Genomic DNA, 55,291 nt, shown 5'->3' with positions numbered 1-55,291 from the left:
ACGGCTGAAACAGCAGCGTCCGCACCACGAGGGCGATGAGCAGCGCCTGGATGCCGACCTTCAGGGTCTCGCGGATGCTGGCCCAGGTGCCGGTTTCGGCGGGCTTCCTGAGCGGCTTGCCGTCGTAATCCACGCGCACGTTCCGTCTTCGGTTGAAATTGCGTCGTCTGCCGCCTGCGGAGGCGGCGCGGTCAGCGGTTGTCCCGAGGAATACGCCGCAATCGTGTCCGCCGTGAGCGGCGGGTCTAGACCAAGCGCGATCCCCCCGCAACGCACGAAGGGGGCCGGCTAATCCGCGCGCTCGTCAGGCGGCATTCGCGGCCGGCAGCGCCTCGATGATCACGAAGGCTTGTGCCAGGGGTGGATCGTCGGTCAGGCTGACGTGAAGGTGGGCCGCATGGCCCGGCGGCAGCAACTCCGTGAGTCGCTCTGCGGCCCCTCCGGTGAGGTGCAGGGTCGGCTGGCCAGAGGGGAGGTTCACCACCTCCATGTCGCGCCAGAACACACCGCCGCTGAGGCCTGTGCCGAGCGCCTTGGCGCAGGCCTCCTTAGCAGCAAAGCGCCGGGCATATCCCTCGGCGCGGGCGGCGCGCGCGTCGCAGCGTGCCCGTTCCCCGTCTGTGAAGACGCGATGGGTGAACCGCGCGCCGTGGCGCTCCAAGGTCCGGGCGATCCGGCGAATGTCGCAGAGGTCCGATCCAATTCCGATGATCATGAGGACCGGGCCCGATCCATGGCGGCCCGCATGTCCCGCACGGCCTGGGCGAGCCCTGCGAAGATCGCGTCGGCAATCAGGGAATGGCCGATGTTGAGCTCCCGGATCTGTGGGAGAGCCGCGACGGGACCGACGCTGCCGAGGGTGAGGCCGTGGCCGGCATGGATCTCAAGCCCCAGGCCGGCGCCGTGCTCGGCGGCGCGCCGGATCCGGGCCAGCTCGTGCGCGGTCCGCGCCGCATCGTCGTCCAGGGCGGCCTCACAGTAGCTGCCGGTATGCAGCTCGACCACCGGTGCGCCGAGGGCCCGGGCGGCCTCCATCACCGCCGGTTCCGGTTCCACGAACAGCGACACCCGGATACCGGCTTCCGACAGCGCCCTGATGCGTGGGGCGAGGTGGTCGCGACCGCGGATGATGTCGAGGCCCCCCTCGGTGGTGCGTTCCTCGCGCTTCTCCGGAACGAGGCAGGCGGCGTGCGGTCGGGTGCTCAGCGCGATCGCCACCATCTCGTCGGTCGCCGCCATCTCGAAGTTGAGCGGAACGGACAGGCCACGCTTGAGCGCCACGATGTCGCTGTCGCGGATATGGCGCCGGTCCTCGCGCAGGTGCGCGGTGATGCCGTCCGCCCCGGCCTCGACCGCGAGCAACGCAGCCCGCATCGGGTCAGGATAGTCGCCGCCGCGGGCGTTGCGGACGGTGGCGACGTGATCGATGTTGACGCCGAGGCGCAGCTTTTCGGAGGTCATCCGCTGGTTCGTCCCAAGATCGGCGTGATGCGCCGGGCTTCTGGCCGCGATATGCTGGCGTGCTGACGTTCCGGCAAGCCGGCGTAACGGATGTTGCGCCGCGCGCCGGCTCTATTCGCGAACCACTCCGGCTTGCCATCCCAGCAAAAACCGACTATGCGCCGCCCCTCGCGTTCGCTCCGGCCGGGGGCTGAACGGACGGTGCCGCTTGCGGCATAGGGCTCGTCAAGATCCCGTCGTCCGGTGTCTCCGCCTTCGATCAACCGCTCGGGCCTGAAAATCGGCTCGAAGGGCTTGGCGCCGGGCGATTCGCGATCTGAACCGGCCCGAACCACCCGCCTCCGGGCGGCCGGGCTCCTTTTGACGACGAAAGGCCCGACAATGCCTCTCTACGAGCATGTGCTCTTGGCCCGCCAGGACGTGACGTCCCAGCAGGTCGAGACGATGATCGACACCTACAAGGGTGTGATCGAGCAGAACGGTGGCCGTCTCGAGAAGATCGAGATGTGGGGCGTGAAATCCCTCGCCTATCGGATCAAGAAGAACCGCAAGGCGCATTTCGCGCTGCTGAACATCGACGCCCCGCCGGCCGCGATTGCCGAGATGGAGCGCCAGATGCAGATCTCCGAGGACGTCCTGCGCTTCATGACCGTCCGGGTCGAGGAGCTCGACCAGGAGCCGTCCGCCATGATGCAAAAGCGCGACCGCGACGACCGCAAGGATCGCGAGCGCGGCCGTCGTCGTGACGATGAGGGCTTCGGCGGTGGTGGCGGCTTCGGCGGCGACCGGGGTGACCGCGGCGATCGGGGTGATCGCGGCGAGCGCAGCTTCGGCGGGGAGGGCTAACCCATGGCATTCGGTGCTGGTGCTGGTGCTGGTGCGGGCGGTGGACGCCGCCCCTTCTTCCGTCGTCGCAAGACCTGCCCGTTCTCCGGCGCGAACGCGCCGAAGATCGACTACAAGGACGTGAAGCTCCTGTCCCGCTATGTGTCCGAGCGCGGCAAGATCGTGCCGTCGCGGATCACCGCGGTCTCGGCCAAGAAGCAGCGTGAGCTCGCTCAGGCGATCAAGCGCGCACGCTTCCTCGGCCTGCTGCCCTACGTGATCAAGTAAATCACGGATCACCCACCGGCCCGGCATCTGCCCGGGCCGGTCCTCGCAGAGGGCGGCCCTGGTCGCCCGATCGTTGGGGCGCGGAGTCGCCTCTAACCCTGCCGCAGCGGCAGTGGGACAGCGGAATCCATGGTACAGCAAATCGGCATCGGTATCGGCGCTGGGCTCGTCTCGGCACTCCTGTTCGGGGTGCTTCTGAAGGCGACGCCGCTCGCGATCCTGCTCTATCTCGTGGCGCCGCTGCCGATCCTGATCGTCGGCCTCGGCTGGAGCCACAAGGTCGCCTTGACGGCGGCGGCGGCGGGCAGCCTTGCCCTCGCCCTGGTGATCGCGCCCTTCATGGGTCTGGCCTTCGGCGCCTACATCGCCCTTCCCGCTTGGTGGCTCGCCTACCTGACGCTCCTCGGGCGCGAAACGGCCCGCGGCCTCGAATGGTATCCCACCGGCCGCCTGCTCGGATGGATCGCCGCCACGGCGGCTCTGGCTTTCATCGCCATCGCGGTCCTGTCCTCGCCGAACCACGCCGCCTTCGATCGGCAGTTGCGCAGCCTCGCCCAGACGCTGGTGCAGGCCCGCATGCCCGCCACCCGCACGGCCGAGCAGGGCCGCCGGGCCGAGGCGCCACCGGCCGAGACCGACCGGTCCGGCCAGGATGCGGGCGCCGACACCGATACGCAGACCCCGGCCGAAACCGATGACGCCGACGTCACGCGGACCGAGATGGCCGACGCCCTGGCGCGCGTGGTGCCGGCCTTCGCGGCCAACGGGCTGGCGCTGCTGCTCGCCTTCTATCTCTGGGCCTCGGCCCGGATCGTGAAGATTTCCGGCCGTCTGCCGCGGCCCTGGCCGGATCTTCCGTCGACCACCATGCCGCGGATCACGCTCGCCGCCCTCGGCGCTGCACTGCTGATGTGCCTCGGCCCCGGCTATGTCGGCGTGCTCGGCGTCGCCCTGGTGGGGGGGTTCAGCGCGGCCTTCGCGCTGCAGGGCCTCGCCGCCTTCCACGACCGCTCCCGCGGCCGGCCCGGGCGCACCCTGATGCTGTTCGGGCTGTACCTGATCCTGTTCGTGACGCAGGGCATCGCCCTCGTCGCCCTCACCCTGTTCGGCCTCGCCGACACAGCCCTCGACCGCCGGCGTTCCCAGGATCGCCCGAGGAACAACCCGGCGCCGTGAAACCCCGGCCCGCGTGGCCGACCATCTGAAGGAGAAAGACCATGGAAGTGATCCTGCTCGAGCGCGTGGCCAAGCTGGGCCAGATGGGCGAGACCGTGAATGTCCGCCCGGGCTTCGCCCGCAACTTCCTGCTCGCCCGCGGCAAGGCCCTGCGTGCGACGGAAAACAACAAGAAGCACTTCGAGGCCCAGCGCGCCCAGCTCGAGGCCCGCAACCTCGACCGCAAGAAGGACGCCGAGGCTGTGGCCGAGAAGCTGAACGGCCAGAGCTTCGTCCTGATCCGCCAGTCGGGTGAGACCGGCGTGCTCTACGGCTCGGTCTCGACCCGCGACCTCGCCGATGTCGTCGCGAAGGACGGCTTCACGGTGGATCGCGGCCAGTTCACCCTGAACCAGCCGATCAAGACGCTCGGCCTGCACAAGGTCCCGGTGGTGCTGCACCCCGAGGTCGAGGTTGAGGTCACCGTCAACGTCGCCCGCAGCCCCGAGGAGGCCGAGCGTCAGGCCCGCGGCGAGTCCGTGACCGAGCGCGAGGCATTCAACCTCGACGATCTCGGCCTCGAAGTCGGCGCGGCGCTGGCCGATGCCGGCGAGGGCGCCGACGACCGCGGCTGATCCGCTTCGCAATGCCGCTCGATCCGGGCCCGCCCGGATCGAGCATCTTCAGGGGGACGGGCTGGCGCCGCACGGCGCTGCCGTCCCCCTTCTGTTGACGACGGCACGCGCAGGCAGGACACGGGTCAAAAGCCTACTTCTGGGGAAGCGCCCGGTGCCCGACACACTGCCTGACGATCGCCATCCGCCCGCGCGGTTCAACGCGGCCCGGTACTGCCTCGCCGAGAACGCGCGGCTGCACCCCGACAAGACCGCCCTTGTGATGGTGGGCGACGGCACGGTCGAACGGCTCTCATTCGATGCGGTCGAGCGCGCGGTGCGCGGCATCGCGGCGGGCCTGCTCGGGCTCGGGCTCGCACCGGGCGACCGGGTGATGATCCGGATGGGCAACGAGGCCGATTACGTCCTCGTGCATTTCGGCGCGCTCGCGGCCGGGCTGGTGTCGCTGCCCTCCTCGCCGCAGCTCACGGAGGGCGAGGCGGCGTTCCTGATGGAGAATTCGGGCGCCGCCGCTGTGGTCGTCGGAAGCGGCGGCATCGTCGCGCCGGAGGTCCTGGGCGACAGGCTGCTCCTCGATACCGCGGCGATCGCCGCCTTGAAGGCCGGGCCGCCGCTTCCCGACTACGCCGACACCGCCGCGGACGATCCGGCGATGCTGATCTACACCTCTGGCACGACGAGCCGGCCGAAGGGCGTGCTGCACGCGCACCGCGCCGCCTATGGCCGCCGGCCGATGCTCGCCCACTGGCTCGGCCTCACCGAATCCGACGTGATGCTGCACGCCGGTACCATGAACTGGACCTACACGCTGGGCGTGGGCCTCAGCGATCCGTGGTCGGTGGGCGCCACGGCGGTGCTGTACAACGGCCCGCGCGATCCCGCGGTCTGGCCGCGGCTGATCGCGGACTACGGCGCCACGGTCTTCGCCGCCGTGCCGACCCTCTACCGCCAGATCCTGAAATACGGCGCTCTGGAGGCCCACGACCTGTCGCGCCTGCGCCATGGCTGCACGGCGGGCGAACCGCTCCCGGTGGAACTGCTCGCGGCGTGGCGCGAAGCCACCGGCACGCCCCTCTATGAGGCGCTCGGGATGAGCGAGATCTCGACCTATATCTCCAGTGGCCCCACGATCCCGGTGCGCCCCGGCTCGGCCGGCAAGCCGCAACCCGGGCGGCGCGTGGCGATCCTGCCGACGGAGGGCGAGCCGGTCCCGCTGCCGGCGGGCGAGACCGGACTGCTGGCCGTCCACCGCTCCGAGCCGGCCCTGATGCTGGGCTACTGGAACCGGCCCGAAGAAGAAGCCGAGGTGATGCGCGGCGACTGGTTCGTCGGCGGCGACCTCGCCCGGCTCGATGCCGACGGCTACCTCTGGTTCGAGGGCCGCAACAACGACCTGATGAAGGCGATGGGCTACCGGGTCTCGCCCAACGAGGTGGAGGTGGTGCTGGCCGCCCACCCATCGGTGGCAGAAGTCGGCGTTGCGGAGTTGCCCGTGCGCGCGGATGTCTCAGTCATCTGCGGATTCGTGGTGCTGCAGCCGGATGCAGAGCCCGACGCGGAGGCGCTGCTCGCGTGGTGCGCAGAACGGCTCGCCGCCTACAAGCGCCCGCGGGAGATCCGCTTCCTGCAGTCCCTGCCACGGACGGCCAACGGTAAGGTGCAGCGGAAGCGGCTGGCCGAAGCGGTCGAGTAAGGTGCGCCCTACAGCAGCGTCCCGCGCAGGATCAGCAGCGCCACCGAGAAGTAGATAACGAGCCCGGTGACATCGACCAGCGTCGCCACGAACGGCGCCGAGGCGGTGGCCGGGTCGAAACCGAGCCGTTGGAGCAGGAACGGCAGCATCGAACCCGACAGCGAGCCGAAGGTCACGATCCCGACGAGCGCCAACCCCACCGTGGCGGCGACCAGCGGCCAGTGCTCGCCGTAATCGTAGAGGCCGAGCTTCTGCCACGCCACGATCCGGATCACCGCGATCACCCCGAGGATCGCGCCGAGCAGCATGCCCGTGGGTAGCTCGCGCAACGCCACCCGCCACCAGTCGCGCAGGCGGATCTGATGGAGGGCCAGCGCCCGGATCAGCAGCGAGGTCGCCTGCGAGCCCGAATTGCCGCCCGAGCTCATGATCAGCGGGATGAACAGCGTCAGGACGATCGCCTTCTCCAACTCCCCCTCGAAGCCCTGCATGGCCGAGGCGGTCAGCATCTCCGACAGGAACAGCGCGCAGAGCCAGCCGGCGCGCTTCCGGATCATCGTGAAGAAACCGATATCCATGTAGGGCTCGGGCAGCGCCTCCATGCCGCCGAAGCGCTGCACGTCCTGCGTCTGCTTCTCGATCATCGCGTCGATCATGTCGTCGACGGTGACGATGCCGATCACGTGGCCGACCGCGTCGACCACCGGCAGGGCCAGCAGGTCGTACTTCGAGATCAGCCGGGCCGCTTCCTCGCGGCTCGCGGTCGGCGAGACGGCGAGCGGGCGCCGGCCCGGCGCGACGCTCAGCACGTTGTCGTTCGGATCCCCCGAGATCAGCCGGCGCAGGGGCACCGCCTTGGTCAGCGCGCGGGTGCGCGGATCGAGCACGAAGATCGCGTAGATGGTCTCGCGGGTCTTCTCGACGTGGCGGATATGCTCCAGGGTCTGGCCCACCGTCCAGGTCCCCGGTACGGTGACGAACTCGGTGGTCATCAACGAGCCGACCGTCTCCTCGCCGTAGGCTGAGAGGCGGTCGACGGCGCCGCGGGTCTCGGCGTCGAGACGGGCGCGCAGGTCCGAACGGCCCGGCTCCTCAATCTCGCGGAAGACGTCGGTGACCCGGTCGGCCGACATGCCCGACAGGTAGGCGGCGACGCGGTCGCGGGGCAGCATCTCGATGATGTCGGCGACGCAGTCGAGTTCCGGCTGGTCGAGTACCTCGACGGCCCGCTCGATCGGCAGGCCGAGCAGGATCGCGGCGGCGACTTCGGGGGCTTCGTCGTTGAGCTTTTCGACGATGTCGGGAGCCCGCTCGTCCGAGAGTCGCGCGGCCAGCACGGACGGATCGATGCGCGTGTCGAAAGGGGCGATCTCGTTCATGGCCTCGCCTCGTGGTTACGAGGCGACGCGGCGCCGGTCATCCTGGGTCAGAGCCGTGACCGGGCGGTGCGCCGGTCGCCCCGCGGCCAGGCCTCTCAGCGGCTCAGGCGGGATGACGGAACGGGGCCGGCCACGGCAGGCACGATCGGTCGGGCACGTCGCTTCGCTGGTCGCTGCTGAAGGGGGAGCGCGGCGCCGCCGGAGCGATGTCGCGCGGCTGCGTCGTGCGCCCGCGCACAAATTCCGTCAACCCGTAACCGTTCCAGGGATGCGGGCTTTCAGTCTTCCGCACGCAGGACGCCAGCTGGTGTCGCGCGGCGGCATCAGGGGCGGCCGCCAATCCCTATGAGAAATATAAGTGTTGTGCTCACTTGTATTGCGTCCAAGATATTGCCTATATGGGTTTCACCAACAACGAGGAGAAACGCCATGGCTTGGTCTGCCCCGATCGTGTCCGAGATCTGCGTCGGCATGGAAGTCACCAGCTACGAGTCGGCCGAGATCGACACCTTCAACTGAGCCGATCCCGCGGGGAGTGGAATACGCTCCCGCTGCGCTGGACGCTTCAGTCACCCACACGAAATCCCTTAGGAGGAACACATGGCCTGGACTGCTCCGATCGTTTCCGAGATCTGCGTTGGCATGGAAGTTACCAGCTACGAGTCCGCTGAGATCGACACCTTCAACTAAGATATCGACCGAACAGTTTGGGCGCCGCTTCTCACGAAGCGGCGTTTTTCTTTTGCGCGAGTTCCGAGTTCTCGCCTCCGGCTGTTGAAATCTTGGGATCGTCTCACACGATCCACGGCGGAGCCTCGGGACCCGGCGTCTCAGACGACGAACAACCCGGCGATCGCCGCGCTCGTGAGGTTCGACAGCGTGCCGGCCAGGATCGCCCGCAGCCCGTAGCGGGCGACCTCCGAGCGACGCTCCGGCACGAGGCTCGCAAAGCTCGCGAGCTGGATCGCGATAGACGCGAAGTTCGCGAAACCGCACAGGGCGAAGCACACGATCGCCTGCGAGCGGGCGTCCAGCGTCCCGGCCTTCAGGGTCGGCGATAGGTTGGCGTAGGCCAGGAATTCGTTGAAGGCGAGTTTTTGACCGATCGCGCCGCCGACCAGCGTCGCATTCTCCCACGGTACGCCGAGGAGCCACGCCAGGGGACTCAGCGCCCAGCCGAGCACGCCCTCGAACGAGGCGCCGGGATAGCCCGCCCAGCCGCCGAGGGCGCCGAACAGGCCATCGGCCAGGGCGATCAGCCCCACGAACGCGATCAGCATGGCGCCGACCGAGACGGCCACCATCAGGCCCTTCTGCGTCCCGTCGGCGGCCGCCTCGATGATGTTGGCCGCCCTTGTCTCGGCGAACTCCACCCGGGTGGTGGTGATCCGGGTCGGCTCGGTCGAGGGCACGAGCATCTTGGCGTAGACGAGCCCGCCGGGGATCGCCATCACGGACGCCGCGAGCAGATAGGTCATCGGGACGCCGAGCGCCGCGTAGCCGGCCAGGATCGAGCCGGCGGTGGACGCGGCACCGCTCGACATCACGGCGAACAGCTCGGCCCCGGTCAGGACGCCCAGGAACGGGCGCAAGGCCACTGCGATCTCGCTCTGGCCGATCGCGATGGTGATCACTGCCGCGAAGGACTCGATCGGCGACGTGCCGAGGATCCGCCGGAGTCCTGCGCCCAGCCCACGGGCCAGGGCCTGCATCACGCCAAGATGGTAGAGCACCCCGATCAGGGCGGAGACGTAGAGGATCTGCGGCAGCACCCGCAGCGCCAAAATGAAGCCCGAACCGCCGAACAGCTCGAACATCTTCGGTTCGACGAGGCCTCCGAACAGGAAGGCGGTGCCGCGGTCGCCGTAGGAGAGGATGCGTACGACGATATCGGCTGTCGCATTCAGGGCCGCCTGCCCCGCCGGCAGGAACAGGATCAGGGCGCCGAGGCCGACCTGCAGCGCCAGACCGGTGAGCACCACCCGCGGGCGGATCGCCCTCCGGTTCGTGGAGAACAGCACCGCGACGGCCAGCAGCAGCAGCAGGCTGAGGCCGGCATGGATCAGGCGGTCGAGCATCGCATCCTTCAATCATGAGCGATCACCGCCCATGGAAGGTTCGGGCCAGACCGTATCAATCCGGTTGAAGGGCGACGAGATACGGGACGAAGAGATCGCGCACCTGCGCGAAGCCCCAGTCGAGATCGGCCTCCGTCAGGTCGGTGCCGCCCTGAAGGCGATGGCTCATCCAGTGGCTGGAGACGATCCAGGCATTGTCGATCAGTCGCCCAAGGGCCTCCGGTGCGATCCGCAGCCGTCCGGCCGTCGCCGCCGCCTCGAAGACGCCCCGAGCGAGGCTTTGGGTCCGCGCCCGCAGGGCGTGAACGCGCGGGCGCAACGCCGGGGCGATCTCCACCATGGCGATGCCGTCCCGATAGACGCAGCGGTAACGCCAGATCAGGTCGAACCACCCGCGCTGATAGGCCAGGAGTGCCTCAGGCGCCCCCGGATCCGCCGGCATCCGGCCGGCGACCGCCATCGCCTCCACCTCGAACCTGGCGAACACCGCCTCCACCAAGCCGCTCTTGCGTGGGAAATGATACTGCAGGTTCCCCTCGCGGATCCCCGCTGCCGCAGCGATCTCCGCCGTGGTGACCCGGCCCAGGCCGCGGGTGTTGAACAGCGCCAGACTCACCGCGAGGATCCGCTCGCGCGTGCACGGCGTATCCGCGGGGGCGTCCGCTTCGTCCGGTACCCGGCGACTTTCCCCGCGCGCCATCGTCTTCTCATCCCGTCTAGGGTGTTCACCCTAGACAATCCCCAGGGCCGGGGCTATCCCTGATCCAAGCCCGGACCAACCGGCGAGACGGGAGGCACAGCTTGGCTCAGAGGTTTCAGCTCGCGGGAAGAGTCGCGCTCATCACCGGCGCCGCGAGCGGTATCGGGGCTGCGCTGGCCTCCGGGCTTGCCGCGAAGGGCTGCAGCCTGCTGCTGGTGGACCGCGATCCCGAAGGGCTCGAAACGATCGCCCGGCGGATCCGCGAGAACGGTACTGCGGTCGAGACCCGAGTCGTCGACCTCGTAGACGCGGAGGCGATCCGCGCGCTGCCGGACTGGGCTGCGGACCGCTTCGGACACCTCGATATCCTCATCAACAACGCCGGCGTAGCCTTGGGCGGCCGGTTCGACGAAACGCACCTCGAAGATTTCGAGTGGCTGATGGACATCAACCTGCGCGCGGTCGTGCGGATGTGCCACGCCTTCCTGCCGATGCTGAAGGCGCGCCCGGCGGCGCAGATCGTCAACCTGTCGAGCCTGTTCGGGCTGATCGCGCCGCCCGGTCAGGTCGCCTACTGTACCAGCAAGTTCGGGGTCCGCGGCTTCTCGGAGGCGTTGCGGCACGAATATGCCGGCACCGGCCTCGGCGTGACCGTGGTCCATCCGGGCGGAGTCGCGACTGCCATCTCCCGCAACGCCCGCGGCCGGCGCCAACCCACCGATCCCGACGCGGCCAAGCGCGCGGCGGTTGAGGACGAGAAGGCCCGGGAAGCCTTCGGCAAGTTCCTGACGCTCGCCCCCGCAGACGCCGCTGCGGCGATCATCCGCGGCATCGAGGCCCGGGCGCCCCGCATCGTGATCGGCAAGGATGCCCGCAACGCGGCGCTGATCCAGCGGCTGATGCCGGTGGGCTACTGGAAGATGATGGTCCGATTGTCCGGCGGGAAACTCTGAGATGGCGAGCCTGCGCGCCTATATCGGCGCCTACATGATCCGCAGCCGCGTCCGGGGCCAACTGGCCCGGGCGCTGAATGTGGCCGACTTCCGACGAATCTTCGAGGCGCCGACCTTCCCCGACCCGAAAGGCGTGGCCTACGAGCCCGCCACCCTCGGCGGCGTGCGAGGCGAGTGGGTCCGACCGAAGGCGGGACCCGGGCGGCGGATGCTCTACATCCATGGCGGCGGCTTCATTGCCTGCTCTCCGCGCACGCACCGGCCCGTCACCGGCGCCCTGGCCAGTCGTGGCTTCACGATCTTCGTCCCGGATTACCGACTCGCCCCCGAGCACCCATTCCCGGCCGCGCTGGAGGATGTCGTGGCGGTCTGGCAGGCATTGAGTGCCGAAGGCGCGGCGTGCGTGGCGGGCGAATCCGCTGGCGGCAACCTCGCCCTTGTGCTGATGGGCGAGGCGCGGGCGCGCAACCTGCCGATGCCCTGGGCCGCAGCGCTATTCTCCCCAGCCACCGACTTCGTGTCCGAGGAGGGCTCGCGCGTCACGAATGCATGGCGCGACGCGATGTTCGACCCGAAGGCGCTCACGAAGATCCGGGCGATGTATCTCGGAAACGCTGACCCGGCCGATCCGCGGATCTCGCCGCTGCTCGGCGACCCGACCGGATTTCCGCCGTTGCTGTTCCATGTGGGCGGCCGGGAGGTGCTGCGCGACGATTCCGTGCGCATGGCGGAGCGGGCCCGGGCGGCCGGGGTCGAGGCCGAAGTGAAGGTTTTTCCCGTCGTGGCCCACGCATGGCAGTTCGCGGTGAGCATGCTGCCGGAGGCGCGCGCCTCCCTCGACGAGGCCGCTGCCTTCCTCCAGGCCCACGCACCCAAGACCGACGCCGCCGCTGGGAGCCCCGCACGATGACCGATGTGCCGAACGAGACCGGTCCGGAGCCGCTGGCGGTCCTCATCGTCGGCGCTGGCTTCTCCGGGCTCGCCATGGCGATCCGCTGCAAGCAGGCCGGGATCGCGCCGCTGCGGGTGATCGAGAAGGCCGACAGCCTCGGCGGCACGTGGCACGACAACACCTATCCGGGTGCGGCCTGTGACGTCCCGTCCCACCTCTACTCCCTCTCGTTCGCCCCAAAGGCGGACTGGAGCCGGATGTATGCGCCGCAACCGGAGATCCTGGCCTACCTGCGCGAGACCGCCGAGCGCCACGGGCTGATGCCGCTGATCCGGCTCGGCACGTCCTTCCGGGGTGCGACCTGGGACGAGGCAGGTGGCGTCTGGCGTGTGGAGACCGACCGCGGGCCGATCACCGCGCGGTCAATCGTCTCCGGAATGGGCGGCCTGCATCACCCGGCCTATCCCGACCTGCCCGGCCTCGACGACTTCGCGGGTCCGGCCTTCCACACGGCCGCCTGGGACCATGCGGTGGACCTCGCCGGCAAGCGCGTCGGCGTGATCGGCACGGGCGCGAGCGCGATCCAGGTGGTGCCGGAACTCGCGAAGGTGGCAGGCCACCTGACCCTGTTCCAGCGCACGCCGCCCTGGATCATGCCCAAGAACGACCACGCCATCGCGGAGCGTGCCAAGGCGCGCTACCGGCGCCTGCCGCTGGTCCGGCGGCTCGAACGCGCCCGGCTGTTCTGGCTGCACGAGGTACGCGCCCTCCTCGGCTTCACCAAGGTCTCGAAGCTCACCGGCCAAGCCGAGGCCCTGGCGCGCCGACACCTCGCCAAGGCGGTGCCCGACACGGCGTTGCGGGCGAAGCTGACGCCGAACTACCGGCTCGGCTGCAAGCGCGTTCTGATCTCGGACGACTATTACCCGGCGCTGCAGCGTCCGAACGTCACCCTGGAAACCGGCGGTGTCGCGCGGGTGACGCCGACCGGGCTGGTCACCCAGGACGGCCGGGCGCACGATCTCGACGCGATCGTCTACGCCACCGGCTTCGACGTGACCGCGACCTTCACGCGGATGAACCTCGTCGGCCGCGGCGGCCTGACGCTGAAGGAGGCCTGGTCCGGCGGCATGGGCGCCTACCAGGGCATCACGGTCGTGGGCTTCCCGAACTACTTCATGCTGCTCGGGCCGAATACGGGGCTCGGGCACAACTCGGTCGTCGCGATGATCGAGGTTCAGGTGCAGCACGTGCTCGACTGCCTGAAGGCCCTGCGGCAGGGCACCCGCGCCATCGAGGTCCGGCCCGAGGCACAAGCGCGCTTCCTCGACCGGATCCGCACCCGCCTTGCCGACAGCATCTGGCAGGCCGGGGGCTGCCGGAGCTGGTATCTCGACGCAGAGGGGCGCAACGCAACCCTCTGGCCGGATTCGGTGATGGCCTACCGTCGCAGCGCGCGACGTGCGCGGTTGGCGGATTACCGGCTCGGCTGAGCGCCCAAAGCGCTCAGAACGCGAACCCGGCCGCCTCCTGAAAACCGTCGAGACCGGGCAGCGACGCATCGAACAGCGGACGCGCCCCGAAGGCATCACCGGCCCGGACGAACAGAGTCACCTTGGCGTTGCGGTGGGGGCCCAATACGCAGACGAGACGGCCGTCGTCCTTGAGCTGGTCCAGCAACGCCTGCGGCCGGACCTCGATGCGGCCATTGATCAGGATCGCGTCGAACGGCGCCTGCTTCGGCGCGCCCGATTCGATCGGCCCCTCGATCACCTGGGCGGTGGTGCCCAGCCGGGTGCGTGCCTCGGCGGCGAGTTCCGGAACCGATTCGAGCGCCGTCACCTGCGCACCGAGATGCGCCATCACCGCCGTCGCGTAACCGTAGCCGGTTGCGACATCGAGGGCGGCGACGCCCGGCCGGATCTTCAGAGCCTGAATCATCCGCGCCACCACCATCGGTGCCGGCATGCAGCGGGCCGAGCCGTGGGCCTCGCCGATATGCAGGGTCTGGTCGATATACGCGAAGGGCTCGCGCCCCTTCGGCACGAAGGTCTCGCGCGGCACGGTGTCGAATGCGTCGAGCACCGAGTTGTCGTTCACGTCGAAGGTCCGCAACTGGCAGTCGACCATCATTCGCCGCGCCTGCGCGTAATCGATCATCGAACCCTGTCCTCGCACCGGATCGGAACGCCGCGTCGACCGGGCTCCGGCGGACGACCGGCCACCCCGGCCAAGCCTAAGCTTCCCGGACGGGAGGCGTTTTCGGAGATCGGTCGCCAAAACGCAAGGCGCGGCGGCAGCATCCAGCGCAGACTGGCAGTCAGAGCGGTCGGCACCCTTGCGCTGACCGTTCCGGGCGGATGGCGTGCCTCTCCGGCAGAGGGCCGGCAGCCGCATTGCACGCGTGCGCAGCGGCCTTAATTCAAGTTCGGGTTACGGCCGCGGGGCGCTGTCGCCTCCGCTTCCGCCAAGCGGCTCGCGTCCCGAAGCTTCTCGTTGAATAAAGAGTGCAGAACACGCGGTCTGAGCAAGAACCGGCCGCATCGGGAGAAACCATGACGCCGACCTGCACGATTTCGAGCAAGCCGCTCCTGACCCGCAGCCTCGCCGCTGCCCTCACCTGCCTGGGCCTGGGTGCGGTTAGCCCCTATGCCGCGCACGCGCAGGAGACGCCCGCCTCCGCGGCTCCGCCGGCACCCGTGAAGGCCGTCGAGCGCGGCGATGCCCTCTATGGCCGCCCCGAAGGTGGCGCGGCCTCGAAGCTCGCCCCGGTGGCGGGTCCCCCGCTCGCGACGCCGGTCGCCAAGCTGCCGCTCGACAAGCTCAAGGTGCCGGACGGGTTCAAGATCGAGGTCTATGCCAGCGGCATCGCCAATGCCCGCGAGATGACCCAGGCGCCGGACGGGACGCTGTTCGTCGGCACGCGGACCGTGGGCAAGGTCTACGCGGTGCTGCCGCAGGCGGGGCCGGACGGAAAGCGCGCGATCAAGACCATCGCGTCGGGCCTGCACCGGCCGAACGGCGTCGCCTTTCATGACGGCGCCCTCTACGTCGCCGAGCTCTCGAAGATCTGGCGTTACGACGACATTGCGAACCATCTCGACGGCTCCGAGAAGCCGATTCTCGTCACTGACGATCTGCCGAAGGACGAGGCCCACGGCTGGAAGTTCATCGCCATCGGACCGGACAACAAGCTCTACGTGCCGGTCGGCGCACCGGGCAACATCGTGATGCCGCCCGACACCCACGCGCAGATCCGCCGGATGGACCTCGACGGCAAGAACCCCGAGGTCATCGCCCGCGGCGTGCGCAACACGGTCGGCTTCGACTGGAATCCGAAGACCAAGCAGCTCTGGTTCACCGATAACGGCCGTGACTGGGTTTCGGAGGATATCCCGAACGACGAGCTGAACGTGCTCACCGAGCCGGGCAAGCAGCATTTCGGCTACCCGTACTGCCACCAGGGCACCTTCACGGATCCGGAATACGGCTGGGGCCATTCCTGCGCCGAGTTCACCGCGCCGGCGGGCCTGCTCGGACCGCATACGGCCTCGCTGGGAATGCGCTTCTACACCGGCACGCAGTTCCCGGAGGCCTATCGCGACGCGATCTTCATCGCGCAGCACGGCTCGTGGAACCGCACCACCAAGCTCGGCGGCGCCGTCGTGGTGGCCAAGCCCGGATCGGACGGCAAGGTCGCGGCGGTCGAGCCGTTCCTCACCGGGTTCCTGCAGGACAACAAGTATGTCGGCCGCCCGGTCGATGTGCTGGTGGCCAAGGACGGCTCGCTGCTCGTGTCGGACGATTATAACGGCGCGATCTACCGGGTCAGCCACAGCCAGTGATGCAGCATCGCGTCGGTTTACGCGCGTTTCGGGGGCTGATTCCGGCCCTCGGATCGCTGTTGGCGGGTGCGGCGCTCGCCGCCCCGGATGCGGCGGTGCAGGAGCGTCTTGCCCCCTGCATCGCCTGCCACGGGGCAGGTACGTCCGAGACCGAGGGCGTACCCTCGCTCGGGGGCCAGATGCCGGATTACGTGGTCACGCAGCTGTTCCAGTTCCGCGAGAAGCAGCGCGAGGCACCGCCGATGAACGACGTCGCCGCCGGGTTCTCCGACGACGACCTGCGCGCCTATGCGGACGCGGTGGGTACGCTTCCGCCGCCGGCCCGGACCGCGGACCCCGCCGATCCGGCCCTGGCGGCGCGGGCGCAGGCGCTGGTCGCCAAGCACCAATGCACCTCCTGCCACGGCGCCGACCTCGCCGGCCGTGATGCGATCCCGCGGATCCGCGACCAGCGAGAGGAGTATCTCCTGAAGGCGCTCGCCGGCTACAAGTCGAACGCTCGGCCGGGCTACGACCCGGCCATGAACGAGGTCGCGCAGGAGTTGAGCGAGGCCGACATCAAGGATCTGGCGGCCTACGTGTCACGCCTTTGAGCGCCCATTCGAAACTACCTGCTCACCCCTCAACCTCAGGCCCGCGTCAGCGGGCCTCGAAGGAGGGCTCCGGAAGCCTCCGCGATCCCTGAAGGCCTCCTTCGAGGCCTCCGCTGCGCTCCGGCACCTTAGGATGAGGGGGTTGGGTTGGAGAATCGACTCTCGGATCCCGGTCTCCGCTTCTCCGGCCCGGCCGAGATACCTCGCGTGTCCGGCGGAGGTTAATGAGCGGCCTGAAGCCAGAGCTTGACCGAAACGCCCCGCAGGCCCACTTCCCGTCCGCCGGGGGCATAGCGGGACGCAAGCCGATGATCGATCTGCATTACTGGCCGACGCCGAACGGCCACAAGATCACGATGTTCCTCGAAGAGGCAGGCCTGCCTTACAAATTTAGTCCGGTCAATATTGGAAAAGGCGAGCAGTTCAACCCAGATTTTCTGAAGATCGCCCCCAATAACCGCATGCCGGCGATCGTCGACGACGAGCCGGCCGATGGCGGCGCGCCGGTCTCGCTGTTCGAATCGGGCGCGATCCTGCTCTACCTCGCCGAGAAGACCGGGCGCTTCATCGCGAGCGACCTGCGCGGCCGGGCCGAGGTGTTGCAATGGCTGTTCTGGCAGATGGGCGGCCTCGGCCCGATGCTCGGCCAGAACCACCATTTCTCGCAATACGCGCCCGAGAAGATCGAGTACGCGATCAAGCGCTACGTCAACGAGACCAACCGGCTCTACGGCGTGCTCGACCGGCGCCTCGCCGACCGCGCGTATGTCGCCGGGTCCGAGTATTCCATCGCCGACATGGCCTGCTATCCCTGGATCGTGCCGTGGGAGAAGCAGGGCCAGGATCTCGATTCGCATCCGAACCTGAAACGCTGGTTCTCGGCGATCGCCGAGCGGCCCGCCACCAAGGCGGCCTACGCCCGGGCGCCGGAGGTCAATCCCGATTTCGGGAAGACCATGAGCGAGGGCGCCAAGAAGGTGATGTTCGGCCAGACGGCCGCCAACACCAAGCGCTGACCCGTCCCGATGAGCGAGACGCCGGCCGCGCTTCCCCTGAAGGTGATCCACCGGGGGTGGAACACCTTCGGGATCGCCACGCTCACATTGTCCGACGGCAGCACCGTGCCGCGGGCGCTGGAGGATCATGGCGAGGCGGCCGTCGTCCTGCCCTACGACCCCGAGCGGCGCGTTGCGCTTCTCGTCCGGCAAGCCCGGGTCGGGCCGGCCTTCTGGGGTGAGCCAGCCGATCTCGACGAGGCCCCGGCCGGCGGCCTCGACGGGGGCGAGCCCGAGGCGACCGCGATCCGGGAAGCCATGGAGGAAGCGGGCGTCCGCCTCGCGCAGTTGGAGTGCGTGACGCATGCCTACAGCATGCCGAGCGTGTCCTCGGAGCGCCTCTGGCTCTACCTCGCGCCCTATCGCCAGGCCGACAAGGTCGCGCCCGGCGGCGGGTTGCACGCGGAGGGCGAGCAGGTGCTTCCCATCGAGATCCCACTCGGGGACCTGGCCGAGGCCGCCCGATCGGGCCGGCTCCCCGATCTCAAGACGCTGGTGCTCGTCCAGGCGCTGATGCTCCGCAACCCCGAATTGTTTACCGCATGAGCGTTCCGCCCGATGCCCCGGCGCAGGATGTCCTCACCCGGATGCTGGCTTTCGCCGACGAAGCAGCCGTCCTCGCCCTACGGATGCGGGCAGCCGGACTGGACATGACCAACAAGGGCCCGGATCTGGGCCAAGCCCTCACCGAGGCCGATCTCGCCGTCAGCCGCTTGGCGCATGACCGGTTCGGCCCCGCCCTGATCGAGGAGGAGACGGCCGGCGACCTGAACCGTGCCGCCGCCTCGGATATGCTCGCCCGGGACGCCTGGACCTTCGTGGCCGACCCGATCGACGGGACCCGCCCCTTCGCGGGCGGCCTCACGGGCTGGGGCGTGATGGTTGCCGCCTGTCGATCGGGCTGGCCGCGCATCGGCGTCATGACCCTGCCGGTCTGGAACGAGGATCGCGCCGGCCCCGCCCGGATCCGGCCGGCCGAGGAGGCGCGCGGCATCCTGCTTGCGGCTTGCGAGGGCCACGCCCTCTGGGCGCCAACGCGGGGCGGACGCCCGACCGAGACGCTGCAGCGGCTGGAACGGCCTGCCACGCGCACCGGGCATGTCGGCTGGCTGGCCGTCGCTGCGCAGCGCTACACCCTGGATTACGGGCGGGGCTGGTTTCCCTGGTGCGAGGGCGGCGCGATCGCCGATGCCGCCCTGCTGGCGACCGGCCGGCTCGACGCGACCCTATGCAATCATATGCTCTGGGACCTCGCTCCGATCCTGCCCGTGTTCGAGGCGCTGGGTTTCCGCCTGTTCCACTGGCCGGATCTCGCGGAGCCGCCGGCCGCGTTCATCGACCTGTTCGATGACGGGCTCTCGGGCCACGACGATCTCTGGATGATCTGCCGGGATCGGGATCAGGCAGCCGATCTGGCGCGGGCGATCCGGCGCGTTTAGGGCCGGTCCCGAAGGCCGGCCGCCGACACGTCAGCGCATCGTCGCACGGGTTGTCGCCGTCGGCAGCTCATCCGCATTCCCATGCCGCATGATCGCGTCCAGCAGGCCGGGAAAGCGCGCATCGACATCCTCACGCCGGAGCGAGATCAGGCAGCGCATCCCCTCGGGCCGCGTGCGCGTCACGCCGGCCTCGCGCAGGATCTTGAGGTGATGCGTCATCGTCGAACGCGGCACGCTGTCGGCCAGAAGGTCGCCGGAGGCGTGCTCTGACCCGTCCTTGAGGTCGGCGACCACGGCAAGCCGCGTTGGATCACTCAGCGCGAACAGGATCCGGTGCAGCGTCAGCTCGGCGGCATCCGGGTGGAAGAACTTGCGTGGGCTCATGGTGGCGATAATGTACGGTCTTCGTCGTACATCGTAAAGCGAGTCGTGCAATGGAACGTATCGCCGTGCTCGCCCTTGGGATGTTCGCCTTGGGGCTCGATGCTTACGTCGTCGCCGGCCTACTGCCGGGAATCGGCGCGAGCTTCAGAATCGCGCCCGGCGAAGCCGGGCAGACCGTGACAGTCTTCACCCTCACATACGCCCTAGCCGCGCCGGTCTGCGCCACGCTGCTGGCGGAGCGGCCCGTCCGAAAGATCCTCGCTCTGGCGCTCGCGATCTTCGCCCTCGCCAACGCGCTCAGTGCCTGTGCGGCAGGCTTATGGGGGCTGCTCCTCGCCCGGGCACTCGCCGGCCTCGCCGCGGGCCTCTATGCGCCGGTGGCGGTCGCCGCAGCCGCCACCCTGGCGGATCCACGGCGCAAGGGCCGCGCCCTCGCGTTCACGCTCGGCGGCATGAGCACCGGCACGGTGATCGGCGTGCCGGCCGGTCTATGGATCGCGCAGCGTCTGGGCTGGCAGGGGACGCTCCTGATGGTCGCGCTGCTCGGTGCCCTGGCGGCGATCGCGATCCTTCTGCGCCTGCCCGACATTCCTGCCGCAGGGCCCCCGTCCTGGCGAACGCGGGTCGCGCTCCTCACCGATCCGCGAATCGTTGCCACAGCGGCGGTCTCGTTCCTGACCGCGGTGGCCAGCCTCGGCCTCTACACCTACGTGGCGCCGCTGCTTGATCGCGCAGGGCTCGGCGAGGCCGCGCCGTCATATTTCTGGGTCTGGGGTCTCGGCGGCCTCGTCGGCAGCTTCGCGGTCGGCCCCCTGATCGACTGGACGGGCGCCCGCCGACGTCTGATGGCCGTGATCCTCGGCATTCTCGCCCTGATGCTGGCCGCACTGCCGGCCCTGCTCGGTCTCGGCTTCCTGGGCTTCCTGCCGTTTCTGATCTGGGGCGCGATGGGCTGGGCCTCGCAAGCGCCGCAGCAGCACACGCTGCTCAGCCTGAGGCCCGATCACGGCAGCGTCGCCGTCGCACTGAACAGCTCGGCGAACTATCTCGGCGGCGCCTTGGGCGCGGCGCTCGGAGGCGTGGTCATGGCAGTGGCGGGCATCGCCGCCCTGCCGGTCGCGGCAGCCGGAGTCGCAGTAGCGGCGCTTATGCTGCAACTCGCGATCCTGACCTGCAGGAGATCGATGGCAAACGCCTGACGTCCGGCGTCACGAACAGAAAACGGGGGTCGGCGCGCCACAATCGTGGCACGCCGCCCCTAACCATCTCCGCGCCGTGAGCGCTCAGTTCAGCATCGCGTGGGCCGGCCGCCGCTCGGTGCCGACCGTGACGTCGCCGATCATCAGCCCCATCGGGCCGAGCCGCACCGGCACCGTCTCGCCGTCATGGAGCTTGCCGGAGAGCACCAGCTCGGCCAGTGGATCCTGGACGTTCTTCTGGATCACCCGCTTCAGCGGCCGCGCCCCGTAGGCCGGGTCGTAGCCCTTGTCGGCGAGCCAGTTCTTGGCCTCCTCGTCCACCGTGAGGGTGATCTTGCGGTCGTCCAGCAGCTTCTGCAGCCGCCCGAGCTGGATCTCCACGATCGCTCCCATCTCCGACCGCGCAAGGCGGTGGAACAGGATGATCTCGTCGACCCGGTTCAGGAATTCCGGCCGGAAGTGGCTGCGCACCACGCCCATCACCTCATCCCGCACCGCCTCGGTCTGCGCACCGGCGGGCTGGTTGACCAGATACTCGGACCCGAGATTCGAGGTCATGATCAGCAGCGTGTTGCGGAAGTCGACTGTCCGACCCTGTCCGTCGGTGAGCCGCCCATCGTCGAGCACCTGCAGCAGGACGTTGAACACGTCCGGATGCGCCTTCTCGACCTCGTCGAACAGCACGACCTGATAGGGCCGCCGCCGCACGGCTTCGGTCAGCGCGCCACCCTCCTCGTAGCCGACATAGCCCGGAGGTGCGCCGATCAGCCGGGCGACCGCGTGCTTCTCCATGTACTCGGACATGTCGATGCGCACGAGCGCCGTGTCGTCGTCGAACAGGAAGCCGGCCAGAGCCTTGGTCAGCTCGGTCTTACCGACGCCCGTGGGCCCGAGGAACATGAACGAGCCGATCGGCCGGTTCGGATCCTGCAGGCCTGCGCGGGCGCGCCGGACCGCGGTCGAGACCGCCTCCACCGCCTCGCGCTGGCCGACGACGCGCTTGGCGAGCGCCTCCTCCATGGCCAGGAGCTTCTCGCGCTCGCCCTCCAGCATCTTGTCGACCGGCACGCCGGTCCAGCGGGAGACGACGCCTGCGATATGGGCCGGCGTGACCGCCTCCTCCATCATCGTGTCGCGGCCGTTCTCGGCCTTCGCCTCGATTTCGGCGAGCTGCTTCTCCAGGCCCGGGATCACCCCGTAGGCGAGCTCACCCGCGCGCTGATACTGGCCCTGGCGCTGCGCTGCGGCCAACTCGTTCCGGGCCTCGTCGAGCTTCTTCTTCAGGCCGGCCGCCGTGCCAAGCTTGTCCTTCTCGGCCTTCCACCGGGCGGTGATCGCCGCCGAGCGCTCCTCAAGGTCGCCGAGCTCCTTTTCCAGCCGGACCAGCCGGTCGCGGGAGGCGGAATCGGTCTCCTTCTTGAGCGCCTCGGCCTCGATCTTCAGCCGGACGATCTCGCGATCGACGTTGTCGAGCTCCTCCGGCTTCGAATCGACCTGCATGCGCAGGCGCGAGCCGGCTTCGTCCATGAGGTCGATCGCCTTGTCGGGCAGGAACCGGTCGGTGATGTAGCGGTTCGACAGCGTCGCCGCCGCCACCAAGGCCGAATCCTGGATGCGCACGCCGTGGTGCTGCTCGTACTTCTCCTTCAGGCCGCGCAGGATCGAGACCGTGTCCTCCACGGTCGGCTCCGAGACGAAGACCGGCTGGAAGCGCCGGGCCAAAGCCGCGTCCTTCTCGACGTGCTTGCGGTACTCGTCGAGCGTGGTCGCGCCGACGCAGTGCAGCTCGCCGCGGGCGAGCGCTGGCTTCAGCAGGTTCGAGGCATCCATGGCCCCGTCAGCCTTACCGGCGCCGACCAGCGTGTGCATCTCGTCGATGAACAGGATGATCCCGCCTGCGGCCGCCGTGACCTCGGAGAGCACGCCCTTCAGCCGCTCCTCGAACTCACCGCGATACTTCGCGCCGGCGATCAACGCGCCCATGTCGAGGGCGAGCAGGCTCTTTTCGCGCAGGGATTCGGGCACATCGCCGTTGACGATGCGCAGGGCCAGACCCTCGACGATCGCGGTCTTGCCGACGCCGGGCTCGCCGATCAGCACCGGGTTGTTCTTGGTGCGCCGGGACAGGACCTGGATGGTCCGCCGGATCTCCTCGTCGCGGCCGATCACCGGGTCGAGCTTGCCGTCCCGGGCAGCCTCGGTGAGGTCGCGGGCGTATTTCTTCAGCGCGTCGTAGGCGTTCTCGGCCGAGGCGTTGTCGGCGGTGCGGCCCTTGCGCAGGGCGTTGATCGCGCCGTTGAGCGAGGCGGGAGTGACGCCCGCCGCCTGGAGCGCCCGGCCGGCCTCGGAATCCTTCTCCACCGCCAAAGCTAGAAGCAGCCGCTCCACCGTGACGTAGGAATCGCCCGCCTTTTCGGCGGCCTTCTCGGCGGTGTCGAACAGGCGCATCAGCTCGCGCGTCGCCTGCGGGGCGGACGCGTTGCCGGAAACCTTCGGCTGCTTGGCGAGCCACTGCTCGGTCTGTGCCAAAGCCACGCGTGACTGGCCGCCGGCGCGGTCGATCAGGCCGGCGCACAGGCCCTCCGGATCGTCGAGCAGCACCTTGAGCAGGTGGCCCGGCTGCAATTGCGGATGTCCCTCGCGCATCGCGAGGTTCTGCGCCGCCTGCACGAAGCCGCGGGCGCGTTCGGTGTATTTTTCAAAGTTCATGCACAACCCTCCCGTACCGGCATCTGCCGCCCAAGGTCAGGCACGGCGCCACCGAAACGTCGCCCTCCGGCACAGCGCCGCACGAGGGCCCCGGCGCCATGGTGGCCGCCGGTAGACCGGATGTGGTGTTGCAATTGAGCACCACAAGGGGCAGCGAAGCTCTTGCGTGGCGGATCATTTCAGGGCCACGCTGCATGCATGACCGATGCGATTCACGTCACCGCCCTGTACCGCTACCCGGTGAAGGGTTTGAGCCCCGAACCCGTCGAGCGGGTCGACCTCGAGACCAGCGGTTTTTTCCCCGGCGACCGTCTCTACGCCATCGAGAACGGGCCCTCGGGCTTCAACGCGGTGGCGCCCCGGCACCAGCCCAAGACCAAGTATCTGATGCTGATGCGCGACGAGGCCCTGGCCCGGTTGCGCACCCGCTTCGACGATGCCACGGCGACGTTGACCGTGGAGGGCTGCGGCGATCCGCAGAGCTTCCGCCTCGATACCGAGGCCGGACGCGACGGGCTCGCCGACTTGATGCGCCGTTTCGTCCCCGAGAGTCTGCGCGGCGAACCGAAGGTCCTCGAAGCGCCGCCGCAATACCGGTTCACCGACTCACCCACCGGCTATGTCTCGCTGATCAACCGGGCGAGCGTGGCGGCGGTGGAGGATTACATCGGCGCACCGGTCGATCCCCTGCGCTTCCGCGGCAACTTGCTGATCGAGGGGCTCGCCGCCTTCGCCGAGCTGGAGATGGTGGGCCAAGTGATCGAGGCGCCGAGCGGGCTGCGTCTCAAGATCACCAAGCGGACAGTGCGATGCGCGGCCACCAATGTCGATCCGACGAGCGGCGTCCGTGACTGCGACATCCCCTGGACCCTGGACGCGCGGCTCGGTCACCGCGATCTCGGCGTTTACGTAGAGGTGATCGCGGGTGGCGCAATCGCGCGCGGCGACCCCTTGCGACCTGTGGGCTGAGCGGCGGCGCGCGGCTCCGAAGCCCCTAGCGGGATCAATCCGAGGCTGTCCGGATTGCGGTGCAGGGTGTCTACAATCCGCCGCCGCACGTATATGCGGAGCGTGCCGCAGCCTCGGAGCACGCGATGAAACAAGTCCTGGTGACCGGGGCGGCCGGGTTCATCGGCTATCACGTCGCCACGCGCTGCCTGGAGGCGGGCTGCCGTGTCGTCGGGCTCGACAACCTGAACGCGTATTACGACGTCGCGCTGAAGGAGAGCCGTCTCGCCGCGCTCAGGCGTTTCGATGGGTTCACGTTCCAGAAGATCGACCTCGCCGACCGCGCGGCGACGGAGGCGGTCTTCAAGGAGCAGGCCTTCGACACGGTCATCCACCTCGCCGCGCAGGCCGGCGTACGCCACTCGATCGAGAACCCGCACGCCTACGCGCGGAGCAACATCGACGGCTTTCTCAACGTGCTGGAGGGCTGCCGGCACGCGCGGGCCGGCCACCTGCTCTTCGCCTCGTCGAGCTCGGTCTACGGGGCGGTGACGCGTATGCCGTTCTCGGTCCACCAGAACGTCGATCATCCAGTCAGCCTCTACGCGGCAACCAAGAAGGCGAACGAACTCTTCGCCCACAGCTACAGTCACCTCTACGGCATCCCGTGCAGCGGCCTACGCTTCTTCACGGTCTATGGCCCCTGGGGCCGTCCCGACATGGCGCTGTTCCTGTTCACCCGGGCGATCCTGGCGGACGAGCCCGTCCGTGTGTTCGGCCATGGGCAGATGCAGCGCGATTTCACGTATATCGACGACGTCGTCGAAGGCGTCGTGCGCCTCGCCGCGACGCCGGCGTCACGCAATCCCGACTGGAATTCGGACGCGCCCGATCCCGGCAGCAGCAGCGCCCCCTATCGGGTCTACAACATCGGCACCCACCAGCCGGTACAGTTGCTGCGCCTGATCGAGATCTTGGAAGACTGCCTGGGCCGCAAGGCGCGCAAGGAATTCCTGCCGATGCAACCCGGCGACGTGCCCGCCACCTACGCGGATGTCGAGGATCTCGCGGCCGCGGTCGGGTATGCGCCGAGCACGCCCATCGAGGTCGGCGTGGAGCGGTTCGTCCGCTGGTATCGGGATCACTACCGGGTCTGATGGGCTTGGCGGGACCGAACGCGCAGGTGCCGCCTCTACCGAAGAAGTGGACACAGGTTCAGCACAAGAGCGCGCGTCAGATATAGACTTAGAGACAGCCGCAATTACAACGCGATCGGGCGGTTCTATACAGAGTTGCGTGGTCGCACCCACAGCACCCGACAGTAACAATATCGTCGCCGATCAAGGCACAGGTCGCCTCTCCCGCACGGGAGAGGGACCCTGTCGCGCTTGCTAGCCCTGTTGGGAGACCACTGTCGCGTCCCGTGGGGTACGCCAACGCATACTCCGCTTGCGTACTGGGCCGGTCGCAGGCGCTCGGCGCAAAACCCGCCACCCCGTTTGCGAATCCTTCTCAGTAGCGGTCTTCCGACGTCACGCCGCCGCCCGGCTCGACATCGGACGAGGCGTTTGGAGACGGTTCCTCCCGGTCCGGACGCGGCCGGGTCGCCGCGCGACGGGGGGGCGGCGCCACCCTCTGCACGGTGTTGGGCGCCGCAGCCTTTCCGGGTGGACCGGCCGGTCCGGGCGGACCCACCGGCCCCTGGGCTCCGCGCGGTCCGGCGGGCCCCATCGGGCCCATCACCCCGGATGGGCCGGTTTCTCCGGCAGAACCGGGTTCGCCGGCCGGCCCGGGCCGACCGGGCTCGCCCTGTACACCGGCAATCCCTGCCGGACCGGGCGGACCGACCGGGCCCGGCACCCCCGTCGCGCCCGCCTCGCCAGCCGGGCCGGTTTCCCCCCTCGGACCCGTCTCACCACGGAGACCCTGCGGCCCGGACGGTCCGACGATGCCGGGGGCCTGAGGACCCTGCTGCCCACAACCTCCGACCACGACACCGCGGGATTGCTTCGGCGTTCGAAGGGTCGCGATGCAAGTTTCCGGGTGATAGACGACCCGGAACTCGAAATAGCCGTTGCTGTCGGTCCGCTGCGGGAACCGGCCGTCGAGCGTGATCTCGACATCCGGATCGTCGGCATATCCGATGATCCAGAGGTCACCCCCGGTGATCTTCGCCGCCTCGATCCGCATCTCGGCACAGGCGGGAGCCACCCACGCGGTCCAGACCGCGGCCATCCCGCAGAGGGCAGTGCGCTTACGCGCTGCGCACATAGCAATTTCCATGATCATTTGCGCGGTCACCATGCCGCACGGCTCTAGTTAAGCAATAACCATATCAATACATCACGCGTGGAAAACCGCAGTTTTCCAACGGTCATTCCGCAAATGCGGAATGCGCAAGCATTTGCTGCCCGAATGCTCGGCAACTTCCGCCCCGGCCGGGGCAGCGGAGCGCGCCCGGCGAAGGGCGCGCCGGGCCGAAGGTTTCGCGCCAAGCGCCGGCATTCCGGTCAAACGGATAACGCGCCGACCCGCCCGCTCAGGCGGCTTCGATGTGGTTTGCGAACACCTTGACCTCCAGTTCACACCCCGGCATCGGCCGACCGAGGTGGTAGCCCTGGAGAAACGGGCAGCCCATCGTCTGAAGGGTGCGGAGATCCTCGTCGGATTCGACACCCTCGGCCACGACCTCGAGCCCGAGCATGCGACCGAGGCCCAGCACCGCGAGGACCAGGCCGCGCTTGTCGTCCGAGGCGCTGAGCCCGGTGACGAAGCTCCGATCGATCTTGATCCGGTCCGCCCGTAGCTGGCGCAGCGACGACAGCGACGAGTAACCGATGCCGAAATCGTCGAGCGCCACGCGAATGCCCGCCCGCGACAGGGCCTGGAGCTTGCCCTGAACGGCCGCGATATCGAGCGCGGTCTCCTCGGTGATCTCGATCTCAAGCATCGCGGCCGGCAGGTCGAGGCCGCGCAAGCGCTCGATGACGATCTCGTCGACCGGCACCTGTGCCATCTCCTGAGGGGAGACGTTCATGGCGACACGGACGTTTCCGAGTCCTCGGCCGCGCAGGATCTGCATCATCGCGCAGACTTGTTCGAGGATGTAGCGCAGCAGGGACTCGGTCAGCCCGGCGGTTGCCGCCGTGGCCACCAAGTCGGGCGGCGCGATCCAGCCGAGCCGCGGATGCTGCCAGCGCACCAGGGCTTCGAGCCCGACCAGCGTCGTGGCGTCTATGCTGTAGATCGGCTGGAACCACACCTCCGGAGTACCCTCCGCCAGGGCCGTCGAGAGGTCGCGCTCCAGATCGCGACGGATCTGCAGCCGCTCGCGCAGACCTGCATCGAACATCCGATAGTGGTTCCGACCGGCCGCCTTGGCGGCGTACAGAGCCGCGTCGGCGCAGCTCAGCATCTCCGTCAGGCTCGGTTCAGGGCCGGGATGAACGCCGATGCTCACCCCGAGCCGACCCGCATCGAAACCGTCCAGGGGCTGCGCGACCGCGGCGACGAGGGCCGCCGCAAGCCGGTCGTGCGGCATGCCGGACGCGGCGGGGTCGTACAGCACCGCGAACTCGTCGCCCCCGAGCCGCGCCGCGAGGCCGCTCTCCGGCAGTTCCGCGCGGATGCGCCGGGCAACCTCGACCAGCACCCGGTCGCCGGCCTTGTGGCCGTAAACGTCGTTGACGAGCTTGAAGCCGTCGAGATCGAGCAGCAGCAGGCTGATCGAGCTGGCCGGGAGGCGGCTCTCCGCCTGCTGGATGAACCCCGCCCGATTGAGCAGGCCCGTCAGGTCGTCATGCGTGGCGCGTCGGCGCATCTCGTCCGCCAAGGCGCTCACGCTGGCATGGGCCTCCGCGCGCGACCGCGCCAGCGCGGTTGCCTCGTTCTTGATCCGGCTCGCCTCCCGGAAACCGGCCTCGCTCCGGAACGCCGTGTGCGTCAGGGCGAGGAGGTAGAGCAGCACGCAGACCGCGAGGCAGGTCCGGTCGAAATCGCCGACCGCGACGAGGCAGATGGTGACGGAGAGCAGCGGCGGCAGGATGAAGGCCAGCGGGATCCGCGCATAGGCGGTCCCGTGCGTGACTGCGCCCGCGGTGATGCCGCAGGTGATCGCGAGGTAGAACAAGGTCTGCGCCGAAGTGTAACCCGCGCAGAGGAGCGGCTGGCAGGCCCAGACCAAGCCGGACAGGGACGCCGCCGCGATGCAGGCGCGCAGGTGCCGATCGGCCGATTGCATGGCCGCGGCGGCCATGGCCGGCGGCGTCTCCGACGTCAGGCCCAGCCCGAGACAGGTCGCACGGCACAGGCCGATCCGAGCCAGGTTCACGATCGTGGAGAACGCGAACCAGACGGCGCCGGCTTCACCGTGCCCACTGTGATACGCGACCAGCATGCTCGCGAGCCCAAGCAGCATGTTGACGGGAATCGCCGTCAGCACGCTGCCGCGCATGGCCTCGAGCTGGTCCCGTCGGACGAGCGCGCGTGAGAGCGCCCCGGCCCGAAGCGCCGTCTCACCCAAGCCCGGAGGCACCGGAACCGACATCTCCTGATCCCGAACAATCATGGCGCGCTCACTCAGCGACGCCCGATGATGCTTCATGAATCGTAAGATAATGTTGCAGGGCAACCGGCGTCTACAGACGGTTGGGATTGAGCCGACCTTTGGGCATCGCCTGTCTTCTGCCGCGGTGACGCCGGTTCGGCCAACGTGACCAAATCAAAACAAAGCGCTGGATCCGCTGTCGATCGCCGCGACGCGGCATGCGACACGCGAATAGAAAGTCTTGGCCATGACCTATGGTGGCTCTGCTCCGAGGCGCTCTCGCGTTCCGGCCCTCGCGAACGGGGACGGCCCAGGACCAGGGGTCGCAAGCCATTCCGGGCCTGCGGCCGGACCCCATATCGTGCGTCGGGCCGCGTCCGGCCCCCGGATTTAACATGGCCCTCACGCGCGATCTCCTCGATATCCGACGGATCTACCACGAACCCGTCGTGGCCGATTACCCGCTCGGTCAGGAGATCCTCGCGCGCTTCCCCGAGGCCGAGCGCATCCCGGTACCGTCGCACTGGAACATCCCGGACCTGCACGGCAACGCCGGATCGGTGGACGATTGGGTACGGATCAAGCGCTCGACCCTCGTGCTGGGCGTAAAGAAGGGCCTGACCATGCGGCCGAACGGCCGGAGCGCCCATTTCATCGCGCCCTCGACCTCCAACGGCTGCGCGATGGCCTGTGCCTATTGCTACGTGCCGCGCCGGAAGGGCTTCGCCAACCCGATCTCGCTGTTCGTGAATATCGAGCAGGCCTGCGCGGCGATCCAACGCCACGCCGCGCGCCAGGGCCCCCTGCCGGCACCGGACCTGATCGATCCGGCCTTCTGGATCTACGACATCGGGGAGAACGGCGATCTCTCGGTCGATGCCGCGGTGAGCAGCGGCGTCGGGAGCCTGATCGCGCTGTTCCGCGACCTGCCGAACGCGAAGGCGTCCTTCGCCACCAAGACCGTGAACCGCGACCTGTTGAACTACGATCCGCAGGGCAAGACGCGGATCCGCTTCTCGCTCATGCCGGCGCGCATCGCCCGAATCGTCGACGTGCGCACCGCCCCGATGCCGGAGCGGATCGCCGCGATCAACGATTTCGTGGCGGCGGGCTACGAGGTCCACGCCAACTTCTCGCCCGTGATCCTGTACGAGGGCTGGGAGGCCGATTGGCGCGCCCTCTTCGCCGAGATCGACGGCACGCTCTCGGACGCCGCCAGGGCGCAGCTCAAATGCGAGATCATCATGCTGACCCACAACGCGGATCTGCACGCGGTCAATCTCGGCTGGCACCCCCGCGCTGAGGATCTGCTGTGGCGGCCCGACATCCAGGAGGCCAAGGTGTCGGAGGGCGGAGGCGCGAACCTGCGCTACCGGGCCGGCTGGAAGGGCCGGTGGCTCACGCGCTTCAAGGCGCTCCTCGCCGAGACCCTGCCCACCTGCACGGTTCGCTACGCGTTCTGAACTCCCGGCCGGGCCCGGCGTTGGAGCGCCATTGAGAGGGGCAGGATCATGTCCACGCACGAATCCTATATCGGCGAGGCCGTCGCGCTCGCCGCCGAGAACGTCGCTGCGGGCGGCTCGCCCTATGGGGCCGTGATCGTGCGCGACGGCGCCATCCTCGTCCGGGCGGCCAACACCGTCCACGCGACCAACGACCCGAGCGCCCATGCCGAGATGGTGGCGCTGCGTGAGGCGAGCCGGATCCTGGGCCGCCGCGACCTGTCCGATTGCGTGATGTATGCGAGCGGGCGCCCCTGCCCGATGTGCCACGCCGCGATGCGGCTCGCCGGCTTCAAGCGCGGCTACTTCGCGTTCTCGGCCGAGGAGGCCGAGCAGTACGGAGCCGGAAGCGCTTCGATCTATGCCGAGCTGTGCCAGCCCCTCGACGCGCAACCGATGCAGCTCAGCCAGCTCAGACCGGCGGGCGATTCGCCCTACCCGGCATGGCGGGCGCGGCGGGACGCCTGACGCCTCAGTGCGTCCAGGGCGCGGTGCGGTTGAATTTGAAGTTATCCGAATAGGACAGGCCCTTGCGGGCGGCGGGCTTGGCCGGCTGCTCGACGCGGTAGGCGATGCCCTCGCGCTTGGCGTAGGCCACCGCCTCCTCCTCCGTGTCGAATTCCAGCCGGACCTGCTGCATCATGTCGGAGGATCCGTTCCAGCCCATCAGCGGATCGATCTCGCGCGGGCTGGTCCGGTCGAACTCCAGGACCCACTGCTTGGTCCGGGCGAGGCCGGACTGCGTGGCATCCCGGGACGGACGGAAGATGCGGGCACTCGGCATCTGACGCGACAGGCTCCTGAACAAATGGTCGGGGCGATAGGATTCGAACCTACGACCCCCTGGTCCCAAACCAGGTGCGCTACCAGACTGCGCCACACCCCGACATCCCGTTTACGGGCTCAGATCCCTAGCGTTTCGCCCGTCCGGCCGCAAGGCGAGCCTGCGTCGCACGGGGGCTGAAATGGCGCCACTCTAGGGCGCCGCGGCCGGACCACGCCGCGGTGCGGGGCGTGGTCCGTCATCAATCACCGAAACTCACAGGCAATACCCGGGTCGATCGACCGCCAATCCGTCAGTCGACCGTGACAGCGGCATTGGTAAATGATTTGCTAATGTCTCCCGCCGCGCCCCGGCGCGTGATGGAGGGATCCCAGTGTTGGACGATAATGATCCGCGCCGGTACGACGACCCGATCTGGTACGATCGGGCCGAGGTCGACGAGCCGCCGAGCCTGATGCTGAACGCGGTGGCGTATCTATTCCTGGTGCTGCTGGCCGGCTGCGCCATCGCGGTGAAGCTGTACTGGCTTCCAAACGCTCTGTGGTGCCGCATCGCCGGGTGGGTCGAGCGCCGCTGGGTCGCGGCGACCAAACGGCTGTGATGCGCAGGCCCGGGAGTCTCGAGCCGCTCACGTCCGTTACAAAAGCCTCATGATTGGCCAATAGGCGTTTGCGCCTGTTGTCGTGTATATCCGGGACATGCTGCGCTGCACAACGTGAGGCGGTCATTCCGGTCGTCGGACAAGGCTTGGTTTCAGGTCGCGCTGAACTGGTTGCTCGATCAGCCCAGGAGGCACCGGATCGATGACCGGCACAGAGACGTTGACGTCCCCAACGGCCAGCAAGTCGCGACGCGCGAACGCCGCCCGTCCGGTCGATACCCCCCGATTTCCTCCGGGACGACCGGTCCTCCGCATTCTCCAACCTGGGAAGCCGGCTTGTGGCGCTGGACGCGGCCTAGCCATCCCGGCAGAGTCCGCGGCGACGCATCCGCGCGCGCTCACCTTGTTCGGCTCGCGGACGACACGACGCGCCTGGCTCCTGCCGATGATGCGCCGGGTTCCAGTGCGAGCGGGCGCCGATCCCGGCAGGCAGGCCATGTCGGGTTGCGGCTGGGCCGGATACCAAGATTTCAGATCGGGCGGGTTTCCGCCTGGATCCGATATTAGGAATGGCTTAATTTCCGGATCGGCGACGCGTAAGGATTACGACCATGGATAAACATGCGGGCGGCTTGAACCGCCGAATAATACGCATGCGTCTCGCCGGCTCCAGATCTCTGGCCGTCGTCTGTTCGCTGGTCGCCCTGATCGTGATGGTGCCGACAAGCGGCCACGCCGTCGACAGCGATTACAGGCTCGGTGCCGGCGACAAGACCCGCGTGCGCGCGAGCGAATGGCGCGCCTCGCAGGCTCAGGTCTACGAGTGGGACGCGATATCCGGGGAATACACGATCAATTCGTCGGGCTACATTTCGCTGCCGCTGATCGGCGAGGTCAAGGCGACGGGAAAAACGACGAGCGAACTGTCCGACGTCATCGCGGAGGGCCTCGTCAAGAAGATCGGCACCGTCAAGCGGCCCGAGATCGCGATCGAGATCACCCAGTACCGCCCGTTCTACATCCTCGGTCCGGTCACCAAGGCCGGCGACTACCCCTACCGCCCCAACCTGACGGTCCTCCAGGCGGTCGGCATCGCGGGCGGGTTCCGCCGGACTGCCGACGAACGGCCGGAGCGGGAATCGATCAGCGGTGAGGGCGACCTCAACGTCCTGCAGCTGAGCCTGTCCTCCTACATGACGCGGCTGGCGCGCCTGAACGCGGAACTGGCGGACGCCAACAGCATCACCTTCCCCGCCGAAATCAACAATCAGGCCAGCAACCCGACCGTCCGCGATTTCATCAAGCAGCAGGGCAGCATCTTCCAGTCGCGCAAAGAGTCGATGCGCGCGCAGCTCAAGTCCTACGAGGCGCTCAAGGTGCTCCTCTCCCAGGAGGTCACCTCGCTCAACGAGCGGGCGCAGTCGCAGCAACGCCAGATCGAACTCGCCAAGCGCGAGCGGGATGCGGTCGATACGCTCATGAACAAGGGTCTCACCGTCAACGCGCGGCAATCGACCCTCGAACAGCAGCTCGCGCAATTCGAGTCGTCCAAGCTCGATATCTCGACCTCGATCCTCCGTGCCCAGCAGGAGCTGAGCAAGGCCGATCGGGACAGCCTGGAGCTGCGCAACAAGTTCAGGAATTCGGTCTCCGACGAAATCCATGAGGTCTCCCTGAAGATGCAGGAGACCAAGGAGAAGATCAGCACGGCCCAGGCGCTGCTGTCCGAGACAGACGGCTTCATCTCGAAGGCGAGCGATCGAAACGCCCGGATCTCCTACAGCATCGTCCGAAAGGTCGACGGCAAGGCGCAGGAGATCGCAGCCGAGGAGAGCACGCCCGTCTTCCCCGAGGACGTCATCCGCGTGCGGATCAACCGGCGGCCCGACTTCGCCGAGACCGGGCGCAGCGAGCTCGGGTCCGAGCAGGCGGCCGGCCAGCTTCCCGGAGCGCAGCTGAAGAGCATCCGCTAGACGCTCTGCACCGACGTAGACACCGGCTCGGCGCGCCGCAGGGCGCCCGACCCGCCACACACGGCTGCAGCACACGCTGGCACCGCGGTCTCGACGATGGAGGACGTCTCCATCGTCGAGACCGCGAAGATGCAGTCTGCGCCGAAGGCCACCACAGCACAGCCCGCGCCACCGCGTCTCGAATTGGTGCCGCGCGAGATATCTCGAAAAACCAGTCCGTTCCAGGCCGAGGCAAACTGAATGAAAGTTGCGATCGTTCATTACTGGCTGGTGGGAATGCGCGGCGGCGAGAAGGTCGTGGAAGCCCTGTGCAACATGTATCCGAACGCCGATATCTTCACCCACGTCTATGATCCGGCGGCGATCTCCCCGACCATCAAGGCGCACCAGATCAAGACGTCGTTTATCGGCCGGTTGCCGTTCTCGGTGGCGAAATACAAGTCGTACCTGCCGCTCATGCCCATGGCGCTGGAGCAGCTCGACCTGCGCGGCTACGACCTCGTGATCAGCAGCGAGTCAGGGCCCGCGAAGGGCATCATCCCGCCCTCCGCCTCGACCCATATCTGCTATTGCCACTCCCCGATGCGCTACGTCTGGAACATGTTCCATGATTACCGGGAGCGCACGGGTTTCATCAACCGACTCGTCATGCCGCCCGCGGCACATTACATTCGCAATTGGGACGCGATTTCCGCCAACCGCGTCCACGAGTTCGTGGCGAATTCCGCCACGGTCGCCCGTCGCATCGAGACCTACTATCGGCGCCAGGCGACGGTGGTCTATCCGCCGGTCGATACGGCTGCCTTCTCCATCGTACCCGACCAGGAGATCGGCGATTTCTACCTGATGGTGGGCGAACTCGTCCGCTACAAGCGCCCCGAACTGGCCGTCGAAGCGTTCAATCGGCTGCAGAAGCCCCTGGTGGTGATCGGCGGCGGCGAGATGCTGCGTGAGCTGCGCAGCCTCGCGGGTCCCACGGTGAAGATCCTCGGGCCGCAGCCCTTCCCGGTCCTTCAGCATCACTATGCACGCTGCCAAGCCCTGATCTTCCCGGGCGAGGAGGATTTCGGCATCGTTCCGGTCGAAGCGATGGCGAGCGGCCGCCCGGTGATCGCGTATGCGCGCGGCGGAGCAACGGAAACCGTCCAGGATTCGATCACCGGCACGTTCTTCCATGAACAGACCGTCGATTGCCTGATCGACGCGGTCGAGCGCAGCCGGCAGATCGCCTTCGAACCGGAGCGTATCGCCCGCCGGGCCTCGGAGTTCGGCCTGGATCGTTTCACCCGCGAGATGTCGCAGTTCATCGACCGGACCATGGCGCGATCGGGGGCGGACAGCCGGCCCAACCTTTAGAGCGCGCCGCCGGAATGGACGCCGTTTCGCTGGGGCGCACTCGGAAAGGTCTGATGGCCTGATGGATCGCCCAGCTCGCACCGCACCCTTCAGCGCTCCGGCGGGTGGAAACACCGGAGCCTGGACTTTCTCCTGCATCATCGGCGTGGCGCGCCTGTCGGTCATGGCCCGGAACGCACCATGAAGAAGATTCTGTTCGTCACGCATGCTGCCCATTACGGGGGCGCCGAACTCTTTCTTCGCGATATCGTCGTCCATGCGAAGCAGACCGGCCGCCATTGGCCGGTCGTCTTCCTCGACGACGGACCTTTGGTTCAGGATCTGATCGATGCGGGATCGGACGCCAGGACCGTGAAGGCCGGCGCTCAGATCCTGAGGCTGAAGCGCGGATCAAGCATTCGCGCTGTCGTCTCGGCCCTGATCGGCATCTTCGCGGTCGTGGGCGCACTGATCAGGGCTTTTCGCGGCGTCGACGTGGTCTGCGCCAACAGCCAGAAGTCCCTGTTCCTGGCCGGTCTCGCCGCACGCCTCGCGCGCAAGCCGTTCGTCTGGATCCTGCACGATCTGGTGACGGACAGCAGTTTCTCGCCAACGATGCGGCGGGCCCTGGTCTTCTTCGCCAACCACATGACGTCCCACGTGGTGACCAATTCCCTGGCCGCCCGGGACGCTCTGATCGAATGCGGCGGCAGGGCCGACTCGATCTCCGTCGTCTACAACGGTTTCGATTTCGCGGCGGATGTCCCCGCCGCCTCGGACACGGATCGCGGTTCGGTCCTGCAGGAAGCCGGTCTGCCGGATCTTCCGACGGTCGGCCTGTTCGGCCGTATCGCCACGTGGAAGGGCCAGCACGTTCTGATCGAGGCGGTGGAGCGTGTTCCGGGCCTGCAGGCCCTCGTGGTCGGTGACGCGACCTATCAGGACAGCGCCTATTTCGATCGCATCCGGGCCCTGGTCGAACAGAAGCACCTGTCCGATCGGGTCAAATTCCTGGGCTTCCGAAAGGACGTCCGGCGCCTCATGGCGGCGGTCGATATCGTGGCGCACACGTCGATCGACCCGGAACCGTTCGGACGCGTCATCGTCGAGGGCCTGGCGTTGGGCCGTCCCGTGGTCGCCACGCGGGGCGGCGGGGTGGGCGAGATCATCGATCACGGGACGACCGGCCTCCTCTATCCGCCGGGAGACGGCGTGGCCCTGGCCGAGGCCTTGCGCTCGCTCCTGAGCGACCGCGCGATGGCCGCACGGCTGGCGGCGGATGGGCGCAGCACGGTCACGGCTCGCTTCTCGATCGAACGGTCCGTTCAGGATCTCGATCGGGTGTTCGATGGCCTGTGAGGCGGCCCGTTCAGAGGGGCGAACCGACGCCCGGTCGGCATTTTGCCGTCGCTCGACCTGTCAAGGAAACGGCACGTGCGGAGGCCGGGGGCCGGTGTTCCGACCCGGTGTTCCAAAGTCGGATACCTCGAAGTGGCTGCTTCGTGAGACCTCGGGGCGGCGTCGCCCCCCGCTCCGGTTCGTGCCGAGCGGCTGGACGCCCTGCGAGCGGTGATGCCACGTAGATTCAGGCAGGAGGTTGGAATGACTGTACACTGCACGTTGATGCTGACGACCACCGAGAAACTCGGCGCCTGGGATTTCATCGTTGTGCCGCGCATCGGGGAGACCATCGTGCTTCCGCCGCTCGCCGGGGCGCAGGCGCCCGAGTTCTACAAGGTGATGCTGGTTCAGCACGTCCCGCAGGTCGAGGGCATGGATGCGACGGTCGATCTGCTGGTCGAGGCGAAGGTTTGAGGCCGGCCAGATTCGCGTGCTAACGCCGTTCCGCCGGCGCGATCGACATTCCGGCGCGTGGCGTCGCCGCGCGCTCTCCGTCGTGAGCCTCTCGGCGGCGACGCGAGACGGTGGGGCGGGCGTCGATGCTGCTGCCACCGACGAAGGCGTCGACCACCGCCCGAAGATGGCTATCGTCGATTATCGCCATCTTTCGTCGGTACACGCCAGAACGTAGACGACGTGCATGCAGCGCGCCTGCGCCGCCTGCGATTTTGCATCGGCCATGCACGCCTGCATGCCGGACGACAGCACCGCCCGATCGATTCCCTCGGGGCCGCCGCAGGTGAAGATCGGCTGAAAGCCCTCGAAGCGACTGACCTGCCAAAAGATGGCGACGACCGACAAGAGGCAGAACAGCGCCACCAAACCCTTGTTGTCGTAAAACCAGTGCCGTGGCTGAGCCTCGGAAGCGGCGGCCTCACTTATCTCTGCGCCGGAGAGGCCAAGGCCACGGCATTCTTCACGATCGAGCAGCCCGTGCCCGGCCGGGACGCCGTGTCGGCCAGCTGTTTATGGGCCGCAGAAGGCCGTCCGATCGCCTTCACGCCGTCGAGGGTCCGGTCCAAACGAAGGGTCAAAGGCTCGGCGCTCGCGACCGCGCAGCTGGCCCCGATCGCAGCTTCGATCTTATGATCTCTCGCTTGTGTCATGCTCCGCTGCAAAAATCGGGGTGTCTGGTGTGCAACAAGATCGTGGTTGGCGGATGATGAGAGCCTCAAACCCCCGACCCAATCCGAGTAAAGGATTGGTGGTCTGTTGCCATAATATGTCGGTCCTCCGCAGCAGTGCCGTAGTGGGCTATTCTGGGGCCCAGAAAACCTCCGTTTCCGGAGAATAACCAGCGCCCTGTTCCGGGCTCGGCCGCCAGGTGCCCTCCGCCCTACCCGACGGGCTCGACCTCGACGTTGACGGCCTGGATGCCAAGCAGCTCTTCGTCCGGCCCTTCGACACCCCACACCACGCGCGTCACCCGGTAAGCGCCACGGACCTCATGCTTTCCGCCTAGCATGACCTCCTCGCCTCGGCGTGGGACCTGCCGCCAGAAGCGGGCACCCCACTCCTTTCCCGCCAAAAAAAACCTGATGCTGACCTCGGTATCGCGCATGACTCTTCGTCTCTTCATCCCTTTCGGCCACCTGCGCCGTCCGGACACGCTTTCGACGCCGCCGCGCAGGTGCTCGGGCGAGTGACGCCCATAGACGTCCTCGACCCCGCGCTCGGTCGTGCCGAGCGCCTTCGCCACCGTGCCGAACGGCATCCCGTCCATAACGGCCCAGGTCGCGAAAGTGTGCCGTAGGACGTGGCGCTAGATCTCCTCGCCGCGCGCACCGGTGGTCCAAGCGCGGTGCAGAGGCAGGATTTGCCATCCTTCAAACTCGATCCCGTAGGCACCGGATCGCCGCCACCGCCGCATGGGCGCAGCCAGCCCTTTCGACATCGGGATCGGCATCCGCCGCGTCGATGATTTTCCCTCGTCCGTGCCGTGCCGGTCGATGAGGCCGGAGCGCAGATCCACGAAGCCGGAACACGGGACCTCGATCCACTTCAGACGGAGGATCGCTTCATGCCGGGTACCCGTGTAGGGGCCCGCCAGGATGAACCGGGCGACATGGAACTGGATCAGCAGCGCGCGCATCACTATCGCTGTGTCGCCGCCAGACCGCCTTCGCCTTCCCGCCCGCCGAAGGCTCGGCGAGGCGAGCGGCATTTGCGCGGCCTGCGAGCGGGTCAGCCACCGATCCCGGGCCGGAGGCCTGTCCGGCCTCGTAATCAGCACCAGATCGAGCCGCTTGTGTTCCGCGTGCTCGTAGCCGAGTACGGCCGACAGCACCGTCAACTTGTGGCGCGCAGCCTGATCGCCGACGCGCGGCCCCTCGGCTTCAAGTGCGAAGCGGTAGCCCGGGCCGAACTTGAACCACGGCTGCACCGTGCGCCACTTCGCGCAGGCCCGCCGCAGGTTTCAAGTCCCTGATGTATATGGTGGGCGGTGACGGGCTCGAACCGCCGACCCTCTCCGTGTAAAGGAGACGCTCTACCAACTGAGCTAACCGCCCCGCGACCGACCGTTACGGCATGCGGCTGGTCGGGCGCAAGATCCGCCGCCCGCTTGACCTGAACGCTACCCGCGATCGGCCATCCGTGCCGTCAGGGCCGGCGCGAGCCCCGTAGTCTCGGCCGGTTCCGGAGCCTGTCGCAGCTGCGCAGACCCACGCGCTGCCGCCAGGACAGAGCGGGTTCCGGCCTCGACCGAGCAGATCAGCGGGCACGCAACGCGCGATGCCAGGCGCGCCGTGAGGCCGGCGAGCCCCGCGCCCCCCAAGATCACGGTGACGGCGCCAGCCTCCACACAGGCCCCACAGGCTTCGGCCAGCCCGGCCAGAGCGGCGTCCGGATCACGGGCGATCGCGGCGCCGCTCGGGGCGACGGTGCGGATCGCGGCGAGGCGGTCGGCGAGACCCAGCGCGTCCACGAACTCCCGCAGCATCGGCTCCCAGGCGGCGCCGCCGGTCACGATCCCAAACGGGCCCCGCGCTGCAGCCTCTTGGCAGGCGGCTTCCGCCATACCGACCACCGGCACCCGGGCGATCTCGCGCAGCGCGAACAGGCCCGGATCGCCGAAGCACGCGAGATAGACGGCGTCGCACCCTGCCTCGTGCTCGGCCAAGGCGTCGAGGGCCGCATGGCCCGCGATGGCCGCGGCGCTGCGGCTCGCGATGTAGCGGGCCCCGAAACGCCCGGTGACGGCGCGCAACGCGGCCTGGTCCCCGAGCTGGGCGCGGACATGCCCGGCGACAAGATCGGTGATCGCCGTGCTGGTATTGGGGTTGATCAGCAGGATGCGCATCCGGCCCTCGCACACGAAAAAGCCCCCGGGGACGATCCCCGGGGGCTTTCTTGACACGTCAGAGCGGGAGGGTGTCAGTGCGCCACGAAGGTGGCACCGTCCTCTTCGGTCCGGGCGGGCTTGGCCACGGGCAGCGGCTCCTCCCACTCGATCGCCACCGGCACACGGACCAGCGCCTTCTCCAGCACCTGATCCATCCGCGCGACCGGGATGATCTCCAGCCCGTTCTTCACGCTGTCGGGCACCTCGGCGATGTCCTTCGCGTTCTCCTCGGGGATCAGCACCGTCTTGATGCCGCCGCGGAGCGCCGCGAGCAACTTCTCCTTCAGGCCGCCGATCGGCAGGATCCGACCGCGGAGCGTCACCTCGCCGGTCATCGCGACCTCGCGGCGGACCGGGATCCCGGTCAGCGTCGAGATGATCGCGGTGGCCATGGCGATGCCGGCGGACGGACCGTCCTTCGGGGTCGCCCCCTCTGGAACGTGGACGTGGATGTCGCGCCGGTCGAATAGCGGCGGCTCGATCCCGAAGTCGATGGCCCGGGAGCGGACATAGCTCGCCGCCGCCGAGATCGACTCCTTCATCACGTCCTTCAGGTTGCCGGTGACCGTCATCTTGCCCTTGCCGGGCATCATGACACCCTCGATCGTCAGCAACTCGCCGCCGACCTCGGTCCAGGCCAGACCCGTCACCACGCCGACCTGATCGTCCGCGTCGATCTCGCCGTAGCGGAACTTCGGCGGGCCGAGGAAGACCTGAAGGGTCTCGACGGTCACCGCAACCACCTTGGTCTTGGTGATCAGGATCTCCTTCACCGCCTTGCGGATCAGGTTGGACAGCTCGCGCTCCAGGTTACGGACGCCGGCCTCCCGCGTGTAGCGGCGGACCAGCATCATCAGGCCGTCGTCGTCGATCGACCACTCGTGGGTCCCGAGGCCGTGCTTCTTCAGGGCGTTCGGGATCAGGTGCTTGCGCGCGATCTCGACCTTCTCCTCCTCGGTGTACCCGGCGATGCGGATCACCTCCATCCGGTCCATCAGCGGGCCCGGAATGTTGAGGGTGTTGGCCGTGGTCACGAACATCACGTTCGAGAGGTCGTAATCCACCTCCAGATAGTGATCGTTGAAGGTGCTGTTCTGCTCAGGGTCGAGGACCTCGAGGAGCGCCGCCGACGGATCGCCGCGGAAATCCATGCCCATCTTGTCGATCTCGTCGAGCAGAATGAGCGGGTTCGAGGTCTTGGCCTTGCGCATCGACTGCACGATCTTGCCGGGCATCGAGCCGATATAGGTCCGGCGGTGGCCGCGGATCTCGGCCTCGTCCCGTACGCCGCCGAGCGACATACGGACGAACTCGCGACCCGTCGCCTTGGCGATCGACTTGCCGAGCGAGGTCTTGCCGACGCCGGGGGGACCGACGAGGCACAGGATCGGGCCGGTGAGCTTGTTCGCGCGCTGCTGCACCGCTAGGTACTCGACGATCCGCTCCTTGACCTTGTCGAGGCCGAAATGGTCGTCGTCGAGCAGCGCCTGGGCGCCGAGCAGGTCCTTCTTGATCTTCGAGCGCTTGCCCCACGGGATGCCGAGCATCCAGTCGAGGTAGTTGCGCACGACGGTCGCCTCGGCCGACATCGGCGACATCTGGCGCAGCTTCTTCAGCTCGGCGGTGGCCTTGTCGCGGGCCTCCTTGGTGAACTTGGTCTTCTCGATCTTCTCTTCGAGCTCGGCCAGCTCGTCGCGGCCATCCTCGGAGTCGCCCAGCTCCTTCTGGATCGCCTTCATCTGCTCGTTCAGGTAGTACTCGCGCTGGGTCTTCTCCATCTGCCGCTTGACGCGGGTCCGGATGCGCTTCTCCACCTGAAGCACGGAGATCTCGCTCTCCATCAGCGACAGCACGCGCTCCAGGCGCTGCGCCACCGTGGGGGTCTCGAGGATGCCCTGCTTGTCGGAGATCTTGACGAGCAGGTGCGAGCCGATCGTGTCGGCGAGCTTGGACGGCTCGTCGATCTGGGTCACGGCGGAGACGACCTCGGGGGAGATCTTCTTGTTCAGCTTGACGTAATTCTCGAACTCCGAAAGCACGGAGCGCGCGAGCGCCTCCGCCTCGACGCTGTCGCCGAGCTCGTCGTGCAAGGCTTCCGCGGTCGCCTCGTAATACTCGTCCGAGCGGGTGAAGCCCGTGACCTTCGCCCGGCCGACACCCTCGACCAGCACCTTCACGGTGCCGTCGGGCAGCTTCAACAGCTGGAGCACGGAGGCAAGGGTCCCGATCTTGTAGATCGCATCGGTGGCCGGATCGTCGTCGCCCGCGTTGATCTGGGTGGCGAGCAGAATATGGCGATCGGTGCGGACGGCCTCCTCAAGGGCGCGGATCGACTTCTCGCGGCCCACGAACAAGGGCACGATCATATGCGGGAAGACGACGATGTCGCGCAGGGGGAGAACGGCGTAGGTGCCCGTCGAACCCGGGACCACCGGCTGGCGCGATTTCGACTGTGACATGCTGACTTCCTCTCAGGACACCCGGCTTCGTCGCCTCCATGCACGGAGCGCGCCTACAGCCAGGGGCCGACCGGGCCGCGAGGGTCGGGGCTTTTTGGGACTTTGCGGCTGGTAACGCGGACCGCGCCTCGAAGGAGCGAGCGGCCACCGCGCTGAGCCTGAAGTGGCTGCGGGGAAGCGCGTTTTCAAGGCTATCCCCGCAGCGCGCCCGGCCGGAGCCGGGCGCTTAATGCAACCCTACCAAGCGCTTACGCGCTGACGCTGGCGGGTGCGTCCTTGTTGCGGTCGCCGTGAATGTAGAGCGGGCGCGACTTCCCCTCGACCACCTCGGGGCCGATCACGACCTGCTCCACGGACTCGAGGCCCGGTAGGTCGTACATCGTATCGAGCAGGATCGTCTCCAGGATGGAGCGCAGGCCGCGGGCGCCGGTCTTGCGCTCGATCGCCTTGCGGGCCACGAGCGACAGGGCGTCGTCCTGGAAGGTCAGGTCCACGTTCTCCATCTCGAACAGACGCTGGTACTGCTTGACCAGGGCGTTCTTCGGCTCCTGCAGGATCTTCTTCAGCGCGGCCTCGTCGAGGTCCTCGAGCGTCGCCAGGACCGGCAGACGGCCGACGAACTCGGGGATGAGGCCGAACTTCAGCAGATCCTCGGGCTCGACCGAGCGGAAGATCTCGCCGGTGCGGCGGTCGTCCGGGGCCTGCACGGTCGCGCCGAAGCCGATCGAGGTGCCCTTGCCGCGCTGGGAGATGATCCGCTCCAGCCCCGCGAAGGCGCCGCCGCAGATGAACAGGATGTTGGTGGTGTCGACCTGCAGGAATTCCTGCTGCGGGTGCTTACGCCCCCCTTGCGGAGGAACCGACGCGACCGTGCCCTCCATAATCTTCAGGAGTGCCTGCTGCACGCCCTCGCCCGACACGTCGCGGGTGATCGACGGGTTGTCGGACTTGCGCGAGATCTTGTCGATCTCGTCGATGTAGACGATGCCGCGCTGCGCCCGCTCGACGTTGTAGTCCGAGGCCTGGAGCAGCTTGAGGATGATGTTCTCGACGTCCTCACCGACATAGCCGGCCTCGGTGAGGGTCGTGGCGTCCGCCATCGTGAACGGCACGTCGAGGATCCGGGCGAGCGTCTGTGCGAGCAGCGTCTTGCCGGAACCGGTCGGCCCGATCAGCATGATGTTGGACTTGGCCAGCTCGACGTCGTTGTGCTTCGTCGCGTGGGCCAGCCGCTTGTAGTGGTTGTGGACCGCGACCGAGAGGACCTTCTTGGCGAAGTCCTGGCCGATGACGTAATCGTCGAGGACGCGGCGGATTTCCTTCGGGGTCGGTACGCCGTCGCGGCTCTTCACCAGCGAGGATTTCGACTCCTCGCGAATGATGTCCATGCACAGCTCCACGCACTCGTCGCAGATGAACACCGTCGGGCCGGCGATCAGCTTGCGGACCTCGTGCTGGCTCTTCCCGCAGAACGAGCAATACAGCGTGCTCTTGGAGTCGGTGCCGCCAGTCTTGCTCATATCGGTCTCCGGATTCCTCGCGTCCGCGGCCGGCTAGGGGCGAACGCGCGACTTATGAATGTAGGGGGCCCGTTTAAAGAAACAGTGTGCTGTGCGTCTTTGACCGAAGGGCCCAATCTCGGATGCAAACACGCTGCCGCGGCGGGATCAAGGCCGCGCCGTGGCTCTAGGGGAACGCGTTACGCTCAGGCAGCCGCCGGCTCGGGGCGCTTCTCGATCACCTCGTCGATGAGCCCGAACTCCTTGGCCGCGTCGGCGGTCATGAAGTTGTCGCGCTCCAACGCTGTGTGGATGGCGTCGTACTCACGCCCGGTGTGCTTGACGTAGATCTCGTTCAGGCGCCGCTTCAGCGCCTCGATCTCGCGGGCGTGGATCAGGATGTCGGTCGCCTGACCCTGGAAGCCGCCGGACGGCTGGTGAACCATGATCCGGGCGTTCGGCAGGGCGAAACGGTGGCCGGGCTCACCGGCGGTGAGCAGGAGCGAGCCCATCGAGGCGGCCTGGCCGACGCAGAGCGTCGTGACCGGGCAGCGGATGAACTGCATCGTATCGTAGATCGACAGGCCGGAGGTGACCACGCCGCCGGGGGAATTGATGTAGAAGGAAATTTCCTTCTTCGGATTCTCCGCCTCGAGGAACAGGAGCTGCGCCACAATCAGCGAAGCGCCGTAATCCTCCACGGGCCCGGTCAGGAAGATGATCCGCTCGCGCAGCAGGCGGGAGTAGATGTCGAAGGCGCGCTCGCCGCGGCTCGATTGCTCGACGACCATCGGCACGAGCGCGTTGTTGTAGACGTCGATCGGATCTCTCATCTCGTCCTGCCCAGAGTGAGGCCCGGGGCTGCCGCGAATCAGGGCAGCCCCGGACATGTCAGCGAACACCGGCGATGCTTAACCATCGCCTAATTCTTGCCCGCCGTCCTCGGACAGGGCGGGTCTCAGTCGGCCTTTGGCTCGGTCTTCGATTCGACCTTGGCCCCGGCCTCGTCTGCCGGCTTGTCGCCGGTCGTGTCGTCGTCATCATCGTCTGCGAAAAGCGCCTCTTTCGAGACGGGCTCCTCGACGAGTTTGACCTGCCCGAGGACGTGGTCAACCACCTTTTCCTCGAACAGGGGCGCGCGGAGTTCCGCGAGCGCCTGCGCATTCTTCCGGTAGAAGTCCCAGACCTGCTGCTCCTGGCCCGGGAACTGCCGGACCCGGGCGATGAGGGCCTGGTTCACCTCGTCATCCGAGACCTTGATATCGGCGCTCTCGCCGACCTGCGCAAGCACGAGACCGAGACGGACGCGCCGTTCCGCGATCTTGCGGTACTCGGCCTGGGCCTTCTCCTCGGTGGTGTCCTCGTCCGCGAAGGTCTTGCCCCGGGTCTTGAGGTCCTGCTCGACCTGAGCCCACACGGCGGCGAATTCCTGCGCCACCAGGGAGGGGGGCAGCTCGAAGGCGTACTTCGCGTCGAGCGCGTCGAGGAGGTCCTTCTTGAGGCGGCGGCGCGAAGCCGTCTCGTAGTCCCGCCCGATCGCCTCCGACACGGCCTCCCGGAGCTTCTCCAGCGACTCCATGCCCATGGTCTTGGCGAACTCGTCGTCGACCTTGGCCTCGCCCGGGGCCTGGATCTTCGTGACGGTCACGTCGAACTCGGCATCCTTGCCGGCGAGCTGCTCGGCTCCGTACTCGGCCGGGAAAGTCGCCTTCACGACGCGCTTGTCGCCGACCTTGGCGCCGACCAGCTGCTCCTCGAAGCCCGGGATGAACGAGCCCGAGCCGAGCTCGAGGTCGATGCCCTCGCCCTTGCCGCCCTGGAACTCCTCGCCGTCGATCCGGCCGACGAAGTCGATCGTGGCACGGTCGCCGGTCTGAGCCTCGGCGCCCTCCTCCCGATCGGCGAACGGACGGCCCTGGCCGGCCATGCGCTCCAGCGCCTCGTCGACCTCCGTGTCGGAGGGCTTGGCGACCTGCTTGGTGAGGCTGACGTCGGACAGATCGGCGAGCTCGAAGCTCGGCATCACCTCAAGCGCCACCTTGAAAGCGAGGTCGCCCTTGGCGTCGAGCGCCTTCTCGACCTCGGCCTGATCGGTCGGGAACTCGACCTGCGGCTCGAGCGCGAGCTTGAGGCCGTTATCGGTCACGATCTTGCGGTTGGCCTCGTTGACGGCGTTCTGCACCACCTCGGCCATCACGGAGCGGCCGTAGACCTTGCGCAGGTGCGCGACCGGCACCTTGCCCGGGCGGAAGCCCTTCAGCTGCACCTTGTCCTTCATGCCGGACAGCTCTGTGGTCAGGCGCTCCTCGAGTTCCTGGGCGGCCAGATGAACCTGAAACTCGCGCTTCAGACCCTGGGCGTTGATCTCGGTCACCTGCATCGTCGTCGTCGCTCTTCAAAAAACCTGGGTTCGCCGACCGGGCCGGCGTCGTGCTCGCGCGGACCGGGATGCCGAGATGTCGGGTGACGGGATCGGGGCGGTCCGCTGGGACCACACCTACAGGAAAGGTCCTGGTGCGGGCGGAGGGGCTCGAACCCCCACGTCTTGCGACACTGGAACCTAAATCCAGCGCGTCTACCAGTTCCGCCACGCCCGCGCGCGCCGACATCCGGCGCATCGCCGGCCGCCGGAAGCGGGCCCTATAGCATGGGCCGACGGGGCCGCAGCAAAAAACTTGTCCTGTGGCGCCCGGGCCGCCGCACCGCTATGGAGCGGGTCCGTCGCGAAAAGCAGCCGAGACTTCATGCCGCCACCCCGCCCCGTGCCGCCGGCCGATTCGCAGGCCGGCGCCCCGTCGCGAAGGACCCTGCTGGCGGCCGTTGCCGCCTTCGGGCTCGCGCCCGAACCGGGGCAGGCCCAGTCCCCTGCACCTGCGCCCGCCGCACCCGGGGCGGCCCAGGCGGAGCCCCCTGCCCTACCGGCGGCCCCTGGGACGGCGCGGTTCCGGCCGGAGCCCGCGCCGGAGACACCAATCTGGTGCTTCGACGGCAAGGCACAGCCCCCGACCGTCCGGGTGAAGCTCGGCCAGGCGGTGCGCCTGAAGGTCGAGAACCGGACCGACAAGCCCCTGTCGCTGCACTGGCACGGGGTCCGCATCGTCAACGCCATGGACGGCGTGGGCGGCGTGACCCAGGCGCCGATCCCGCCCGGCGGCGACTTCCTCTATGCATTCACGCCGCCCGACGCCGGCTCCTTCCTGATCCGCCCCTTGGTGGTCGGCGGCGCGAGCGAGCCCTCCGGCCGCGGGCTCGCCGGCATGCTGGTCGTCGAAGAGACGAACCCGCCCGCGATCGATGCTGACGTCGCCGTCATCCTGCAGGATTGGCGACTCCAGGACGACGGGACGCTGATGCCGTTCGGGCAGGTACCGCTCGCGGCGAGCAACGGGCGGCTCGGCAACCTCGTCACGGTCAACGGCAAGCCGGTGCCCGATACCTTCGAGGCGCGCCCCGGCGCCCGGGTCCGCCTGCGGCTGGGCAATGCCTGCAACGCCCGGGCGACGCGCATCAAGTTCGAGGGCGTGAAGGTCTACGTGGCGGCAGTCGACGGGCAGCCGACCGACACGTTCGAGCCGCTGCGGGCCACCCTGCCCTTCCCGCCCGGCACTCGCTACGACTTGATGGTCGACCTGCCGGACAATGAGGGCGCCACCTGCGAGATCCAGGCGCTGATCGGCAAAGGTCTGACGCTGGCGAGCGTCACCACGAAGGGCCCCCGGATCACCGAGAAGCGGCCGCCGATCGGCCCGATCGGCGAGAACAAGCGGCTGCCGGCCGAGGTCAAGCTTCAGAACGCCTTGCGCCGCGACGTGGTCATCACCGGCGGCGCCTTCGTGCCGAAAGACAAGAAGGACGGGGCCAGCCCCGATCCGGTCTTTACCGGCGACCCGCAGAAGATCTGGTCGGTGAACGGGATCAGCGGCACCACCGGCCTCCCGCCGATCTTCACGGTGAAGCGCGGCCAGGTCGTGGTGCTGGCCCTGCGCAACGAGACCGCCTTTCCGCAGGCGCTCCACCTGCACGGGCACTGCTTCCGCCTGCTGCACCCCCTGGATGACGGTTGGGAGCCCTACTGGCTCGACACGTTCCAGTTGCTGGAGGGCCGCACCGCACGGATCGGCTTCCTGGCCGACAATCCCGGCCGGTGGCTGATCAGCGCCACGGTGCTGGAGCGGTTCGACACCGGCCTCTGGACGTGCTTCGACGTCACGTAGCGCCGGTTCTTCGCGATCAATCCGCCGAACCGGCCACGACTTCGAGATCGCGCAACACCGCGGGCATCAGCTCCGGAATGTCCTCGGCGATCAGCCCCGGCCCGTGACGCAGGCCGGCATCCCCGTGGAGCCAGACGGCGGCGGCGGCGGCCTCGAACGGCTCCATGCCTTGCGCCATCAGGCCGGCGATCAAACCAGCCAGGACATCGCCCGACCCGGCGGTCCCGAGATAGGGGCTGCCATGATCGTTGATCGCCGCCCGCCCATCCGGGTTGGCGATGACGGTGTCGGCGCCCTTAAAGACCACCACGGCGCCGGTGAGGGATGCAGCGGCGCGGGCCCGGGCGACCTTGTCGGCCCCCTCGGCCATGGCTGGCGTGCCTTCGAACAGCCGCGCGAACTCGCCGGCATGCGGTGTCAGCACGGCCCGCGCCGCACCGTCCTTCAGATGCGCGGCAAGGAGCCGCGCCTGACCGGAAAAGCTCGTCAGCGCGTCGGCATCGAGGACGAGGCCGCGTCCCGCCGAGGCCGCCACCGCGACACGCTCCCTGGTCGGCTCACCGGCGCCGAGACCGGGGCCGGCCAGCACCACGTTGAGACGCTCGTCGGTGAGCAGGTCATCGAGGTCGTCGGCGGTCTCGCAGGATCGCAGCATGATCGCCGTGAGGTGGGCGGCGTTCTCGGCCAGCGCGCCGACCGGGGAGGCGACCGTCACGAGGCCGGCTCCGACCCGCAGGGCACCCCGAGCGGCCAGCCGGGCGGCGCCGGTCTTCGTGGCAGGGCCGGATAGCACCAGGGCATGGCCACGGGTATATTTGTGGCTGGCTCCGGTGAGCCGTGGAAACGCCGTCGCCCACAGATCGGGCCCGTTCCGGTCGAGCGGTGCCCTGCAGGCGGCCAGACCCGCCTCCAGGGCCGCCGGTCCCGTGCCGATATCCGCAACGTTCAGCGGCCCGCACAGGCTTCGCCCCGGCTGCAGCAGATGGCCCGGCTTGAGCGTCACGAACGTCACGGTCTCGGTCGCCCGGATCGCCACACCGCGGACGGCTCCGGTATCGCCGTCGATGCCGCTCGGAATGTCGACGGCGAGAACGGGATGTCCGCCCGCGTTCACGGCCTCGACCAGCGCGCGGGCATCACCGTCGAGGTCCCGCGACAGACCCGCGCCGAACAGCGCATCGATCACGAGATCGCAGGGCGGGAGTTCCCCGGAGAAAACTGGTCCGACCGGCCCGGTCCATGACCCCGCCGCCAGGGCGGCATCGCCCGTCAGCGCCCCGCGATCACCGAGCAGCCGCAGATCGACCGCGTAGCCGTGCTCGGCCAGTAGGCGCGCCGCCACGAAGCCGTCGCCGCCGTTGTTGCCGGGCCCGCACAGGACGAGGGCGCGCCCCCCCGTCGGCAGCCGAGCCCGGGCCCGGGCCGCCACCGCGCCACCGGCCGCCTCCATGAGCATGCGCCCCGGGATCCCGCCGGCGATGGCCGCGGCATCGACCTGTCTCATGGCCGCGACCGTCAGCAACCGCATGTGAGCCTCCTGTTTGCCCGTGCGTCGACCAGACTTGGCGAAAAGCGCGCCAGAAAACCAGAAAACGCCCGCATGATGTGCGATAGTCGCACATAGATTGGGCATTCTCGTTGGGCACGCCGTCAAATCGGCATGGCGAACCCGTCACGGGGATGTTAGAAATACTCCGCATCGTAGCGCGGGCCCGGGCGGCATGAAGAAGATCGAAGCGATCATCAAGCCTTTCAAGCTCGACGAGGTGAAGGAGGCGCTCCAGGAGGTCGGCCTCCAGGGCATCACCGTCATCGAGGCGAAGGGTTTCGGCCGCCAGAAGGGCCACACGGAGCTCTATCGGGGCGCCGAATACGTGGTCGACTTCCTGCCGAAGGTGAAGCTCGAGATCGTCCTGTCGGACGCGCTGGTCGAGGGCGCCGTGGAGGCGATCCGCAAGTCGGCCCAGACCGGCCGGATCGGCGACGGTAAGATCTTCGTGTCGACCATCGAGGAAGCGATCCGCATCCGTACCGGCGAGACCGGGACCGACGCGATCTGACGGCAGCCGGCGTGCACATCCGGAGCCGCCGCTCCCGATCTGCCTAAGAATGCACCCTGCGCGAATGTCCGGCATTGGCGCGCTTCGCCCTGGAGCGCAGCCGCCGACACCCCACATCCCTGGGAACGGCCGGTACGATCGGTCGCTCGAATCCCGTGCAGGAGGATGTGCAATGGCCGATACGGACCTACGCGAGACGGCCCAGATCTATAATCTGACCGCTTTCCGCCGCGCCCGCGCGACGCCGCGGGCGATCGTAGCGACGAAGCCCGCGGCGGTGCCGAGCATAGGAGGCGGCGCGTGGTATCATGACGCCGCGATCCGTGAGGACGAGCGTCCGCGCCGGTCCTGAGCCATCCGCTCCCCGCACAGCAGGTGACGCGTCCCACCGATTCACGGTGCATGCTCGACGGCATCGCTTTGTTTTTTTCTCCTCTGTCCGTTCCCCTGCAGGGTTCAGAAACGGCAAAGCCGGACCCGAGGGCCCGGCTTCGTTGACGATATAGTCGGCCCCGCGTCTTACGCGGCTGCAGCGGCCTCGGTCGGTACGGAAGCGACGGTCTTCAGCACCTGCGAGGCGATCTGGTAGGGGTCGCCCTGAGAGTTCGGACGGCGGTCCTCAAGGTAGCCCTTGTAGCCGTTGTTGACGAACGAGTGCGGCACGCGGATCGAGGCGCCGCGGTCGGCCACGCCGTACGTGAACTCGTTGATCGATGCGGTCTCGTGCTTGCCGGTCAGGCGCATGTGGTTGTCCGGACCGTAGACGGCAATGTGCTCCTCACGGGCGCTCTTGAACGCCTCCATGAGCTTCTCGAAATACGCCTTCCCGCCATGCTCCCGGAGGAACGAGGTCGAGAAGTTGCAGTGCATGCCCGAGCCGTTCCAGTCGGTGTCACCGAGCGGCTTGCAATGGTACTCGACGTCGATGCCGTACTTCTCGCACAGGCGCTGCAGCAGGTAGCGGGCCATCCACATCTCGTCGGCGGCCTTCTTGGAGCCCTTGCCGAAGATCTGGAATTCCCACTGGCCCTTGGCCACCTCGGCGTTGATGCCCTCGTGGTTGATGCCGGCATCGAGGCAAAGGTCGAGGTGCTCCTCGACGATCTGGCGGGCGACATCGCCGACGTTCGAATAGCCGACGCCGGTGTAGTACGGGCCCTGCGGGGCCGGGTAGCCGGAGGACGGGAAGCCGAGCGGGCGGCCGTCCTTGTACAGGAAGTACTCCTGCTCGAAGCCGAACCAGGCGCCGGCATCGTCCAGGATGGTGGCGCGCTTGTTGGACGCGTGCGGGGTCGTGCCATCCGGCATCATCACTTCGCACATCACCAGCACGCCGTTCTTCCGGGCCGGATCAGGGAAGTGGCGCACGGGCTTGAGCATGCAGTCGGAGCTGCCGCCCTCGGCCTGCTTCGTGGAGGAGCCATCGAAGCCCCACATCGGGAGCTGCTCGAGGGTCGGGAAGCTGTCAAATTCCTTGATCTGCGTCTTACCACGGAGATTCGGGGTCGGCGCGTACCCGTCGAGCCATATGTACTCGAGCTTATATTTGGTCATTCCGGTTCTCTCGTCCGTATCGATGCGCGACCGGGGTACCCCTGGGCAACGCGAACGGCTTGCCGCCTCTCCGACGGCCGCCGTCGCGGAAGCATGGGTCGTGCCAAACGAACGACCACGCGCTGCGGGCACCGCCTTTGACGTCGGTCCTTGCGTTCACGGACTCGAGAGCGCGCCAACATCGTACTCGATCGTCCCACCGCCGCGCCGATTCCCGCACCCTGCGGGTGGCAACACGCGCCCGTGACGGATATCAAGCGCCGCTCGCTGGTGCCGCCCGACTGAGAGCGGGTGCGTCGCGAGCGTGTTTCCGAGCGATCCCTGGAGGATGCCCACGATGACCACTGCGGCCGAGGTGCTGAAGACGATCCGGGACAACGACGTGCGCTACGTGGACTTCCGGTTCACCGATCCGCGCGGCAAGTGGCAGCACGTCACGTTCGACGTGTCGCTCATCGACGAGGAGATCTTCGACGAGGGCACCATGTTCGACGGCTCCTCGATCGCCGGCTGGAAGGCGATCAACGAGTCCGACATGCTGCTCATGCCGGACCCAGCCACCGCCACCCTGGACCCGTTCTTCTCGGCCGCGACCCTGTCGATCGTCTGCGACGTGCTGGAGCCGGCCACCGGCGAGCCCTACGCCCGCGATCCCCGCGGCACCGCCAAGCGCGCCGAGGCCTACCTGCAGCAGACCGGCATCGGCGACACGATCTATGTCGGCCCCGAGGCCGAATTCTTCGTGTTCGACGACGTGAAGTTTGCCGCCGACCCGTACCGCACCGGCTTCGAGCTCGACTCGACCGAGCTGCCGACCAACGGCTTCACCGACTACGAGGGCGGCAACCTCGGCCACCGGGTCCAGACCAAGGGCGGCTACTTCCCGGTCCCGCCGCAGGATTCGGCGCAGGACATGCGCGGCGAGATGCTGGCCGCCATGCAGTCGATGGGTGTGAAGGTCGAGAAGCACCATCACGAGGTGGCGAGCGCCCAGCACGAGCTCGGCATGAAGTTCGACACGCTGACGCTGCTCGCCGACCACATGCAGATCTACAAGTACTGCATCCACAACGTCGCGCAGAGCTACGGCAAGTCGGCGACCTTCATGCCCAAGCCCGTCTACGGCGACAACGGCTCTGGCATGCACGTCCACCAGTCGATTTGGAAGGACGGCCAGCCGGTCTTTGCCGGCGACAAGTATGCCGGCCTGTCGCAGGAATGCCTTTGGTACATCGGCGGCATCATTCGCCACGCCAAGGCGCTCAACGCCTTCACCAACCCGTCGACCAACTCGTACAAGCGTCTGGTGCCGGGCTACGAGGCGCCGGTGCTGCTCGCCTACTCGGCGCGCAACCGCTCGGCCTCCTGCCGTATCCCGTGGACCAAGAGCCCGAAGGCCAAGCGCGTGGAGGTCCGCTTCCCCGATCCGATGGCGAACCCCTACCTCGCCTTCTCGGCGCTGCTGATGGCCGGCCTCGACGGCATCCGCAACAAGATCGACCCGGGTCCGGCCATGGACAAGGACCTCTACGAGCTACCCCCACGGGAGCTGAAGAAGATCCCGACCGTGTGCGGCTCGCTCCGCGAGGCGCTGACCAGCCTCGACAAGGACCGGGCCTTCCTCAAGGAGGGCGGCGTGTTCTCGGACGACCAGATCGACTCGTTCATCGAGCTGAAGATGGCCGAGGTGCTGCGCTACGAGATGACCCCGCACCCGATCGAGTTCGTGCAGTACTACTCGCTGTGATGTGACGGGGCCGGGCGCGATGCCCGGCTCCGCCTCAAAGTCCGATAGATCAACACGCAACCTATCGCTGCCCGAGTCCGCAACGGAACAAAATATGAACATCCTTGGAAAAATAAGATAATTAGCCTGATATGAGTGGGTGCAGCTGGCGGGGTGCTCCATGCTCTTTGATGAAATTGTCGTTCAGCGAACGAGATGGCACCTCGCGGCTCTCATAGTGGAGCTGAAGCTATTTCGTCTCAAACTCACTGTCAGCGCCTACGATCCCGGTCAGCCACGGGTGCCTGCTGGACGTCGAGATGGTGGACAATGGACAGATGAGGATCGTCTCGGAGGTCGTGGAGCGAATGATGACGCGCGCCTTATCTTCGTAGGAGATGAAGACGATCAGCGGTACAGAGTGGATCTTCTGGCTGAAGAGGGAAGGGGACACGCGATAAGAGAGCATGTCGGGAAGTCTGATACCGAATTTTTTGAGCGTGTTCAAAAATCACAGTGGCGCTCATTGGTAGCCAATGGAGGCATGAGAAGAAACGGCGGCTTTGAATCGTTAGAAACCGCGAATAATCTCGTAAATCAAACCATTGAAGCCAATAAAGCGGCGGTCGATCGAGTTGCATCGGGTGAAGACGATCGTAAATTTATAAGAAAGACGTTTGATTATAAAACTGGCAGAGAAGCTTATAGCACCGACGAAGGTGCCGTATATATGCGCGACACATATAGTGCTGGAGTTGAACTGAGGCACGATCCCCGTTCACCACGCGGATTTTTCATTCGAACAGCTTATCCTCTAACGGAGGGGGACTAAAATGGAGTTATCAGCAGAATTCCGAGTATTCACTTCGCAATTCTATCAAGATCTTTTAGATGACGTGTCTAGTGTAGACGAAATGATTGACACGGTTTTGTCCCCGATGAAAGACAGGGGCGATCGTCAGAAGCTAGGAATTTTTATCGACATGATCACGCGAGAAGATATATCGGATGTTGAATTGCGAAAGCTGTGGTGGACATCACCCGCTGATATTGCTTTCTACGATGGCGCCGAACTAAGAGCCTTCCTCAAACGGGTGCGGGACAGACTATAGAACCCGGCCCGGCGATCGGCAGACGATCGATAAGGCAACGAACTAATACCAACCTTCGTTGAGCGGGACTCACGGGGTAGCCTCGGCGGCTGAAGATTGGTTCTGTCTTCGGGTTTGGAGCCTGAGGAGGATGGGATGGCTGCTCCGGTGCCGCTGCGGTCGGACTTTGACGCTGAGGGCCTGCGTGCCCTGGCCAAGGGTTCGCGTGATCCCGCCCAGACCCGGCGCCTGCTGGCTGTGTCGGCGATCTACGCGGGCGGGCCGCGGACGCAGGCCGCCGCGCTGGGCGGGGTCGGGCTCCAGACGGTGCGGGACTGGGTCGTGGCGTTCAACGTGCACGGTCCGGACGGGCTGATCGGCGGCAAGGCGCCCGGAGCCCGCCCGCGCCTGAACGCCGAGCAGCGGGACGCGCTGCGCACGCTGGTCGAGCAGGGGCCGATGCCGGCCGCCCACGGGGTGGTGCGCTGGCGGCTGGTCGATCTCGCCCAGATCCTGTTCGAGGATCACGGCGTCTCGGTGTCCGAGCAGACGCTGAGCCGGGTCCTGCGGGGCATGGGCGACCGCAAGCTCTCCGCCCGCCCGCGCCACCACGCCCAGGACCCGGACGACAGCCCGGCTTTTAAAAAAGCTTCCCCGCCCGCATGGCGGAGATCGCGCAGGCCACAGGCGGCAAGCCGATAGAGATCTGGTTTTCCGACGAGGCCCGGGTCGGCCAGAAGAACACGATCCCCCGGCGCTGGGCCCGCCGCGGCACGCGCCCTGCCGCGCCCAAGGACCAGCGCACCGCCTCCGCCTACATCTTCGGGGCGATCTGCCCCGCCCTCGGCAAAGGGGACGGCCTCGTCATGCCCCGCTGCATCACCGCGGCGATGGCCTTTCGTCTCGAAGAGATCGCCCAGGCCGTCGCCCCCGGTGCGCACGCCGTGCTGCTGCTCGATCAGGCCGGGTGGC

General features: G+C 67.6%; 54 protein-coding genes, 3 tRNA genes and 1 pseudogene (1 of these 58 cut by a window edge). 32 read left to right on the top strand and 26 right to left on the bottom strand.

The window, feature by feature from the left end; genetic code table 11:
• From lepB to MKK63_RS03765, 4 genes are all read right to left on the bottom strand, one after another.
• Positions 1 to 133, bottom strand: the beginning of a protein-coding gene (gene lepB / locus MKK63_RS03780; RefSeq protein WP_243998872.1) for a signal peptidase I. Its footprint begins 653 nt before the window's first position; 133 of the gene's 786 nt are visible here — the first part of the coding sequence; the start codon lies at positions 131 to 133; the stop codon falls past the left edge of the window.
• Positions 134 to 304: 171 nt separating this feature from the next.
• A complete protein-coding gene (gene acpS, locus MKK63_RS03775) occupies positions 305 to 715 on the bottom strand; it encodes a holo-ACP synthase (RefSeq protein WP_243998830.1) in 411 nt (136 codons plus the stop codon).
• Positions 712 to 1,461, bottom strand: a complete 750-nt coding sequence (locus MKK63_RS03770) for a pyridoxine 5'-phosphate synthase (protein ID WP_243998828.1) — start codon at positions 1,459 to 1,461, stop codon at positions 712 to 714. Before MKK63_RS03770 ends, acpS begins: the two co-directional genes overlap by 4 nt.
• A complete protein-coding gene (locus MKK63_RS03765) occupies positions 1,458 to 1,796 on the bottom strand; it encodes a hypothetical protein (protein ID WP_243998826.1) in 339 nt (112 codons plus the stop codon). Before MKK63_RS03765 ends, MKK63_RS03770 begins: the two co-directional genes overlap by 4 nt.
• A 46-nt stretch (positions 1,797 to 1,842) precedes the next feature.
• Between MKK63_RS03765 and rpsF the strand changes: the two genes are divergently transcribed.
• The 5 genes from rpsF to MKK63_RS03740 all read left to right on the top strand — a co-directional run bounded on the left by rpsF (position 1,843) and on the right by MKK63_RS03740 (position 6,057).
• A complete protein-coding gene (gene rpsF, locus MKK63_RS03760; protein WP_210032655.1) occupies positions 1,843 to 2,307 on the top strand; it encodes a 30S ribosomal protein S6 in 465 nt (154 codons plus the stop codon).
• Positions 2,308 to 2,310: 3 nt separating this feature from the next.
• Positions 2,311 to 2,574 carry a 30S ribosomal protein S18 gene (rpsR, locus tag MKK63_RS03755; protein ID WP_058194722.1) on the top strand — a complete coding sequence of 88 codons (264 nt, stop codon included), beginning with the start codon at positions 2,311 to 2,313 and terminating at the stop codon, positions 2,572 to 2,574.
• Positions 2,575 to 2,703: 129 nt separating this feature from the next.
• Entirely contained in the window at positions 2,704 to 3,750 is a 1,047-nt protein-coding gene (locus tag MKK63_RS03750; RefSeq protein WP_243998825.1) for a hypothetical protein, read from the top strand.
• A gap of 41 nt (positions 3,751 to 3,791) precedes the next feature.
• The gene (gene rplI / locus MKK63_RS03745; protein ID WP_243918124.1) at positions 3,792 to 4,364 is read left to right on the top strand and encodes a 50S ribosomal protein L9; all 573 of its coding nucleotides are present in this window, start codon (positions 3,792 to 3,794) and stop codon (positions 4,362 to 4,364) included.
• 154 nt (positions 4,365 to 4,518) lie between these two features.
• A complete protein-coding gene (locus tag MKK63_RS03740; RefSeq protein WP_243998823.1) occupies positions 4,519 to 6,057 on the top strand; it encodes an acyl-CoA synthetase in 1,539 nt (512 codons plus the stop codon).
• An 8-nt stretch (positions 6,058 to 6,065) separates the two neighbouring features.
• Here the strand turns inward: MKK63_RS03740 and mgtE are convergent, their stop codons facing one another.
• On the bottom strand, positions 6,066 to 7,436 hold the full coding sequence (gene mgtE, locus MKK63_RS03735) for a magnesium transporter (RefSeq protein ID WP_243998821.1): 1,371 nt from the start codon (positions 7,434 to 7,436) through the stop codon (positions 6,066 to 6,068).
• A 429-nt stretch (positions 7,437 to 7,865) separates the two neighbouring features.
• On the opposite strand from mgtE, the gene pqqA (MKK63_RS03730) reads away from it, so the two are divergent.
• Both pqqA (MKK63_RS03730) and pqqA (MKK63_RS03725) read left to right on the top strand, forming a co-directional pair.
• Positions 7,866 to 7,955 (top strand): pyrroloquinoline quinone precursor peptide PqqA, encoded by a 90-nt coding sequence (gene pqqA, locus MKK63_RS03730; RefSeq protein ID WP_007559223.1) that lies wholly within the window; start codon positions 7,866 to 7,868, stop codon positions 7,953 to 7,955.
• Between the two features lie 81 nt (positions 7,956 to 8,036).
• The gene (gene pqqA / locus MKK63_RS03725; protein WP_091712468.1) at positions 8,037 to 8,126 is read left to right on the top strand and encodes a pyrroloquinoline quinone precursor peptide PqqA; all 90 of its coding nucleotides are present in this window, start codon (positions 8,037 to 8,039) and stop codon (positions 8,124 to 8,126) included.
• Between the two features lie 140 nt (positions 8,127 to 8,266).
• Here pqqA (MKK63_RS03725) and MKK63_RS03720 read toward each other — a convergent pair whose 3' ends face one another.
• Entirely contained in the window at positions 8,267 to 9,514 is a 1,248-nt protein-coding gene (locus MKK63_RS03720; protein WP_243998819.1) for a NupC/NupG family nucleoside CNT transporter, read from the bottom strand.
• 55 nt (positions 9,515 to 9,569) lie between these two features.
• The gene (locus MKK63_RS03715) at positions 9,570 to 10,214 is read right to left on the bottom strand and encodes a TetR/AcrR family transcriptional regulator (RefSeq protein ID WP_243998817.1); all 645 of its coding nucleotides are present in this window, start codon (positions 10,212 to 10,214) and stop codon (positions 9,570 to 9,572) included.
• A 101-nt stretch (positions 10,215 to 10,315) separates the two neighbouring features.
• Here MKK63_RS03715 and MKK63_RS03710 point away from each other — a divergent pair, with 101 nt between their 5' ends.
• The 3 genes from MKK63_RS03710 to MKK63_RS03700 are packed head-to-tail and all read left to right on the top strand — an operon-like array spanning position 10,316 to position 13,552.
• A complete protein-coding gene (locus tag MKK63_RS03710; protein ID WP_243998816.1) occupies positions 10,316 to 11,167 on the top strand; it encodes an SDR family NAD(P)-dependent oxidoreductase in 852 nt (283 codons plus the stop codon).
• Between the two features lies 1 nt (position 11,168).
• The gene (locus MKK63_RS03705; protein WP_243998814.1) at positions 11,169 to 12,077 is read left to right on the top strand and encodes an alpha/beta hydrolase; all 909 of its coding nucleotides are present in this window, start codon (positions 11,169 to 11,171) and stop codon (positions 12,075 to 12,077) included.
• The gene (locus MKK63_RS03700; protein ID WP_243998812.1) at positions 12,074 to 13,552 is read left to right on the top strand and encodes a flavin-containing monooxygenase; all 1,479 of its coding nucleotides are present in this window, start codon (positions 12,074 to 12,076) and stop codon (positions 13,550 to 13,552) included. The genes MKK63_RS03705 and MKK63_RS03700 overlap by 4 nt, the downstream gene beginning before the upstream one ends.
• 13 nt (positions 13,553 to 13,565) lie before the next feature.
• On the opposite strand, the gene MKK63_RS03695 is transcribed toward MKK63_RS03700, so the two are convergent.
• Positions 13,566 to 14,219, bottom strand: a complete 654-nt coding sequence (locus tag MKK63_RS03695) for a protein-L-isoaspartate O-methyltransferase family protein (protein ID WP_243998810.1) — start codon at positions 14,217 to 14,219, stop codon at positions 13,566 to 13,568.
• Positions 14,220 to 14,614: 395 nt separating this feature from the next.
• Between MKK63_RS03695 and MKK63_RS03690 the strand changes: the two genes are divergently transcribed.
• The 5 genes from MKK63_RS03690 to MKK63_RS03670 all read left to right on the top strand — a co-directional run bounded on the left by MKK63_RS03690 (position 14,615) and on the right by MKK63_RS03670 (position 18,991).
• Positions 14,615 to 15,904, top strand: a complete 1,290-nt coding sequence (locus MKK63_RS03690) for a PQQ-dependent sugar dehydrogenase (RefSeq protein ID WP_243998808.1) — start codon at positions 14,615 to 14,617, stop codon at positions 15,902 to 15,904.
• A gap of 59 nt (positions 15,905 to 15,963) precedes the next feature.
• Positions 15,964 to 16,497 (top strand): c-type cytochrome, encoded by a 534-nt coding sequence (locus MKK63_RS03685; RefSeq protein ID WP_243998806.1) that lies wholly within the window; start codon positions 15,964 to 15,966, stop codon positions 16,495 to 16,497.
• Positions 16,498 to 16,805: 308 nt separating this feature from the next.
• Entirely contained in the window at positions 16,806 to 17,513 is a 708-nt protein-coding gene (locus MKK63_RS03680) for a glutathione binding-like protein (protein WP_243998804.1), read from the top strand.
• Between the two features lie 9 nt (positions 17,514 to 17,522).
• Positions 17,523 to 18,098 (top strand): NUDIX domain-containing protein, encoded by a 576-nt coding sequence (locus MKK63_RS03675; RefSeq protein WP_243998803.1) that lies wholly within the window; start codon positions 17,523 to 17,525, stop codon positions 18,096 to 18,098.
• Positions 18,095 to 18,991: an inositol monophosphatase family protein gene (locus MKK63_RS03670; RefSeq protein WP_243998801.1), complete on the top strand. Its 897-nt coding sequence runs from the start codon at positions 18,095 to 18,097 to the stop codon at positions 18,989 to 18,991. The genes MKK63_RS03675 and MKK63_RS03670 overlap by 4 nt, the downstream gene beginning before the upstream one ends.
• 30 nt (positions 18,992 to 19,021) lie before the next feature.
• Here the strand turns inward: MKK63_RS03670 and MKK63_RS03665 are convergent, their stop codons facing one another.
• Positions 19,022 to 19,375, bottom strand: coding sequence for an ArsR/SmtB family transcription factor (locus tag MKK63_RS03665; protein WP_243998798.1), 354 nt, complete (start codon positions 19,373 to 19,375; stop codon positions 19,022 to 19,024).
• A 50-nt stretch (positions 19,376 to 19,425) separates the two neighbouring features.
• Here MKK63_RS03665 and MKK63_RS03660 point away from each other — a divergent pair, with 50 nt between their 5' ends.
• Positions 19,426 to 20,574 carry an MFS transporter gene (locus MKK63_RS03660; protein WP_243998796.1) on the top strand — a complete coding sequence of 383 codons (1,149 nt, stop codon included), beginning with the start codon at positions 19,426 to 19,428 and terminating at the stop codon, positions 20,572 to 20,574.
• A gap of 84 nt (positions 20,575 to 20,658) precedes the next feature.
• Here MKK63_RS03660 and clpB read toward each other — a convergent pair whose 3' ends face one another.
• Positions 20,659 to 23,283, bottom strand: coding sequence for an ATP-dependent chaperone ClpB (gene clpB, locus MKK63_RS03655; protein ID WP_243998794.1), 2,625 nt, complete (start codon positions 23,281 to 23,283; stop codon positions 20,659 to 20,661).
• A 198-nt stretch (positions 23,284 to 23,481) separates the two neighbouring features.
• Between clpB and MKK63_RS03650 the strand changes: the two genes are divergently transcribed.
• Positions 23,482 to 24,252 (top strand): MOSC domain-containing protein, encoded by a 771-nt coding sequence (locus MKK63_RS03650; RefSeq protein WP_243998792.1) that lies wholly within the window; start codon positions 23,482 to 23,484, stop codon positions 24,250 to 24,252.
• 125 nt (positions 24,253 to 24,377) lie between these two features.
• Complete coding sequence (locus MKK63_RS03645) at positions 24,378 to 25,388, top strand: NAD-dependent epimerase (protein ID WP_243998790.1); 1,011 nt, start codon at positions 24,378 to 24,380, stop codon at positions 25,386 to 25,388.
• A gap of 355 nt (positions 25,389 to 25,743) precedes the next feature.
• Here the strand turns inward: MKK63_RS03645 and MKK63_RS31635 are convergent, their stop codons facing one another.
• On the bottom strand, positions 25,744 to 26,502 hold the full coding sequence (locus tag MKK63_RS31635; protein WP_279574491.1) for a collagen-like protein: 759 nt from the start codon (positions 26,500 to 26,502) through the stop codon (positions 25,744 to 25,746).
• Positions 26,503 to 26,770: 268 nt separating this feature from the next.
• A complete protein-coding gene (locus MKK63_RS03635) occupies positions 26,771 to 28,684 on the bottom strand; it encodes a putative bifunctional diguanylate cyclase/phosphodiesterase (protein WP_243998870.1) in 1,914 nt (637 codons plus the stop codon).
• 488 nt (positions 28,685 to 29,172) lie between these two features.
• Here MKK63_RS03635 and MKK63_RS03630 point away from each other — a divergent pair, with 488 nt between their 5' ends.
• Together MKK63_RS03630 and MKK63_RS03625 are read left to right on the top strand one after the other, a co-directional pair.
• Positions 29,173 to 30,240, top strand: a complete 1,068-nt coding sequence (locus tag MKK63_RS03630) for a spore photoproduct lyase family protein (RefSeq protein ID WP_243998788.1) — start codon at positions 29,173 to 29,175, stop codon at positions 30,238 to 30,240.
• Between the two features lie 48 nt (positions 30,241 to 30,288).
• A complete protein-coding gene (locus tag MKK63_RS03625; protein ID WP_243998786.1) occupies positions 30,289 to 30,747 on the top strand; it encodes a nucleoside deaminase in 459 nt (152 codons plus the stop codon).
• 4 nt (positions 30,748 to 30,751) lie between these two features.
• Here the strand turns inward: MKK63_RS03625 and MKK63_RS03620 are convergent, their stop codons facing one another.
• On the bottom strand, positions 30,752 to 31,063 hold the full coding sequence (locus MKK63_RS03620) for an ETC complex I subunit (RefSeq protein WP_243998785.1): 312 nt from the start codon (positions 31,061 to 31,063) through the stop codon (positions 30,752 to 30,754).
• Between the two features lie 25 nt (positions 31,064 to 31,088).
• Positions 31,089 to 31,165, bottom strand: a tRNA-Pro gene (locus MKK63_RS03615).
• Between the two features lie 274 nt (positions 31,166 to 31,439).
• Between MKK63_RS03615 and MKK63_RS03610 the strand changes: the two genes are divergently transcribed.
• The 5 genes from MKK63_RS03610 to MKK63_RS03590 all read left to right on the top strand — a co-directional run bounded on the left by MKK63_RS03610 (position 31,440) and on the right by MKK63_RS03590 (position 36,787).
• Positions 31,440 to 31,664: a hypothetical protein gene (locus MKK63_RS03610; protein WP_243998782.1), complete on the top strand. Its 225-nt coding sequence runs from the start codon at positions 31,440 to 31,442 to the stop codon at positions 31,662 to 31,664.
• Between the two features lie 653 nt (positions 31,665 to 32,317).
• Complete coding sequence (locus MKK63_RS03605) at positions 32,318 to 33,637, top strand: polysaccharide biosynthesis/export family protein (protein WP_243998780.1); 1,320 nt, start codon at positions 32,318 to 32,320, stop codon at positions 33,635 to 33,637.
• A gap of 240 nt (positions 33,638 to 33,877) precedes the next feature.
• Positions 33,878 to 34,993 carry a glycosyltransferase gene (locus tag MKK63_RS03600; RefSeq protein WP_243998778.1) on the top strand — a complete coding sequence of 372 codons (1,116 nt, stop codon included), beginning with the start codon at positions 33,878 to 33,880 and terminating at the stop codon, positions 34,991 to 34,993.
• A 180-nt stretch (positions 34,994 to 35,173) separates the two neighbouring features.
• Entirely contained in the window at positions 35,174 to 36,331 is a 1,158-nt protein-coding gene (locus tag MKK63_RS03595) for a glycosyltransferase family 4 protein (protein ID WP_243998776.1), read from the top strand.
• Between the two features lie 243 nt (positions 36,332 to 36,574).
• Entirely contained in the window at positions 36,575 to 36,787 is a 213-nt protein-coding gene (locus tag MKK63_RS03590) for a hypothetical protein (RefSeq protein ID WP_243998774.1), read from the top strand.
• Between the two features lie 180 nt (positions 36,788 to 36,967).
• Here MKK63_RS03590 and MKK63_RS03585 read toward each other — a convergent pair whose 3' ends face one another.
• The 10 genes from MKK63_RS03585 to MKK63_RS03540 all read right to left on the bottom strand — a co-directional run bounded on the left by MKK63_RS03585 (position 36,968) and on the right by MKK63_RS03540 (position 46,271).
• Complete coding sequence (locus tag MKK63_RS03585) at positions 36,968 to 37,192, bottom strand: hypothetical protein (protein WP_243998772.1); 225 nt, start codon at positions 37,190 to 37,192, stop codon at positions 36,968 to 36,970.
• A 517-nt stretch (positions 37,193 to 37,709) separates the two neighbouring features.
• Positions 37,710 to 38,087 carry a hypothetical protein gene (locus MKK63_RS03580; RefSeq protein WP_243998770.1) on the bottom strand — a complete coding sequence of 126 codons (378 nt, stop codon included), beginning with the start codon at positions 38,085 to 38,087 and terminating at the stop codon, positions 37,710 to 37,712.
• A gap of 48 nt (positions 38,088 to 38,135) precedes the next feature.
• Complete coding sequence (locus MKK63_RS03575; RefSeq protein ID WP_243998767.1) at positions 38,136 to 38,666, bottom strand: hypothetical protein; 531 nt, start codon at positions 38,664 to 38,666, stop codon at positions 38,136 to 38,138.
• 141 nt (positions 38,667 to 38,807) lie between these two features.
• Positions 38,808 to 38,883, bottom strand: a tRNA-Val gene (locus MKK63_RS03570).
• A gap of 65 nt (positions 38,884 to 38,948) precedes the next feature.
• Positions 38,949 to 39,674: an aspartate/glutamate racemase family protein gene (locus MKK63_RS03565; protein ID WP_243998766.1), complete on the bottom strand. Its 726-nt coding sequence runs from the start codon at positions 39,672 to 39,674 to the stop codon at positions 38,949 to 38,951.
• A gap of 74 nt (positions 39,675 to 39,748) precedes the next feature.
• A complete protein-coding gene (lon, locus tag MKK63_RS03560; protein ID WP_243918198.1) occupies positions 39,749 to 42,175 on the bottom strand; it encodes an endopeptidase La in 2,427 nt (808 codons plus the stop codon).
• Between the two features lie 248 nt (positions 42,176 to 42,423).
• Positions 42,424 to 43,695 (bottom strand): ATP-dependent Clp protease ATP-binding subunit ClpX, encoded by a 1,272-nt coding sequence (clpX, locus tag MKK63_RS03555; RefSeq protein WP_243918200.1) that lies wholly within the window; start codon positions 43,693 to 43,695, stop codon positions 42,424 to 42,426.
• Between the two features lie 185 nt (positions 43,696 to 43,880).
• A complete protein-coding gene (locus MKK63_RS03550; RefSeq protein ID WP_243918202.1) occupies positions 43,881 to 44,507 on the bottom strand; it encodes an ATP-dependent Clp protease proteolytic subunit in 627 nt (208 codons plus the stop codon).
• A 125-nt stretch (positions 44,508 to 44,632) separates the two neighbouring features.
• The gene (tig, locus tag MKK63_RS03545) at positions 44,633 to 46,054 is read right to left on the bottom strand and encodes a trigger factor (protein WP_243998763.1); all 1,422 of its coding nucleotides are present in this window, start codon (positions 46,052 to 46,054) and stop codon (positions 44,633 to 44,635) included.
• Between the two features lie 132 nt (positions 46,055 to 46,186).
• Positions 46,187 to 46,271 (bottom strand) — tRNA-Leu (locus tag MKK63_RS03540).
• 147 nt (positions 46,272 to 46,418) lie between these two features.
• Between MKK63_RS03540 and MKK63_RS03535 the strand changes: the two genes are divergently transcribed.
• Entirely contained in the window at positions 46,419 to 47,888 is a 1,470-nt protein-coding gene (locus MKK63_RS03535) for a multicopper oxidase family protein (RefSeq protein ID WP_243998761.1), read from the top strand.
• Positions 47,889 to 47,904: 16 nt separating this feature from the next.
• Here the strand turns inward: MKK63_RS03535 and MKK63_RS03530 are convergent, their stop codons facing one another.
• Positions 47,905 to 49,416, bottom strand: a complete 1,512-nt coding sequence (locus MKK63_RS03530; RefSeq protein ID WP_243998759.1) for an NAD(P)H-hydrate dehydratase — start codon at positions 49,414 to 49,416, stop codon at positions 47,905 to 47,907.
• A gap of 193 nt (positions 49,417 to 49,609) precedes the next feature.
• Between MKK63_RS03530 and MKK63_RS03525 the strand changes: the two genes are divergently transcribed.
• Entirely contained in the window at positions 49,610 to 49,948 is a 339-nt protein-coding gene (locus tag MKK63_RS03525; RefSeq protein ID WP_003600526.1) for a P-II family nitrogen regulator, read from the top strand.
• Positions 49,949 to 50,120: 172 nt separating this feature from the next.
• Positions 50,121 to 50,300, top strand: coding sequence for a DUF2735 domain-containing protein (locus tag MKK63_RS03520; protein WP_243998757.1), 180 nt, complete (start codon positions 50,121 to 50,123; stop codon positions 50,298 to 50,300).
• A 167-nt stretch (positions 50,301 to 50,467) separates the two neighbouring features.
• Here MKK63_RS03520 and MKK63_RS03515 read toward each other — a convergent pair whose 3' ends face one another.
• Positions 50,468 to 51,502, bottom strand: coding sequence for a glutamine synthetase beta-grasp domain-containing protein (locus MKK63_RS03515; RefSeq protein WP_243998755.1), 1,035 nt, complete (start codon positions 51,500 to 51,502; stop codon positions 50,468 to 50,470).
• Positions 51,503 to 51,839: 337 nt separating this feature from the next.
• On the opposite strand from MKK63_RS03515, the gene glnA reads away from it, so the two are divergent.
• From glnA to MKK63_RS03495, 4 genes and pseudogenes are all read left to right on the top strand, one after another.
• Complete coding sequence (gene glnA / locus MKK63_RS03510; protein ID WP_243998753.1) at positions 51,840 to 53,249, top strand: type I glutamate--ammonia ligase; 1,410 nt, start codon at positions 51,840 to 51,842, stop codon at positions 53,247 to 53,249.
• 160 nt (positions 53,250 to 53,409) lie between these two features.
• Positions 53,410 to 54,060, top strand: coding sequence for an RNase A-like domain-containing protein (locus MKK63_RS03505; RefSeq protein WP_243998751.1), 651 nt, complete (start codon positions 53,410 to 53,412; stop codon positions 54,058 to 54,060).
• A gap of 1 nt (position 54,061) precedes the next feature.
• The gene (locus MKK63_RS03500; RefSeq protein ID WP_243998749.1) at positions 54,062 to 54,340 is read left to right on the top strand and encodes a hypothetical protein; all 279 of its coding nucleotides are present in this window, start codon (positions 54,062 to 54,064) and stop codon (positions 54,338 to 54,340) included.
• A gap of 96 nt (positions 54,341 to 54,436) precedes the next feature.
• Positions 54,437 to 55,291: pseudogene (locus MKK63_RS03495) on the top strand (IS630 family transposase); the annotation flags it as partial.

The sequence above is a fragment of the Methylobacterium sp. J-088 genome (assembly GCF_022829295.1).
Lineage (GTDB): Bacteria > Pseudomonadota > Alphaproteobacteria > Rhizobiales > Beijerinckiaceae > Methylobacterium.
This window is presented reverse-complemented; position numbering and strand designations above follow the sequence as displayed.

What these genes read in the sequence shown, in the direction of transcription:
- acpS (WP_243998830.1), bottom strand. Translation starts at nt 715, where the DNA reads ATGATCATCGGAATTGGATCGGACCTCTGCGACATTCGCCGGATCGCC.
- MKK63_RS03770 (WP_243998828.1), bottom strand. Translation starts at nt 1,461, where the DNA reads ATGACCTCCGAAAAGCTGCGCCTCGGCGTCAACATCGATCACGTCGCC.
- rpsF (WP_210032655.1), top strand. Translation starts at nt 1,843, where the DNA reads ATGCCTCTCTACGAGCATGTGCTCTTGGCCCGCCAGGACGTGACGTCC.
- rpsR (WP_058194722.1), top strand. Translation starts at nt 2,311, where the DNA reads ATGGCATTCGGTGCTGGTGCTGGTGCTGGTGCGGGCGGTGGACGCCGC.
- MKK63_RS03750 (WP_243998825.1), top strand. Translation starts at nt 2,704, where the DNA reads ATGGTACAGCAAATCGGCATCGGTATCGGCGCTGGGCTCGTCTCGGCA.
- rplI (WP_243918124.1), top strand. Translation starts at nt 3,792, where the DNA reads ATGGAAGTGATCCTGCTCGAGCGCGTGGCCAAGCTGGGCCAGATGGGC.
- mgtE (WP_243998821.1), bottom strand. Translation starts at nt 7,436, where the DNA reads ATGAACGAGATCGCCCCTTTCGACACGCGCATCGATCCGTCCGTGCTG.
- pqqA (WP_007559223.1), top strand. Translation starts at nt 7,866, where the DNA reads ATGGCTTGGTCTGCCCCGATCGTGTCCGAGATCTGCGTCGGCATGGAA.
- pqqA (WP_091712468.1), top strand. Translation starts at nt 8,037, where the DNA reads ATGGCCTGGACTGCTCCGATCGTTTCCGAGATCTGCGTTGGCATGGAA.
- MKK63_RS03720 (WP_243998819.1), bottom strand. Translation starts at nt 9,514, where the DNA reads ATGCTCGACCGCCTGATCCATGCCGGCCTCAGCCTGCTGCTGCTGCTG.
- MKK63_RS03715 (WP_243998817.1), bottom strand. Translation starts at nt 10,214, where the DNA reads ATGGCGCGCGGGGAAAGTCGCCGGGTACCGGACGAAGCGGACGCCCCC.
- MKK63_RS03705 (WP_243998814.1), top strand. Translation starts at nt 11,169, where the DNA reads ATGGCGAGCCTGCGCGCCTATATCGGCGCCTACATGATCCGCAGCCGC.
- MKK63_RS03700 (WP_243998812.1), top strand. Translation starts at nt 12,074, where the DNA reads ATGACCGATGTGCCGAACGAGACCGGTCCGGAGCCGCTGGCGGTCCTC.
- MKK63_RS03695 (WP_243998810.1), bottom strand. Translation starts at nt 14,219, where the DNA reads ATGATCGATTACGCGCAGGCGCGGCGAATGATGGTCGACTGCCAGTTG.
- MKK63_RS03690 (WP_243998808.1), top strand. Translation starts at nt 14,615, where the DNA reads ATGACGCCGACCTGCACGATTTCGAGCAAGCCGCTCCTGACCCGCAGC.
- MKK63_RS03680 (WP_243998804.1), top strand. Translation starts at nt 16,806, where the DNA reads ATGATCGATCTGCATTACTGGCCGACGCCGAACGGCCACAAGATCACG.
- MKK63_RS03675 (WP_243998803.1), top strand. Translation starts at nt 17,523, where the DNA reads ATGAGCGAGACGCCGGCCGCGCTTCCCCTGAAGGTGATCCACCGGGGG.
- MKK63_RS03670 (WP_243998801.1), top strand. Translation starts at nt 18,095, where the DNA reads ATGAGCGTTCCGCCCGATGCCCCGGCGCAGGATGTCCTCACCCGGATG.
- MKK63_RS03665 (WP_243998798.1), bottom strand. Translation starts at nt 19,375, where the DNA reads ATGAGCCCACGCAAGTTCTTCCACCCGGATGCCGCCGAGCTGACGCTG.
- MKK63_RS03660 (WP_243998796.1), top strand. Translation starts at nt 19,426, where the DNA reads ATGGAACGTATCGCCGTGCTCGCCCTTGGGATGTTCGCCTTGGGGCTC.
- clpB (WP_243998794.1), bottom strand. Translation starts at nt 23,283, where the DNA reads ATGAACTTTGAAAAATACACCGAACGCGCCCGCGGCTTCGTGCAGGCG.
- MKK63_RS03650 (WP_243998792.1), top strand. Translation starts at nt 23,482, where the DNA reads ATGACCGATGCGATTCACGTCACCGCCCTGTACCGCTACCCGGTGAAG.
- MKK63_RS03645 (WP_243998790.1), top strand. Translation starts at nt 24,378, where the DNA reads ATGAAACAAGTCCTGGTGACCGGGGCGGCCGGGTTCATCGGCTATCAC.
- MKK63_RS31635 (WP_279574491.1), bottom strand. Translation starts at nt 26,502, where the DNA reads ATGTGCGCAGCGCGTAAGCGCACTGCCCTCTGCGGGATGGCCGCGGTC.
- MKK63_RS03635 (WP_243998870.1), bottom strand. Translation starts at nt 28,684, where the DNA reads ATGCGCGGCAGCGTGCTGACGGCGATTCCCGTCAACATGCTGCTTGGG.
- MKK63_RS03630 (WP_243998788.1), top strand. Translation starts at nt 29,173, where the DNA reads ATGGCCCTCACGCGCGATCTCCTCGATATCCGACGGATCTACCACGAA.
- MKK63_RS03625 (WP_243998786.1), top strand. Translation starts at nt 30,289, where the DNA reads ATGTCCACGCACGAATCCTATATCGGCGAGGCCGTCGCGCTCGCCGCC.
- MKK63_RS03620 (WP_243998785.1), bottom strand. Translation starts at nt 31,063, where the DNA reads ATGCCGAGTGCCCGCATCTTCCGTCCGTCCCGGGATGCCACGCAGTCC.
- MKK63_RS03605 (WP_243998780.1), top strand. Translation starts at nt 32,318, where the DNA reads ATGCGTCTCGCCGGCTCCAGATCTCTGGCCGTCGTCTGTTCGCTGGTC.
- MKK63_RS03600 (WP_243998778.1), top strand. Translation starts at nt 33,878, where the DNA reads ATGAAAGTTGCGATCGTTCATTACTGGCTGGTGGGAATGCGCGGCGGC.
- MKK63_RS03595 (WP_243998776.1), top strand. Translation starts at nt 35,174, where the DNA reads ATGAAGAAGATTCTGTTCGTCACGCATGCTGCCCATTACGGGGGCGCC.
- MKK63_RS03590 (WP_243998774.1), top strand. Translation starts at nt 36,575, where the DNA reads ATGACTGTACACTGCACGTTGATGCTGACGACCACCGAGAAACTCGGC.
- MKK63_RS03580 (WP_243998770.1), bottom strand. Translation starts at nt 38,087, where the DNA reads ATGCCGTTCGGCACGGTGGCGAAGGCGCTCGGCACGACCGAGCGCGGG.
- MKK63_RS03565 (WP_243998766.1), bottom strand. Translation starts at nt 39,674, where the DNA reads ATGCGCATCCTGCTGATCAACCCCAATACCAGCACGGCGATCACCGAT.
- lon (WP_243918198.1), bottom strand. Translation starts at nt 42,175, where the DNA reads ATGTCACAGTCGAAATCGCGCCAGCCGGTGGTCCCGGGTTCGACGGGC.
- clpX (WP_243918200.1), bottom strand. Translation starts at nt 43,695, where the DNA reads ATGAGCAAGACTGGCGGCACCGACTCCAAGAGCACGCTGTATTGCTCG.
- MKK63_RS03550 (WP_243918202.1), bottom strand. Translation starts at nt 44,507, where the DNA reads ATGAGAGATCCGATCGACGTCTACAACAACGCGCTCGTGCCGATGGTC.
- tig (WP_243998763.1), bottom strand. Translation starts at nt 46,054, where the DNA reads ATGCAGGTGACCGAGATCAACGCCCAGGGTCTGAAGCGCGAGTTTCAG.
- MKK63_RS03535 (WP_243998761.1), top strand. Translation starts at nt 46,419, where the DNA reads ATGCCGCCACCCCGCCCCGTGCCGCCGGCCGATTCGCAGGCCGGCGCC.
- MKK63_RS03530 (WP_243998759.1), bottom strand. Translation starts at nt 49,416, where the DNA reads ATGCGGTTGCTGACGGTCGCGGCCATGAGACAGGTCGATGCCGCGGCC.
- MKK63_RS03525 (WP_003600526.1), top strand. Translation starts at nt 49,610, where the DNA reads ATGAAGAAGATCGAAGCGATCATCAAGCCTTTCAAGCTCGACGAGGTG.
- MKK63_RS03520 (WP_243998757.1), top strand. Translation starts at nt 50,121, where the DNA reads ATGGCCGATACGGACCTACGCGAGACGGCCCAGATCTATAATCTGACC.
- MKK63_RS03515 (WP_243998755.1), bottom strand. Translation starts at nt 51,502, where the DNA reads ATGACCAAATATAAGCTCGAGTACATATGGCTCGACGGGTACGCGCCG.
- glnA (WP_243998753.1), top strand. Translation starts at nt 51,840, where the DNA reads ATGACCACTGCGGCCGAGGTGCTGAAGACGATCCGGGACAACGACGTG.
- MKK63_RS03505 (WP_243998751.1), top strand. Translation starts at nt 53,410, where the DNA reads ATGCTCTTTGATGAAATTGTCGTTCAGCGAACGAGATGGCACCTCGCG.
- MKK63_RS03500 (WP_243998749.1), top strand. Translation starts at nt 54,062, where the DNA reads ATGGAGTTATCAGCAGAATTCCGAGTATTCACTTCGCAATTCTATCAA.